The sequence below is a fragment of the Clostridium sp. KLE 1755 genome, assembly GCF_000466465.2.
Taxonomy (GTDB): domain Bacteria; phylum Bacillota; class Clostridia; order Lachnospirales; family Lachnospiraceae; genus Eisenbergiella; species Eisenbergiella porci.
Genome location: NZ_KE992656.1, coordinates 1 through 57671 on the forward strand (window position 1 = coordinate 1; position 57671 = coordinate 57671).

Annotated in this window: 55 protein-coding genes and 2 pseudogenes (1 of these 57 running past the window's edge); 51 read left to right on the forward strand and 6 right to left on the reverse strand. The window is 40.5% G+C overall.

The features are described from left to right. The first annotated feature begins 322 nt into the window (after positions 1–322). From HMPREF1548_RS02390 to HMPREF1548_RS02440, 14 genes are all read left to right on the forward strand, one after another. Complete coding sequence (locus HMPREF1548_RS02390; protein WP_035320755.1) at positions 323–1444, forward strand: hypothetical protein; 1122 nt, start codon at positions 323–325, stop codon at positions 1442–1444. Positions 1445–1686: 242 nt separating this feature from the next. After that, entirely contained in the window at positions 1687–2403 is a 717-nt protein-coding gene (locus HMPREF1548_RS02395) for a LytR/AlgR family response regulator transcription factor (protein ID WP_021634105.1), read from the forward strand. Then, the gene (locus HMPREF1548_RS02400; protein WP_021634106.1) at positions 2400–3704 is read left to right on the forward strand and encodes an ATP-binding protein; all 1305 of its coding nucleotides are present in this window, start codon (positions 2400–2402) and stop codon (positions 3702–3704) included. The genes HMPREF1548_RS02395 and HMPREF1548_RS02400 overlap by 4 nt, the downstream gene beginning before the upstream one ends. A 12-nt stretch (positions 3705–3716) precedes the next feature. Further along, positions 3717–3863, forward strand: coding sequence for a hypothetical protein (locus tag HMPREF1548_RS29315; protein WP_198168603.1), 147 nt, complete (start codon positions 3717–3719; stop codon positions 3861–3863). 342 nt (positions 3864–4205) lie between these two features. Continuing rightward, a complete protein-coding gene (locus tag HMPREF1548_RS02405) occupies positions 4206–4553 on the forward strand; it encodes a lactococcin 972 family bacteriocin (RefSeq protein WP_035320756.1) in 348 nt (115 codons plus the stop codon). Between the two features lie 128 nt (positions 4554–4681). Then, positions 4682–6718, forward strand: coding sequence for a bacteriocin-associated integral membrane family protein (locus HMPREF1548_RS02410; RefSeq protein WP_021634109.1), 2037 nt, complete (start codon positions 4682–4684; stop codon positions 6716–6718). Beyond that, positions 6715–7452 carry an ATP-binding cassette domain-containing protein gene (locus tag HMPREF1548_RS02415; protein ID WP_021634110.1) on the forward strand — a complete coding sequence of 246 codons (738 nt, stop codon included), beginning with the start codon at positions 6715–6717 and terminating at the stop codon, positions 7450–7452. Before HMPREF1548_RS02410 ends, HMPREF1548_RS02415 begins: the two co-directional genes overlap by 4 nt. 199 nt (positions 7453–7651) lie before the next feature. Continuing rightward, positions 7652–7879, forward strand: a complete 228-nt coding sequence (locus tag HMPREF1548_RS02420) for a hypothetical protein (RefSeq protein ID WP_021634112.1) — start codon at positions 7652–7654, stop codon at positions 7877–7879. 268 nt (positions 7880–8147) lie between these two features. Continuing rightward, entirely contained in the window at positions 8148–8864 is a 717-nt protein-coding gene (locus tag HMPREF1548_RS02425) for a LytR/AlgR family response regulator transcription factor (protein WP_021634114.1), read from the forward strand. Continuing rightward, complete coding sequence (locus HMPREF1548_RS02430) at positions 8861–10204, forward strand: sensor histidine kinase (RefSeq protein WP_035320757.1); 1344 nt, start codon at positions 8861–8863, stop codon at positions 10202–10204. The genes HMPREF1548_RS02425 and HMPREF1548_RS02430 overlap by 4 nt, the downstream gene beginning before the upstream one ends. Beyond that, positions 10197–10349 carry a hypothetical protein gene (locus HMPREF1548_RS29320; protein WP_157065621.1) on the forward strand — a complete coding sequence of 51 codons (153 nt, stop codon included), beginning with the start codon at positions 10197–10199 and terminating at the stop codon, positions 10347–10349. The genes HMPREF1548_RS02430 and HMPREF1548_RS29320 overlap by 8 nt, the downstream gene beginning before the upstream one ends. A 403-nt stretch (positions 10350–10752) precedes the next feature. Next, on the forward strand, positions 10753–11364 hold the full coding sequence (locus tag HMPREF1548_RS02435; RefSeq protein WP_021634116.1) for a hypothetical protein: 612 nt from the start codon (positions 10753–10755) through the stop codon (positions 11362–11364). Positions 11365–11376: 12 nt separating this feature from the next. Beyond that, on the forward strand, positions 11377–11475 hold the full coding sequence (locus HMPREF1548_RS30780; protein ID WP_083492908.1) for a DUF2599 domain-containing protein: 99 nt from the start codon (positions 11377–11379) through the stop codon (positions 11473–11475). A gap of 62 nt (positions 11476–11537) precedes the next feature. Continuing rightward, positions 11538–12209: a DUF6568 family protein gene (locus tag HMPREF1548_RS02440; protein WP_021634117.1), complete on the forward strand. Its 672-nt coding sequence runs from the start codon at positions 11538–11540 to the stop codon at positions 12207–12209. Between the two features lie 242 nt (positions 12210–12451). On the opposite strand, the gene HMPREF1548_RS02445 is transcribed toward HMPREF1548_RS02440, so the two are convergent. Continuing rightward, positions 12452–13318, reverse strand: coding sequence for a transglutaminase domain-containing protein (locus HMPREF1548_RS02445; RefSeq protein WP_021634118.1), 867 nt, complete (start codon positions 13316–13318; stop codon positions 12452–12454). Positions 13319–13777: 459 nt separating this feature from the next. Between HMPREF1548_RS02445 and HMPREF1548_RS02450 the strand changes: the two genes are divergently transcribed. The 7 genes from HMPREF1548_RS02450 to HMPREF1548_RS02480 all read left to right on the forward strand — a co-directional run bounded on the left by HMPREF1548_RS02450 (position 13778) and on the right by HMPREF1548_RS02480 (position 22288). Next, a complete protein-coding gene (locus tag HMPREF1548_RS02450; protein ID WP_021634119.1) occupies positions 13778–14182 on the forward strand; it encodes a NifB/NifX family molybdenum-iron cluster-binding protein in 405 nt (134 codons plus the stop codon). 491 nt (positions 14183–14673) lie between these two features. Then, positions 14674–15081, forward strand: a complete 408-nt coding sequence (locus HMPREF1548_RS02455; RefSeq protein WP_021634122.1) for a hypothetical protein — start codon at positions 14674–14676, stop codon at positions 15079–15081. 304 nt (positions 15082–15385) lie between these two features. After that, on the forward strand, positions 15386–15949 hold the full coding sequence (locus tag HMPREF1548_RS02460; protein ID WP_021634125.1) for a GNAT family N-acetyltransferase: 564 nt from the start codon (positions 15386–15388) through the stop codon (positions 15947–15949). A 388-nt stretch (positions 15950–16337) separates the two neighbouring features. Continuing rightward, a complete protein-coding gene (locus tag HMPREF1548_RS02465) occupies positions 16338–17717 on the forward strand; it encodes a S1C family serine protease (protein WP_021634127.1) in 1380 nt (459 codons plus the stop codon). Positions 17718–17815: 98 nt separating this feature from the next. Then, the gene (locus HMPREF1548_RS02470) at positions 17816–18760 is read left to right on the forward strand and encodes a 3'-5' exoribonuclease YhaM family protein (protein WP_021634128.1); all 945 of its coding nucleotides are present in this window, start codon (positions 17816–17818) and stop codon (positions 18758–18760) included. Positions 18761–18766: 6 nt separating this feature from the next. Beyond that, positions 18767–20155, forward strand: coding sequence for a 23S rRNA (uracil(1939)-C(5))-methyltransferase RlmD (gene rlmD / locus HMPREF1548_RS02475; RefSeq protein WP_021634129.1), 1389 nt, complete (start codon positions 18767–18769; stop codon positions 20153–20155). A gap of 96 nt (positions 20156–20251) precedes the next feature. Further along, positions 20252–22288, forward strand: coding sequence for a DUF262 domain-containing protein (locus HMPREF1548_RS02480; protein ID WP_021634130.1), 2037 nt, complete (start codon positions 20252–20254; stop codon positions 22286–22288). 343 nt (positions 22289–22631) lie between these two features. On the opposite strand, the pseudogene HMPREF1548_RS02485 reads toward HMPREF1548_RS02480, so the two are convergent. Then, positions 22632–23837: pseudogene (locus tag HMPREF1548_RS02485) on the reverse strand (IS256 family transposase). Positions 23838–23950: 113 nt separating this feature from the next. Between HMPREF1548_RS02485 and HMPREF1548_RS02490 the strand changes: the two are divergent. The 10 genes and pseudogenes from HMPREF1548_RS02490 (at position 23951) to HMPREF1548_RS02535 (ending at position 32621) form a co-directional block, all read left to right on the forward strand. Continuing rightward, the gene (locus tag HMPREF1548_RS02490) at positions 23951–24943 is read left to right on the forward strand and encodes a virulence RhuM family protein (RefSeq protein ID WP_035320759.1); all 993 of its coding nucleotides are present in this window, start codon (positions 23951–23953) and stop codon (positions 24941–24943) included. A gap of 461 nt (positions 24944–25404) precedes the next feature. Then, positions 25405–26156, forward strand: a pseudogene (locus tag HMPREF1548_RS02495) (MerR family transcriptional regulator). A 75-nt stretch (positions 26157–26231) separates the two neighbouring features. Then, a complete protein-coding gene (locus HMPREF1548_RS02500) occupies positions 26232–26960 on the forward strand; it encodes an ABC transporter ATP-binding protein (RefSeq protein WP_021634137.1) in 729 nt (242 codons plus the stop codon). Further along, complete coding sequence (locus HMPREF1548_RS02505) at positions 26953–27696, forward strand: ABC transporter permease (RefSeq protein ID WP_021634138.1); 744 nt, start codon at positions 26953–26955, stop codon at positions 27694–27696. The genes HMPREF1548_RS02500 and HMPREF1548_RS02505 overlap by 8 nt, the downstream gene beginning before the upstream one ends. A 149-nt stretch (positions 27697–27845) precedes the next feature. Continuing rightward, entirely contained in the window at positions 27846–28316 is a 471-nt protein-coding gene (locus HMPREF1548_RS02510) for a DUF2971 domain-containing protein (protein ID WP_021634139.1), read from the forward strand. Between the two features lie 30 nt (positions 28317–28346). Then, entirely contained in the window at positions 28347–28739 is a 393-nt protein-coding gene (locus HMPREF1548_RS02515) for a hypothetical protein (RefSeq protein ID WP_021634140.1), read from the forward strand. Between the two features lie 14 nt (positions 28740–28753). After that, positions 28754–29803: a hypothetical protein gene (locus HMPREF1548_RS02520; protein WP_021634141.1), complete on the forward strand. Its 1050-nt coding sequence runs from the start codon at positions 28754–28756 to the stop codon at positions 29801–29803. A gap of 20 nt (positions 29804–29823) precedes the next feature. Continuing rightward, the gene (locus tag HMPREF1548_RS02525; RefSeq protein ID WP_021634142.1) at positions 29824–31344 is read left to right on the forward strand and encodes a HEPN domain-containing protein; all 1521 of its coding nucleotides are present in this window, start codon (positions 29824–29826) and stop codon (positions 31342–31344) included. Between the two features lie 112 nt (positions 31345–31456). Next, on the forward strand, positions 31457–31816 hold the full coding sequence (locus HMPREF1548_RS02530) for a hypothetical protein (RefSeq protein ID WP_021634143.1): 360 nt from the start codon (positions 31457–31459) through the stop codon (positions 31814–31816). A 427-nt stretch (positions 31817–32243) separates the two neighbouring features. Further along, positions 32244–32621 carry a hypothetical protein gene (locus tag HMPREF1548_RS02535; RefSeq protein WP_021634144.1) on the forward strand — a complete coding sequence of 126 codons (378 nt, stop codon included), beginning with the start codon at positions 32244–32246 and terminating at the stop codon, positions 32619–32621. 12 nt (positions 32622–32633) lie between these two features. Here HMPREF1548_RS02535 and tnpC read toward each other — a convergent pair whose 3' ends face one another. The 3 genes from tnpC to tnpA all read right to left on the reverse strand — a co-directional run bounded on the left by tnpC (position 32634) and on the right by tnpA (position 35053). Beyond that, the gene (gene tnpC, locus HMPREF1548_RS02540; RefSeq protein WP_021634145.1) at positions 32634–34031 is read right to left on the reverse strand and encodes an IS66 family transposase; all 1398 of its coding nucleotides are present in this window, start codon (positions 34029–34031) and stop codon (positions 32634–32636) included. 319 nt (positions 34032–34350) lie between these two features. Continuing rightward, positions 34351–34698, reverse strand: a complete 348-nt coding sequence (gene tnpB / locus HMPREF1548_RS02545; RefSeq protein ID WP_035320760.1) for an IS66 family insertion sequence element accessory protein TnpB — start codon at positions 34696–34698, stop codon at positions 34351–34353. A gap of 1 nt (position 34699) precedes the next feature. Beyond that, positions 34700–35053, reverse strand: a complete 354-nt coding sequence (tnpA, locus tag HMPREF1548_RS02550; protein WP_021634147.1) for an IS66 family insertion sequence element accessory protein TnpA — start codon at positions 35051–35053, stop codon at positions 34700–34702. A gap of 251 nt (positions 35054–35304) precedes the next feature. Here tnpA and HMPREF1548_RS02555 point away from each other — a divergent pair, with 251 nt between their 5' ends. The 15 genes from HMPREF1548_RS02555 (at position 35305) to HMPREF1548_RS02625 (ending at position 54561) form a co-directional block, all read left to right on the forward strand. Beyond that, positions 35305–36684: a radical SAM protein gene (locus HMPREF1548_RS02555; protein ID WP_021634148.1), complete on the forward strand. Its 1380-nt coding sequence runs from the start codon at positions 35305–35307 to the stop codon at positions 36682–36684. Positions 36685–37137: 453 nt separating this feature from the next. Beyond that, positions 37138–38217: an HRDC domain-containing protein gene (locus tag HMPREF1548_RS02560; RefSeq protein ID WP_035320761.1), complete on the forward strand. Its 1080-nt coding sequence runs from the start codon at positions 37138–37140 to the stop codon at positions 38215–38217. Beyond that, positions 38214–38825: a class I SAM-dependent methyltransferase gene (locus tag HMPREF1548_RS02565; RefSeq protein WP_021634150.1), complete on the forward strand. Its 612-nt coding sequence runs from the start codon at positions 38214–38216 to the stop codon at positions 38823–38825. Before HMPREF1548_RS02560 ends, HMPREF1548_RS02565 begins: the two co-directional genes overlap by 4 nt. A 62-nt stretch (positions 38826–38887) precedes the next feature. Beyond that, positions 38888–41299 (forward strand): restriction endonuclease, encoded by a 2412-nt coding sequence (locus HMPREF1548_RS02570; RefSeq protein ID WP_035320770.1) that lies wholly within the window; start codon positions 38888–38890, stop codon positions 41297–41299. Between the two features lie 234 nt (positions 41300–41533). Further along, on the forward strand, positions 41534–41788 hold the full coding sequence (locus HMPREF1548_RS02575) for a hypothetical protein (protein ID WP_021634152.1): 255 nt from the start codon (positions 41534–41536) through the stop codon (positions 41786–41788). Between the two features lie 60 nt (positions 41789–41848). Then, entirely contained in the window at positions 41849–42394 is a 546-nt protein-coding gene (locus HMPREF1548_RS02580) for a hypothetical protein (protein WP_021634153.1), read from the forward strand. Between the two features lie 50 nt (positions 42395–42444). Further along, a complete protein-coding gene (locus tag HMPREF1548_RS02585; RefSeq protein ID WP_021634154.1) occupies positions 42445–43866 on the forward strand; it encodes an FRG domain-containing protein in 1422 nt (473 codons plus the stop codon). Positions 43867–44026: 160 nt separating this feature from the next. Further along, the gene (locus HMPREF1548_RS02590; RefSeq protein ID WP_021634155.1) at positions 44027–44467 is read left to right on the forward strand and encodes a hypothetical protein; all 441 of its coding nucleotides are present in this window, start codon (positions 44027–44029) and stop codon (positions 44465–44467) included. A 78-nt stretch (positions 44468–44545) separates the two neighbouring features. Continuing rightward, positions 44546–45628, forward strand: a complete 1083-nt coding sequence (locus HMPREF1548_RS02595) for an alpha/beta hydrolase family protein (protein WP_021634156.1) — start codon at positions 44546–44548, stop codon at positions 45626–45628. A 393-nt stretch (positions 45629–46021) separates the two neighbouring features. After that, positions 46022–47725, forward strand: a complete 1704-nt coding sequence (locus tag HMPREF1548_RS02600; protein ID WP_021634157.1) for a sensor histidine kinase — start codon at positions 46022–46024, stop codon at positions 47723–47725. 12 nt (positions 47726–47737) lie between these two features. Further along, positions 47738–49321: a response regulator transcription factor gene (locus HMPREF1548_RS02605; RefSeq protein ID WP_021634158.1), complete on the forward strand. Its 1584-nt coding sequence runs from the start codon at positions 47738–47740 to the stop codon at positions 49319–49321. 170 nt (positions 49322–49491) lie between these two features. Further along, complete coding sequence (locus tag HMPREF1548_RS02610) at positions 49492–51051, forward strand: ABC transporter substrate-binding protein (protein WP_025487751.1); 1560 nt, start codon at positions 49492–49494, stop codon at positions 51049–51051. Between the two features lie 81 nt (positions 51052–51132). Further along, positions 51133–52056, forward strand: coding sequence for an ABC transporter permease (locus HMPREF1548_RS02615; RefSeq protein WP_330415801.1), 924 nt, complete (start codon positions 51133–51135; stop codon positions 52054–52056). A 10-nt stretch (positions 52057–52066) separates the two neighbouring features. Further along, positions 52067–52951 carry a carbohydrate ABC transporter permease gene (locus HMPREF1548_RS02620; protein ID WP_025487749.1) on the forward strand — a complete coding sequence of 295 codons (885 nt, stop codon included), beginning with the start codon at positions 52067–52069 and terminating at the stop codon, positions 52949–52951. Continuing rightward, positions 52948–54561: a glycoside hydrolase family 5 protein gene (locus HMPREF1548_RS02625; RefSeq protein WP_021634162.1), complete on the forward strand. Its 1614-nt coding sequence runs from the start codon at positions 52948–52950 to the stop codon at positions 54559–54561. Before HMPREF1548_RS02620 ends, HMPREF1548_RS02625 begins: the two co-directional genes overlap by 4 nt. 84 nt (positions 54562–54645) lie before the next feature. Here the strand turns inward: HMPREF1548_RS02625 and HMPREF1548_RS02630 are convergent, their stop codons facing one another. Then, positions 54646–55056: a DUF5684 domain-containing protein gene (locus HMPREF1548_RS02630; protein ID WP_021634163.1), complete on the reverse strand. Its 411-nt coding sequence runs from the start codon at positions 55054–55056 to the stop codon at positions 54646–54648. A 255-nt stretch (positions 55057–55311) separates the two neighbouring features. Between HMPREF1548_RS02630 and HMPREF1548_RS02635 the strand changes: the two genes are divergently transcribed. The 5 genes from HMPREF1548_RS02635 to HMPREF1548_RS02655 form a co-directional block, all read left to right on the forward strand. Continuing rightward, a complete protein-coding gene (locus tag HMPREF1548_RS02635) occupies positions 55312–55710 on the forward strand; it encodes a hypothetical protein (RefSeq protein WP_021634164.1) in 399 nt (132 codons plus the stop codon). A 69-nt stretch (positions 55711–55779) separates the two neighbouring features. Continuing rightward, on the forward strand, positions 55780–56109 hold the full coding sequence (locus HMPREF1548_RS02640) for a CheW domain-containing protein (protein WP_021634165.1): 330 nt from the start codon (positions 55780–55782) through the stop codon (positions 56107–56109). After that, positions 56102–56926: a CheR family methyltransferase gene (locus HMPREF1548_RS02645; RefSeq protein ID WP_021634166.1), complete on the forward strand. Its 825-nt coding sequence runs from the start codon at positions 56102–56104 to the stop codon at positions 56924–56926. The genes HMPREF1548_RS02640 and HMPREF1548_RS02645 overlap by 8 nt, the downstream gene beginning before the upstream one ends. Positions 56927–56936: 10 nt before the next feature. Next, entirely contained in the window at positions 56937–57302 is a 366-nt protein-coding gene (locus HMPREF1548_RS02650) for a response regulator (protein WP_021634167.1), read from the forward strand. A gap of 72 nt (positions 57303–57374) precedes the next feature. Continuing rightward, on the forward strand, positions 57375–57671 hold the 5' end (the start) of the coding sequence (locus tag HMPREF1548_RS02655) for a methyl-accepting chemotaxis protein (RefSeq protein WP_021634168.1). Its footprint extends 1380 nt past the window's final position; only the first 297 of its 1677 coding nucleotides appear in the window; the start codon lies at positions 57375–57377; the stop codon falls past the right edge of the window.

Below are 57671 nucleotides of genomic sequence, written 5' to 3' on the forward strand. Positions count from 1 at the left end.
AGGAAATTTAAGCTTAATCAGCAGGCACTATTTATATTAGAAAGTTATTATTTCTACTATCTATTTTAGGTAGCAATTAATAATGTTTATTAAAAAATTATGAATCTTAATAAAATTCAGCATACTGAAGAGGGATAAGACACTGCAAGGGCTTGTGGTGGGAAGTGCCAGGAATCCGGTGGAGGAATATAATGGGAAGGCTGTACTTTTGACGGACAGAATTGGTCTTTTTGAGGCCAAAAGGACAAAAAATGGAGGTCCCTTTTATAATAAAAATGTAAAAAGCAGATACATTTGATTACGGATCGGTGGGGGAAGGAATATGAGCAAGAGGACAGGATTGGTATTAAGCGGCTGGTGTGCCGTGGCAGTGATTTCTGTAATTTTTTGTGGATGTGGCAGGAAAATGGAGGAGTATGCTTTTTGGGAAACGCAGGCCGTATCAGAGACAGGGGAAGAAGCAGAGTATATTCAGTTAAATGTTCCCAATATAGACACCAACATTAATTTTGAAAACAATCATGTATATAATCAGGGTATTGTTTATACGGAACCATTTTCCTACGTATACATGGACGGCGGAATTTACAGGATAAATGAATTAACCGCTGAAAAGAAAAAAGTATTCAGCGGGAATGCTGTGCCTAAACTGGTTTACAAAGATTATATTTATATTTTTAATTATTCCGGTGGAGGCGGGGAAAAAAATCAGGCTGGGGTCCTGAGGATTAATATTGAAGATGATTCCCTGGAACAGGTTCTGGAGTTCAGTGAAAAGGATGCTTATTTATACAGGAATATGTATGTATTCCAGGATGTATTATATTTAACGGGGATAGAGAATAAGGCATATCAAATGGATACTGATGGACTCATTGAAAAGGATATAACGGATACCTCGGAAATATATCAGTTGGAACAATTGTTGACGGAAAATGGCGATAATTATAAGTGTATTATTGATTTTGTCAATAATTATATAAATTATCCCAATCTGTTTTTCATGAAATCAAAGGACGGCAAGGGGGCTGTTCAGGAGATTTATAGCATTAATAAAAAAAGCGGGCAGGCAGGTGTCATTTTAGAAGCAGCGCAGTATCCGATGTTAACCTACAAAGGACTTGTCTTTTATGACAGTGAGAATAAAAATAATATCTATCTGCTTGATTGGAATAACGAAAGACATCTGATATATGACTCGGCGGAGAATAATGGAAGGTTTATTAATATAGGTAATTTTGATGAGGATTATGTGTATGGATTTTATAAGGATAAAAGCAATAATTCTCAGGTTTGTGTCAGGCTCCCATGGGAGGGCGGATTTGAAAAATTATTCAGTGTAAGCGGTGTTAAATCGCCTTCTGAAGTAGGGCTGAAAATATCTCCTGGATGGTTATATTATTATGATGGACAGGCGGACACTACACTCAGCAGAGGCTTGTAAAAAATTACCAAAAAATGTGAATGGAGGTACTCGGTTGAAGCTTATAAGATAGTGTATTCTTGGAGGATTTGGAGGTTTTTTACTGAATGTAACGAGAATTTTACAAAATTGGATGATAGTGAGAGTTTCCAGTCAAGTTTATGGATTTCCGACAACCATTTACACTCAAAAATAATACCATTTAAGGACATCTGGAAAAAGGGGAATAGAGGCTGTTATTATTTGTAAAAGGAGCTGATATATTGATAAATATAGCATTATTAGATGACGATGCGGAATTTCATCCGGTATTCTGCAGATACGTGGACAAATTCTTTCAGGAAAAGGGAAAGCTTTATGAACTGCGGTTATACGATGACCCGGCTGCTGCCGTATTTGATTTAAGGAACGGAAAGCATTGGGAACTTTATTTTCTGGATATTGAAATGCCGGAAACGGATGGATTTGAGCTGGCGGGTAAAATAAGGGAAGAGGTGCCGGGAGCGTATCTGATTTTTCTTACCTCCCATGAAGAACTGGCAATGGATGGATACCATTTTAAAGCATTTGCCTATATTCTTAAAAGCCTGCTTGAAAAAGAAATGAGCAGTACCTTACAGAGGTTTTGGGCGGAATATCAAGACGTCTATTGTAAAGTATACCCAATAGTAACTGATACAAGGTTTGAACGATTGGACTACGATGACATTATTTACTTTTACAAGGAGAAAAACAATACGGTATTTGTGTTAAAGGACAGGGAAGTCCATATCAGAAAATCCCTGAAGGATATTTTTGATGAATTGGCATCGGAGGAGTTTATGTTTACAGAAAGAGGGTATGTGGTAAATATCGAACATATTGTCAGGCTTGTGAAGAAAGGCCTTATAGTGAGTAATGGAGAGGAAGTTCCTATTGGCAGGACTTATGAAATGAAGGTTAAGAAAGCGATCCTACATTTTTGGAAGGACAGAATATGACGGTGCTGAGGATTGGGGAAGGAATACTTTGCATAACGGAAATAGTTGGCATTTTTTATTTTCTTTTCATGTTTTCAGAGAAGAGGGATACCAGGAAGTGGAAGGACGGCCTGCTGTACCTTTTTGTGGCGGTGGTATGTGGGCTGCTGATTTGTCAGAGAATTACAAGCGGGTTGTATTCGCGTTATTTTATGTTAACCTGTATAGGTATTTCTTCTGCTATAGCCTATTTGTTTTTTAAGATAACATTTTGGAGATGCTTTTTATTTGTGTCATTATATTTTGAAACAGTTTCTTTTTTTGATTTATTACTTGTATATGTCTGGAAGCTGGCTGTAAAAGAAAGGGACTTTGCTGAGAATATCCAACTACAAATGAGTATGGAGCGGGTTATTATTATGGCATTAAGCAGGGTCATCTTCCTAGTAATTGTGATTTGCATGGTACATAGCAGGGTCACAGTCCGAAAAGTATTTATAAAATATAAAAAGATATTTATAGTTTTTGTTTTGCTAGAGTATATCGGACTGTATTATTGTGATCAGGTATTTGTTTTTATGGATAATAGGAAAATAGATATTTATTTTGTTTTTTTTCCATTATTGCTGTTATTTGTTATGGTATGGACTATAAGTTTTATATTATATTTTGAAAAGAAAGATGAGATAGCCGCTATCCATATTAGAAGTGACATGATGGGAAAAAATTATCAGGATATGGTAATGCTTTATCAACAGCGTGGTGCTATTTTCCATGATATAAAAAATCATTTGCTGATACTTTACGCATTGATGGATGAGGAAGAATTTGATAAGGCAAGGCAGTATATTAGGAAAATACAGGAACCTATTAAGGAGCTGGATCAAAGGCGGTATACAGAAAACTGCATTATTAACAGCATTATAAATGACAAGGATAAAAAGGCAAAATTGTGTGGGGTATCTTTGAATATAAAGGTAATTGGGAATTTTATGACTACGATAGAGGATATAGACTGGTGCGCTATATTGGCAAATTTACTGGATAATGCGATAGAAGCGTGCGAAAAAGTTCCTGCAGAAGAGCGGAAGATTGAGTTTTGCCTTGTCCAAATAAATGAAATGATTATTCTGGACATATCTAACCCGTACTGCGGTACCTTAAAACTTATGGATGGTAAGCCGCATACCTTAAAGGAGGATAAACTATTGCATGGCATAGGGCTGGAAAGTGTGAAATATGCAGTGGAGAAGAATAACGGGACAATGGAGTATAGCTTTAAGGAGCATATATTTAGGGTTAATATTGTTTTGCTTCCATAGAAAGGTGGTGAGGTGATGAGAGAAGAGAGGGATTGCTTTATGATTGCAGTAGGGGATTTGTCCTATGAACTGGAATATGTGGGAATTAGTGGGGATACAGATGGGGAAGAGCGTGTTGTGACACTCAATACTCCTGATCTTTCTATTTTTTGTTGTTGATAAAATAGGATCGAAGGGCGGGCAGCGGAAACAGAGCTGCCCGCCTTTTCGTATAATCTGATACGTGTGTTTAATGCATGTAAATACAATTTTGATCCATTCGCACTCATTTTTCTGACAGTTCAGGCCATATTTAACAAAAACAAATTAAACTGGTTATAATCAGAGCATAAGGAGCACAGAGATAAATTTACAATTAGAGATAGGAGGATAGTCCAATGTACATGTAGAAAAAGTAAAATTTATTTTTTAGTCGATCATAGAAGAAAAAATTGACTAGAGAAAGTATGGAAATCCAAGCATTATAAACATACGAAACCGTACAAAAGAAAGGAGTTTTTTATGAAAGGGAAAATTGTCAAAGGATTAGCTCTTGTTGGTACTCTTGCTATGCTCATGGGCACAACCGCATTCGCATTGGATATTGAAGGTGGTACCTGGGATTATGGCTTTAAAAATCTTTATACTACAGTATATTCTAGTTATTATCATCCTACGGAAATACATGGTTCATCTGTTGATGGAGCATGGATCGATACAGATTATAATGTCGAACCTGGGTCATGGTCTTATGCTTCTGCTGACGCGGGGATCTCTGACAATCATTGTTATTACAATATTGGATGGAGAGACACAAGAGCCTTCAGGCAAAATGGGGTAAGCCTGCCTGGAGTTTCATCCCTTAAATAGGTTATAGTAAATGACTCCTTCCTGCTATTATTGAGAATTAAATCAAATAATATTTGCAGGAAGGAGTTGGTTTTTAATCCATTTATGATTAATTATCAGCAGATATGGATGGAAGGACATAAGGAAAAATGAAAAAAACACTCTATTTTATTTATAGTTTATTCCTTATATATTTTGTGTGTTTTGGCTTATTGGACTATTCGAATCTAGTAAGCCGTACAATAGAAAAAAACAAAGTTAAATATATCATCAATCAGCCTAATAGTTTAACAAATTCTGAGTTTATTAATGAACTGGAAAGGTTTGCAAAGAAACTAAATACCGACCTTTTATATGTGATTGAAGATAGTTCAGAAAAGAAATTACAAAAAAAATATTATGTGTCTACGAATACTGCTGATTTTTTAGGAATTAATAATGCAGCATCTTTGTTAAAGGAATATAAAGTTGTTACAAATAACAGGAATAATAAGAATGATCCTTTTTACTTAGCAAGACCAGGCTTTTATTATGATATTTATATTTATAATTTTGCGGATATTGTTGATTTTAACTTACGATCCGCTATGTACTATGTTGAACAAAATAAGGTGGAAGAATTTTCATTATTGTTAGAAGAAAATGAGTATTCGTTTAGCATTGTAAATGAGAGGAGTTTTTCCGTTAATTATCTAAATATCAGAACATTGGCTTTTCCATTCATATTATTATTATCAAGTATAATTTATTTCGTATTATCACAGAGGAAAGATATTGTAATAAAAAAACTAATGGGTTATAGCTTTAGAGAGATAACATTGGATTTATTAAGTAAATGTATTATAGATATGGCTCTGATTACATTTGCCATTGGGTTATTTTCCGCCTTAATGCTGAATTTTTATAGCCCCGGCTGCTTGTTTAATTATATGGCCTTTATGATTCCCAAAATTCTTCATATACTTTTTTTAACTTTATTCTGTATAATAATTCTGAATTTTATGAATGTCACTGTAGGCAGTTCCCTTTTTATAAAAAACAAATCAGATAATTACAGTGTTTTTTATATAACCTTACTTTTGAAATTCTTTTTGGTATTTATTTTTATCTCAAAGTTTTCAGTTATTATACTTGATATTGAAAACATTTACAATCTTAACAAAATAAATACTATGATCAGTAAGCAACTAGGGAGTTATGTTTCATTCCCTATAAATGCAAGCAATAATAAAATTAATTCAATAAATCAACTAGATTATAATAAGAAACTGGATATATTTTATGAAGAGACGGTTGATAAATATAATGGAATATTAATCAATACCAGAAACTATAGTAATGCAGGTTTAATGGATAATGATACTCTGGCTTCCAAATATAATCAAATTAGTATTACCGTTAATGAAAACTATCTTAAAATAAATCCAATACATGACATTAGCGGGAATTTAATTGATGGTTCTTATTTTGATAAAAGAAAACTAAATCTATTATTACCGGAGGATATGGAAAGTGAAGATGTAATCAGGAAATACATGTATTCTTTTAGCCTTTCCCGTGACGATTTTAATATTATGTATTATAAAGAGGGAGAAATTATACGCTCTTTTAACCCATATTCGGGAAGATGGGATAATGGAATAATACATGATCCCATAATTGAAATTTATAATAAAGATATCCTAAAAAATAAAATGCTGAATTATGTCTCAGGCCAATACTATTTTATTAAAATTGATTCTGATAATGCGTATAAAGAGATTAGTCCATTGCTAAAAAATTTGGGGCTGGATGGCGTAATGCTGCAAACAATAAAAGTATCGAATGTATTTGATAACAGTATCTCCAATATACGCGACAAGCTTATCCTTGACATGATAACTGGTACAATCTATTTTATTTCAATGACTGTATTAATCTTATATACATGTAAATTATTTGTTAATTTATATATCGAACACATTATGTATAAAAGAATTAACGGATACAATATTTTAATGATATATTTTAAACCATTAGGGCTGATTTTATTACAGTATGTGTTACTTTTAATACCTGCTTCGTTTATTAATCTAAATTTTAGCCTATATATCTTTTTACCATTTGAATTCCTTGTTTTCTTGTTATCGGCAATAAAAATCCAATCAAAAAAAGTAGTAAGTGTTATACGGGGAGAATATAGATGAGTGGAATAATATCATTACATAATGTGACTAAAAAGTTTGGGAAAAAAGTTGTTTTAGCTGATTATAATTTAGATATTATAGAAAGAGAGTTTATTTGTCTTACAGGTGAAAGCGGAAGCGGTAAATCTACATTACTAAATCTTATGGGCCTTTTAGAAAAACCGACTTCAGGTCAAATAAATATATGCGGTTATGTAAACCCAAAATTAAATTCACATACAGGAACCAATTTATTAAGAAATGAAATATCTTATTTATTCCAAAATTATGGCCTGATAGAAAATGAAACAGTATTATATAATCTGAAACTGGCTACCAGATTTTTGAGGCTTAAGAAAAAGGAAGAAACGCAGAAGATAAATAATATACTTGATAAACTGCACTTGCACAAGGTCCTAAATGATAAAGTATTTTGCCTGAGCGGGGGCGAACAGCAACGGGTTTCTTTAGCCAGAATCATGTTAAAACCGTCAAGGATATTATTAGCGGATGAACCAACAGGCAGTCTTGATGAAAAAAACAAAAAGATTGTAATGGATATTCTCAGCAGTTTACATGCTGCGGGTAAAACAATTGTTTTGGTTACACATGATTTGACATTAAAGGAGTATGCAACGCGGACAATTAATCTGCAGCAGAATGAGACATCAAATCATACGGTTCCTGCCGGAACGGGTGAAGAGTGGGATGTTAATGCTGTTACAGGAATTAATACTATGTTTAATGAAAAGTAAAGGATTATATAGTGAAAAAAGGTTATTAATAATTATTATTATGTTAAATTGTGTATTTATTTAGGACTGTTAAAACACTGGTTTTGTACCGGAGCAAACAGTCCCCTCCAGTTCAGCAGAAGAGGAAGAAGGAAATCGTATTATAACAGAGGATTCCCTCTCACCACAAATCATACCGGAAAAGATTGTTAGCAAGATTTTGGATGAGAAAAGCTTATTAAGGCTGCAGGAAGAACTCCAGGCAGAAACAATATATGATTGCACCTATGCAGCAAAAGGGAAAGAGTATGGAATTCCTAAGCTTGATTTTTATGACAAAAGTTTTCTTGTTTTCCTTCAGACAGAAGATAAAGGATGGGAGCTTAAAAAAGGGGATTTTATAAAAATAAGTTTTCATATGGCTAATGAATTCGTAGGCCATTTATAAAAATACGGTTGATATCGGTTTTTTCGGGAGGATGAATGAGGAAAGCATATCATAGCTGAACTTTCCATAAAAATCATTTTTAAAGTGCAGTATTTCCCTTTTGCGGTCATAATAAGGCATTTCAGGACATAATGCCCCATTTGAAAACCTTACATGATATAATAATCATCATTTGTGCATAAATGGTTTTTTGTGTTTGTCTAAGGAATCCGGGAACTAAATTCCGTCGGAGGCCTGTACCCGATTTTACATATACTGAGGATATTTAATGATTAAAATATCAATTGTTGACGATGATGAAAGCTTTACTATCCTTTTGAAAAGAAAAGTAACGGATTATTTTGAAGAAAACAAGCAGCTTTGCCAGATTGACACATTTTCAAATACTCAATTATTCTATTATGAATTAACTGAAAAACAGCATTATGATATCTGCTTTATGGATATAGAAATGCCCGGAATAAACGGAATTCAACTTGCAGAAAAGTTAAGGGAATACGACAAAAACACTTATCTTGTTTTTGTAACATCTTATTTTGAATTTGCAGCACATGGATATTCTTTAAAAGCATTTGATTTTATCCAGAAGAGTCTGCTGGATGAAAAGCTTTCTTTAGTTCTGACCGGGATTGTCCTTGAAATGAAAAGGACTGAAAACAGGTTTTACTGTACTGAAACGGATGTGCGTCTGCAGCGGATTGAGTATAAAGAAATTATCTATCTTTATAAAAGCAATAAAAATACAGTAATTGTATCTATGGAGGAAGAAATCCAGGTGCGAAAACCGCTGCAAACGGTTTTTCAAGAACTGAATTCAGAGGAGTTTATATGGGTGGAGAGAGGTTATATTATTAACCTGGAGCACATAATGGGAATGAATGGCAGGGATATCAGACTGCGGAACGGTACAGTTATACGTGCGGGAAAAGCCCGCGCGAGAACGATAAAGGAAGCGATTCATGATTATTGGAGGAATTGGATGTGATATGGCTGCAGGGGATTCAGGGCGCCTTATGTATTTTTGAAATATGTGCTTTACTTTATATTTTCAGCTTGTTTTTTGAAAGGCGGTTTTCAGGGAAGAAGCAGGGTGTACTTTTGATTATATCAATATTTGTTTTGAGCAGTATTACAATTTATCAAAGATATATTGCGGGGATGTATTCACGGTATTACCTTCTGTTAATTTCCTTATTGTCTTCTTTTCTATTAACGATATTATATAAAAATTGCTTTAAAAATATTTTAACAATTACTTTATTATATTTTGAAAACATATATTTTTGTGATTTGTTTATATTATTTTTTCTGGATAATATGCTGGCCAATACTGAATTTGTAACATATGTTCAGCAAAATGTTTCGTGGGAAAGAATTATAATATTATTAATTACACGGGTACTTACAATTGCAATATTGTTTCTTTTTTATAAATATCAGACAGATATAAAAAGAGCAGTATTCGAAAATCAAAATTATTTAGGTCTATTTACTGTTTTTGAATTTATTGCCCTTAGTTTTTGTGACAAAATATTTTTTCCATATCTGCAGGATAAAGTTAGAATTTATTTTATTTTTTTCCCAATGTTAATTTTCTCTTTTTTCGTTTTGACATTAGTTTATATTATGAACTGTGAAAAGAAAGAAATGCTTCAGATAATGTCTGAGAGAATTAATAATGCCCAAAATAGTTATCAAAACTTAGCTTTAGAATATAGAGACAGAGATCTGATATATCATGACTTGAAAAACCATTTATCTTTACTTACCAGTTTATTGGAAGCTGGTGATACAGAAAAAGCATTATTATATGCCAAAACCATAAGTGAACCGATTAAAGTGTTAGAGAGAAAACGTTGGAGCGGAAACATAATAGTTGATATTATTTTGAACGAATTTTATGCAAAGGCTAAAAGAAAAAACGTTAGTGTAAATATATTGTGTGGAAATCTTATAGATTGTGGAGTGAATGATAACGATTGGTGTACTGTTTGGCTAAACTTGCTGGATAATGCTTTAGAGGCATGTGAGAGAGTAGAGGAGGTGAAAAGATGGATTAGTGTAACAATAAAATGCAGAGAAAATATTATTTTGTTGGAAATTGATAATAGTTTTGATGGTAATTTACTGAAAAATGGCAATGGGAAATTGCTTACCGTAAAACAAGACAAATTATTGCATGGTATTGGATTGGACAGCGTTGTACGCACAATTGATAAATATGGAGGGTTTATCCAAATTAGTCAGGAAGGTAAGGTGTTTAAGGTAAATGCATCTATGATGGGTGAAAATAGTATTAGAAGAAAGAAGGGACAGAATGAATAGAGAAGAATATATGAATTATGCAGGTGATTTAGAGTATGAGATAAATAGTACCAATGAAGGGGATTGCAAAAACTGTAATAATAGTAGAGAGCCTGGAATGAGTGTAACTCTAAACACTCCGTTATTATCAATTTATTGTTGTTGATGTAAAAAAGATATTTATCCGGTATGTATACCGATAGAAAAAAAGTTTGCCAGCATATCCCACAGAGAATCGTATTCTGAAGAACACGGTTCTCTGTGGGATATGCTTATTTTATAACAGTAATTCTAAAAATAAATTTACCCGGTAGTTCTTTTTGTAGTAAAAACTTATTTTTGAGATCATTATTGTATCGTTTAGGACACAATCCGTTTTAGTGTAAAAATTTTTGTATAATAAACATATCGAAAGCAATTTATATTAGAGGTGAGATTGTTGTACAAAATAAGGTAATGTTAACAGAAAACTTTTTGAAACAGGAGGTATTTAGATGAAAGGTATAAAAATAGTTTTGATGTTGGCAGTTATGGGTATTGTTTTAGCGGGATTTTAATCACAAAATGTTATGGCTGCTCAGACAACGATGCATGTTGTTGATGGAAGTTATGCACAGATAGGATTAACATTTGAACAATCTTCAGAACAACTTTTTAAAGATACTGGATATAGTGTTAAGTACATAGATAATAGCTATGGTACAGAACAAATTGTACAGATAAGCGTCGGAGCTTCAAATGAATTTTCAGTTGTTTATAATGTCTCCGGAGGAGGAAAACTCAGTTCGGCTGCTTCGGATGGATCGGTACTAATCTATGATAATAATGAAAAACTTGTTGGCGCCGTGGCCTCTATTAGGATTGAAGATTTTTGGGGACGTGAGGTTAAGGCAACAGTAAGCACATCTGATACAAGGACCACTTATAAACTAAACTATAGTGATGTTACATTCCCATTAACCACCAGGATTCAAGTATATGGAGTGGATGATTTTAATCAACGGTTTAAATCTGGGGCATGGGGAATGAATGGAGATCTTGTATCGTTAATGCTTGTTCCCACTGCAGGATGGCATGGGTTAGGTTCATCTACTGGTGTTGTTACTTGGTCATGGAATACTGTAAAAAATAGGTTCTCAAATGATTATAGGTGGACAAATGAACAGGGATTATCAGAATAATTTCAGTGTCATGTGTTAGGAGCTTCCCTTAAAGATTCATGGAATCTGGAACCATCAAGGCCATGTGTTGGTATTGTAGAAACAATAAGAAAAGAATGTAATCCAGAATAAGAGTTCAGGCAGGTTTGAAAGCTATAAGTATCAGACTTGCCTTTACTTCATTGGAGGTATGTATGAGTTCACGAGGTTTTCAGTTAAAGAAACAGAAAATTTATTTTGCTGTGACAATAGTTTTCCTGATATCAGAGATTTTTATCACAGGTCATATAATTAATTATGAAGCTTTTTTTCGTGATAAATATGTTATTGCGGGGAAAATGCCGTCATACGTTTATCTGGGGCTGCAGTACTCTTTATTTGTCTTATGTATTCTTTTAGTATTATTGATAATTGGAATATTTTTGAGAGGTAAGCTGCCGGTTTATTCTTGGGTAATTTTTAGTGCGGTTTGTTTATTGGTTAGCATTTACAGTATTTTGACAGCGGTTAGATCCTATAATTTTATGGAAAGATATGAACCTGAAGGTACGATTATGCAGGGAACAACACTTGAGGATCTGAGCCTGATATATGACTCCCACGAATCTATTGCTATCTATTTTAAAAAAGATGATTGTCCGGCATGTATTTCAATAGAAGGAGGTTTAGCAAGTTACTTCAGGGAGAATAATGTTAACTGTGTTTGTTATAGTACAACTATGGATAAAGAGTTAAGACCGGATTATTTATATGAACAATTAATGAAGTATGGGATACAGTCGGTTCCGTCGATCGTATTCCTGAAAAATGGCAAAGTCACAGAAAAATGGGAGTATGAAGATATTGAAAAAAGATTGTACCATTAATATCTATTTGCGAATTAAGACTTTAATACGGAGTTTAAAACAATGATTGCAGGAAAATAGGGCGGCAGCACTGGGAATTATAGTGCTGCCGCCCTAATAAATATTTACCATGAAATTCAGTTACCAACAAGAATTCATAACCGTTCTGGCATTTCAGATAACCTGTATTCTACCGGAACAGCAATGCCAAAATGAAAAAATTAAAAATACTAACCCCACAGCCTTGCATATTTACTTCAAAATCAAGCTGCCGGAGGATAAAACGCAGGAACCGAATCAATATAGATATCTATCTCCAATGGGTAATTAACCTGAAAAATTTTCGGATTTTCAGCATCAGCTGGCGTCAGCATCAGAGATGTTTCCTGCAGGCCATCCTTTGTATAGGTATAACCGGTGCAGTCAAAATAGTATAGATATTCGCTTATCCACTCTGCATAACCACCTGCACCGCCGCCCTGAAAGGACAGGAATTCCACCGGCGTATCATAGTTGCCGGGATGTTCCAGGACTTCACTTAACTGTACGGCATTTAAGGGCATTCCATCCATCACGGGGATAATTCCCCATTGACCGTCGATGAAGACCCATTTTTTCAGATCTTTAATATAAGCTTCTGCCGCAACATGCCCTGCGCCGTACTCCCTTGTCTCCACATCCTGTGTTTTCAGGCCGAGGGTACGCGTGGGTATTCCCAATGCGTTGAGGCAGCCGGAGATGACAACACCATACTCAACACACCGGTATTGCTCGCCCTCCTCTGTCACATTATGTAAAATAGAGAGCGGGTCATTTTGCTCCGGTATATTATCGCCGTTATGAGCCCAGAGGTTGGTGACCCATTCTGTCACCGCCTGTACCCTTTCAAAATCATTTCCACAGTTTGTAACTAACTTTTCCAGCTCGTAGTCCGCTTTCAGTTTTTCTAAATATTCTTTATCGTAACGCGTCCAGCTGTCACAGAAAAAGACCTCCTCCTCATCATAGGAATAACGCTGGTTGGAGTAGGCCAAATCCGCATTTTCCTTTGCTGTACATCCTGCCGCAAGACAGACTGTCATCATGAGTAACGCTGTTATTTCCAGATAACGTTTTATCACAGGCGCCATTTTGCCCTCCCCTATTTGTATGGTAAAAAATCAGGATTATAGTAATGGAGCGATGCAGTTAAAAGCTGCCGCGCCCTTTATGGTAAGTATAGCATATGCGTTATATTGAAACAACATTAATATATAACTGAACAATTAATAAACGGTGGAATATTTTTACGACATTAAACATAGTGTTTTATGATAATTCTGCTTGCATAATATTATGATTAAAAATGTTGAAAATATATAATTTAGATCAAACCTGCCGGACCGCAGTATATACTGAATATGGAATAGATTAGGAAAGATACGAATATAGTTAGAAAATAACTTCTGATAAATAGTTCCTCAGTAAGAACAGTTATAATATGTCAATTGCCGGTATATTCCATTGATAAGATTGGGGGAGTTATTGACATATGCCATAAACAAGAGTAGACTACAGTTAGCATAAAAAATAACGGAGGCGTATTCATCATGAAAATTGCAGTAACCTATGAAAACGGACAGGTATTCCAGCATTTCGGGCATTGTGAGAATTTTAAAATCTATAATGTGGAAGACGGGAAAGTAACGGATTCCCAGGTAGTAAGCGCAGTCGGCAGCGGACATGGCGCGCTGGCAGGCTTCCTGAAGCAAAGGGATGTGGATACCCTGATCTGCGGCGGCATCGGCGGAGGCGCCAGAACGGCGCTGGCAGAGATTGGGATTTCGCTTTATCCGGGAGCTTCCGGAGATGCGGATGCCAATGTTGCGGCACTTCTTGCAGGGCAGCTTGTTTATGATCCGGATACCATGTGCAGCCATCATCATGAAGGCGGTCATAACTGCGGAGAGCATTCCTGCGGCGAGGACAAGCATGGCTGCAGAGGAAATCACTGATACCTGAGAGAAATAAAGAAGTTTTTGCGGGCAGCCGGAGTGAGGCTGCCCGTTTTTCATATTTTCCCGTTAAAATAATTATTCCGCGGGCAAAAAGTCAGTTCTTCAGGCCTGCATGGATACCTGGAGACTGCCGTGAAGGTCAAATAACCCGCAGCTCTGCAGCACGGCAATTTGGTACTTTGTTGCTTGCAGCAGGGTATTTGATTCAGGAATTACCTCAGAAACAGCAGAAGTGACAAAAATTGTGTTGAAAAAGCCGCGCCTTTTTGCTACCATTAGGGGTACGTATGAAAGCCTTGCGGAATTTACATCATGGAAGAGACAGCAGTCAGGGACTGGGCATATTTTCAAATATAATTCGGGACAGACAATGATTTGCCGTAGCCGGCATATTTCTATAACGAAGGATAAGACTGACTGCAGGGATATGGCCCGCCGGAAGAACTAAGGCGCAGGTCTGGTCCCGGCCGCAGGGAAAGGCAGCATCAATGAAAGTAATGGAATTTATCAATGCGCACCGGGAGGATGAGGACTACTGTGAATGCGTAATCCATCCCGACGGTGAGGTGGATGAGCCTCTTCCTTCCCACATCGGCAGGCTCATTGAAATCGCGGGAGAGGACTCCGCCACACTTAACGGACAGATGGAAAAAAATATGGAGCCTCTGTTCTGGATGGTGGAATATACCCGCTGCATGTCCGTATGGCAGACACGTGTGGTAGCGCCTTCCCACCCGGAACAGGAGCAGCAGGATGCGCTGGAGATGCTTTATGACGCCGCATTCCTGGCCCCGAAATATCTGTATGAAACGCCGGATGCCGCTTACGTGGAAAGCGTGCGTAAGGCCAGAGAGGTCATTGCGGAGAAAAACAGGCGGAAAGCGGAAAACGAATAGAACAGCGGCCGTGCGGAAGGGCAGAGAAAAGATGGAAGTGCTGCTTTCCGCACGTTTTTTATTCCCGCGAGCAACGAGCCAAGTAGCCATGCTTGCATGGATATTTGGCGACTGCCGCGAGGGTCAAATACCCACGAACTTTATTTCGTTGCGCTCTGCAGCGCTGCAAGTTTGATACCCCGTTGCTTGCAGCGGGGGCTTTGATTTCCGGCAGGCAGCAGGCCGAATCAGTGCCTGCTTCTTGTACAGAAGTTCACCGCAGCACCAGGTTTGCCCCTGAGAAATCTGAAAAAGGAGAAAAATTATGAATCATAAAGGAACCGTAACCCTGGAAACCAACCGGCTAATCCTTCGCCGCTTCCGTTTGGATGATGCACAGGCCATGTATGACAACTGGGCCAGCGATCCGGAGGTGACAAAATTCCTCACCTGGCCTGTTCACGGAAGTGTGGAAATCAGCAGATTTATTTTGCAAAGCTGGGTCGATGCATACTCAGAGAAAGATGCATACCAGTGGGCCATCGTACTGAAGGAAAACGGAGATTTTCCCATTGGCAGCATTTCAGTGGTACACCAGCAAGAGGACATTAATATGGTACATATCGGTTACTGCATCGGGCGCAGCTGGTGGCATCAGGGAATCACATCGGAAGCCATGGCAGAAATTATCCGTTTTTTTATGGAAGAAGTGGGTGCAAACAGGGTGGAAAGCAGACATGATCCCAATAACCCCAACTCCGGCAAGGTAATGGCAAAATGCGGCATGAAACTGGAAGGGATCCTCCGCCAGGCCGACCGGAACAACCAGGGCATCTGCGACTGCTGTATGTACGGCATTCTGGCGCAGGACTATTTTCAAAACAGATAAAAAAGAAAGAAATACCATCGGCAGCCCATCCGGCCAACCGTCTGAAAACGGCTCTTTTCCGGCCCGGAAAGCCCTGCCAAGCCTTTACAAGCCACGGCCAATCGGATATACTGTTAAAGAAAAGCCGGCATGTTTTCCTTCTTTTCCAACGGAAAGGAACATAAACTGTAACTGGTCAGTTAAATTAAACAGTTTCGGATATCCGCCCGTTAAGATGTGGTTTGCGAGGGCATGGATATTTGTATCCGACGAAAACCAGCATATATTTATCCTTCGCGGCAGCCATCAGACGGACAGAAGGACTCCCGATTTTCTGCGGGAAAGTCCGTTAGTCTCGTTGTCTGCGGGATAAAAAGTTTCAGGCAAAAATAAGAGGATAGTAAAAAGAATGTCAGATAATGAACGGGATAAAACATCCGTCCCCGAACCGGAATCCGGCGGAAGCTCAAACCTGTCGGAGCCTGCCTCCGGGGCCTCCAGCAGGGACATTGATTTTATCAAGGAAAAAGTAAAGGAACGCCCCATCAACAAGAGAAAGCTGCTGAAAAGAACCATGATCACCGCCTCCATGGCAGTGATCTTCGGCCTTATCGCATGTTTTACTTTTCTTGTGCTGGAGCCTGTTTTCAGTAACTGGCTGTACCCCGAGGAGGAACCCGCCCCCGTGCAGCTCCAGGAGGAAGCGGAAAATGAAGAAATGCTTCCCGAGGACATGGTTCTGGAAACTGAAACCGAAGAAGAAAAGGAATCCGCGCCCATCGCCTCCACCGTTGTCCAGAAGGTGGATATGAGCGTTTCCGATTACCAGAAGCTGTACAGCAACCTCTACAAGCTGGCCCAGGACGGCGCCAAATCCATGGTCACCGTAACCGGCGTTGTTTCCGATGTGGATTGGCTGAACAACACCTATGAAAACAAAGGCCAGACAGCAGGCCTGATCGTGGCCGATAACGGCAAGGAGCTCATGATCCTCACCGAAAAAGAAATCGTGGAACAGGCGGAAAAGGTACACGTCACCTTCTGCGACAACACCCAGGCCACAGCCACCGTAAAACAGTCCGATCCGACCACCGGACTGGCAGTCATCTGCGTCAGCCTGAGCGACATCAGCGACGAGACAAAAGAAGCGATTAAAGCGGCAAAGCTCGGCAGCTCCAACAGCGGCAGCGGCCTCCTTGCCACGCCGGTCATCGCCCTGGGCCGTCCCATGGGAACCGCTAACTCCGTGGCCTACGGCATCATAACCTCCATGGATACCGTCCTTAACCTCACCGACGGCAACTACCACCTGCTCACCACCGATATTTACGGGAGCACAAACGGCAGCGGTGTTATCATCAACTTAAACGGCCAGGTGCTGGGCATTATCAGCCAGCGCAATAACAGCAGCGACGCCAAAAACCTGATATCCGCCCTGGGCATCAGCGACCTGAAAAACAACATTGAAAAGCTTTCCAACGGCCAGCCCATGGCCACGCTGGGCATATACGGAACCGATGTCCCTGCTGAAATCCAGGAATCCCAGGGTGTCCCCGCAGGCGCCTACATAACCGGCATCGTGATGGATTCCCCCGCTATGGTTGCGGGCATCCAAAGCGGAGATGTAATTGTAAAAATGGGAACTGAGGAAATCACTTCATTCAAAGAATACAAGGAAGAAATGATGACACTCCTCCCTGATTCCCAAATCACCCTCACCGTCATGCGCCAGGTGCAGGATGAATATCAGGAAATGACAGTGGATGTTATCCTGGAAACCTTAAAATAGGAAATTAAGAAACAAACTATAAACCAATATTTTTTATAAAATCCAATTTAGAAAAAATACTGTAAAAAGAACGGGCCTGAAGGCAGAATGGAGAAAAAATGAAATATATAAAAGACTTAAAAGAAGGCGACAGAGTATTCGATATATACCTCTGCAAACATAAGCAGTCAGCGGTGACCAAAAACGGTAAGGCTTACGACAATGTGATACTTCAGGACAAAACCGGCACCATTGACGCCAAGATCTGGGATCCCAACAGCGCGGGCATTGCCGAATTCGACAGCCTGGATTACATAGAGGTATACGGCGATGTCAACTCCTTCCAGGGCTCTCTGCAAATCAGCGTAAAAAGAGTCCGCCTCTGCCAGGAGGGAGAATACGATCCTGCCGATTACCTTCCTGTAAGCGCTAAAAATATCGACGACATGTACAAAGAACTGCTTGGTTTTATCGGCCGCGTGGAAAACCAGTACCTGAGAAAGCTGCTGGAAACCTTCTTTGTGGAAGACGAAGCCTTTATGAAGGCCTTCCGTTCCTCCTCCGCAGCCAAAACCGTACATCACGGCTTTGTAGGCGGCCTTCTGGAACACACCCTCAGCGTCACCAGACTCTGCGAATACTACTGCGCAGCCTACCCGTTGCTGAAAAAAGACCTCCTGATCACGGCAGCCATCTGCCATGACATCGGAAAAACAAGAGAAATCTCCCTCTTCCCTGAAAACGACTACACCGACGACGGCCAGCTTCTGGGCCACATCGTCATGGGAACGGAAATGATAGGCCAGAAAGCCCGCACAATACCCGGCTTCCCGCCGGTTCTGGAAGCGGAGCTGAAACACTGCATCCTGGCGCACCACGGCGAATACGAATACGGATCCCCCAAAAAACCGGCCCTGATCGAAGCGGCTGCTCTGAACCTGGCTGACAACACCGACGCAAAGATGGAAACCTTCATGGAAGCCCTTCAGAATGCAAAGGATACCGGCTGGCTTGGCTACAACAGATTATTTGAATCCAACATCAGAATGACACGGATGGAGTAAAGCACGATGGAAATAAAAAAGAATGACATTCTCACAGTGGAGATAACGGACACCGGGATCGAAGGCGAAGGAATAGGAAAAACCGACGGTTTTATTCTGTTTGTCAAAGATGCGGTTATCGGCGACACGGTACAGGTGAAGGTCATGAAAGCGAAGAAAAACTATGCCTATGCAAAGCTGGAGAAGGTACTTGTGCCTTCTCCTTTTCGTGTTCAGCCCCCCTGCCCCTTCCACCGCCAATGCGGCGGCTGCCAGCTTCAGCCGCTCTCCTATGAAAAACAGCTGGAATTTAAACAGAATAAAATAAGGAACAACCTCATCCGAATCGGCGGATTTTCCCCGGAACACATCGATGCCTGCATGGAACCAATTATTGGAATGGAAGACCCCTGGCACTACCGGAATAAGGCACAGTTCCCCTTTGGATATGACAAAGAAGGAAACGTGGTAACGGGTTTTTACGCCGGAAGAAGCCACAACATCATCGCCAATACGGACTGCGCCCTGGGCGTGGAGGAAAATAAGACGGTTCTGGAAACCATCCTTGCCTATATGAAAAAATATGGAGTTTCCGCCTACGACGAGACTTCCGGAAAGGGACTAATCCGCCATGTGCTGATAAGAAAGGGCTTTGCCAGCGGCCAGCTCATGGCCTGCATCGTTATAAATGGGAACAAGCTGCCGGAGGAAAAGGCGCTGGCGGAGGAGCTGTGGAAAATCCCCGGGATGACCAGCGTATCCATAAATGTAAACACTGAGAGAACCAATGTGATTCTGGGCAAAAAGGTGCGGGTTTTGAAGGGCGAAGAGAAGATCGAGGATACCATCGGAGACGTGGTATTTCGGATATCCCCGCTGTCTTTCTATCAGGTGAACCCGGTACAGACGAATAAGCTGTATGGACAGGCCTTAGAGTATGCGGGCCTGACCGGGGAAGAAACAGTTTGGGATCTGTACTGCGGGATTGGTACTATCTCATTGTTCCTGGCAAAAAAAGCGAAGAAAGTGTATGGCGTGGAGATTGTGCCGGAGGCGATTGCTGATGCGAAGGAGAACGCCGCCAGGAACGGAATAACAAACGCGGAATTTTTCGTCGGGAAGGCGGAAGAAGTGCTTCCTCAGAAATATGAGGAGGATGGGGTTTATGCGGATGTGATCGTGGTGGACCCGCCTCGGAAGGGGTGCGATGAGAAGTGCCTCGAAACCATGGTGCGGATGCGGCCGGAGAGGATTGTGTATGTGAGCTGCGATTCGGCTACGCTGGCAAGGGATTTGAAGTATTTGGGGGAGATGGGGTATGAGGTGAGGAAGTGGAGAGGGTGTGATATGTTTCCGGGGACTATTCATTGTGAGGTTTGTGTCGAATTACGTCGAAAATTAGAGCAGTTAGTATAAAAACGTAAAAACAAGAATGGTGAAATGAAACAATTGATAAGAGATATTTAATAAAGATGATTACTATACAATATTGGAGAAAGAAGAAAGATACATATGAAGGCAGATAATTTGAGCTTTTTAGAGTTTATTGGTGCCGGAAAAAGAACCTTTTATATCCCGGTGTATCAAAGAAATTATGACTGGAAGAGAATGCAATGCATTACATTGTTCAGAGATATTGAAATTATTGCATCAGATCAGAATAGAAATAGCCATTTTTTAGGAACAATAGTATATGTAGAAGGGGATTCTACAGCAAATTTTAGACAATTCATTGTAATTGACGGACAACAGCGGCTGACTTCTATTATGATATTGTTGAAAGCAATTTTGGACTCTACCACGATTGAGGAATTAAAAATTGAAATAAAAGAAAGTTATTTGACAAATAGATTTAGCCCCGAAGCATTAAGAATTAAGTTAAAACCAATGAAATCAGATTCATGCAATTTTCAAAAGCTAATAAATGATCAAATTGACGATATGGAAGAGTCACAGATTTTATTGAATTATAATTTATTTATGGATTTAATTAAGGAGTCCTGTCTGTCTCCAGAAGAAATATATCAAGGGATACAGAAGTTGGAAATAGTATATATTCAGTTATCAAAAGAGAAGGAAAATCCCCAACTGATTTTTGAGTCATTAAATTCTACAGGGTTGGATTTAACACAAGCAGATCTTATTAGAAATTATTTATTAATGGGACAAGACTATGAATATCAAGAAAGATTATATAATAATTATTGGCTTAAATTAGAAAAATTACTCCCAGATGTAATGATATCGGATTACATTCGAGATTATTTAACTCTAAAAACAGGCATAATTCCCAATAAAGATAGAGTTTATAATAGTTTTAAAGAATACTATGAAAGCCTGGATAATTATGACGTAGAAGGATTCCTCGAGGAATTAACAACTTATGGAGAATATTACAGTTGGTTTAAATATTGTAATAGTCCTGATGAAGAAGTGAATTTGAAATTATCAGAATTACAGAGATTAAAATCAACAACGGTTTATCCATTTATGTTAAATATCTTTGAGGATTGTTATATGTATCATAATATTGATGTAGAAATGATATGTAAAACATTGAAGATAATCTTATCATACGTTATGAGAAGATTATTGTGTGAAATGCCTACGAATGCGTTAAATAAAGTGTTTGCTTCAATGGCAAAAGATATTGAACAATATAAAGATAAGGTATTATGCGATAGGGTTGCAGTAGTATTGGCAAGTAAGAAAGGTAAAGTAGCTTTTCCAAATGATAATTTGGTAAGAGATAAACTGTTATTGCGTGACAGCTATAAATTTCCACATATTAAATATGTTTTAGAACAAGTTGAATTCAGGCAGGGAAAAGAAGTTGTTTCTTTTGATGAATTAACAATAGAGCATATTATGCCACAGACACTTACTGCAAAATGGAAAATAGATTTAGGTAAAAAGGCTACAGAGATATATGAAAAGTATGTTCATTGTATAGGAAATTTAACGGTTACAGGTTATAATTCGGAAATGTCTAATGATAGTTTTGAAGAAAAAAAGAAATTGTATAAAGAATCTAATATATACATTAGTAAAGCGCTTTCTAAAATAGCTTTATGGAATGAAGAAGAAATTGTTAAGAGGAGCGAATGGCTTATAAAAGAAATATGTTGTATATGGGAGTGTCCAGATGTGGTCAATTCTAGTGAATATGATATTGATACAAGGACAGAATTTGATATTACAGAGGAAGTTGACGTAACGGGGCGAACACCTTGTCAAATAGAGATATGCGGAGGAATAATTTCTGTAGATTCATGGCGGAGCTTTTTAAAAAATATTTGTATGCAAATGTATGAATACGATGCTCAGATTTTTCGTAATTTAATTCGCCATAAAGATTTTAAAGGGAGGAGTAAACGTATAATAAATGATACAGATGAGAATATGAGAGTGCCACAAAAGATAGCGGAAGGCATTTATTTAGAAATGAATTTAAGTGCAAATGAAGCGCTAAACTATGCAAAATTAGTTATTGATAAATATGAAGGAATGGAAAACGAATGCTCATATAAACTGAAGCCAATAGCTTGAGAATTTGTTTTTATACAAGTGACGAGGCTGAAAAAATTGCGTTTACACTACAACTTTGGCATACGGTGAGGTTAGTATCGAGATTTGTCGAAAACAGAATTAGTATATGGGATTGATTATTGTATGAGGGGAGGGAAAATTATTATGAAAGATTTTTCAAAACAGATGGAAATGGGAGACCGTTTCAAAGTTTGTGTAAACTCAAAAAACTGAAATAAGATAAGTTAATAGTTACGAAGGGCAAAGCCATTTTTCTGGGCTTTGCCTGTATTATAATACGAATTCCGGGTATGTCAAGCAGGGCTGCTTAGGCAGCCCTCTATACGGGCAAAACCGCTTATAATCAGGTTAACCGTTCTTCAAAAAATATCTCAAGCTGGGAAGGGAGCTGCCCCCAATCCTGGTGGTGTCCTGTCCATTTCTTCGTGATATCCATCATTGCCAGTTACAGCATTTTTAATAGGCTGTCATCACTTGGAAATACTGTCTTGGATTTCGTCACTTTCCGCAGCTGACGGTTAAATCCTTCGATGGTATTTGTTGTATAAATCAAGCGTCTGACTGCCTCCGGATACTTAAAATAAGTGGACAGATTTGCTCAATTATCACGCCAGGACTTAGCAATTTTGGGATACTTCCCACTCCACTTTTCATCAAAACTGTCTAATTCTGTTAAGGCGGTTTCCTCAGTCGGTGCTGCATACACTTTCTTCAAATCAGCCATCAGCAGTTTGCTCTCTTTGCGGGAGACATAACGCGTGGTATTGCGGATCTGGTGAATAATGCACTGCTGGATTTCTGTCCGGGGATAAACAGCTTCTATGGCCTGCGGAAAACCGGATAGACCATCGATACACGCAATCAGGATATCCTCTACTCCACGGTTCTTTAGTCCGTTCAGGATAGAAAGCCAGAACTTTGCACTTTCATTCTGCCCGACATACATACCTAATACATCTTTCCTCCCAGACAGGTCTATCCCTATGGCGATATACACGGCCTGCTTTATAATGCGCCCTTCGTTTCGTACATGATAGTGGATGGCATCCAGGAACACCACTGCGTAAACCTCTTCCAATGGCCGTTCCTGCCATTCCTTTACGATAGGCAGGATCCTGTCCGTAATACGGCTGATTGTACTGTCCGAGATGTCAATGTCGTACAGCTCCCTCATATGGCTCTCGATATCATTGGTGGTCATACCTTTGGCATACATGGAGAGGATTTTTTCTTCCATGTCCTGAGTAACGCTATTCTGGTATTTTTTGACTACCTGAGGTTCGTATTCCCCTTTTCTGTCCCGTGGGATGTCAATCTCCATATCTCCATAGCTGGTATGCATGGTCTTCTGGGAATGACCGTTTCTGCTGTTATCTGTTTCTTTGTTGCGGTAATCATACTTGGAGTATCCAAGCTCCTCATTCATTTCCTCATCTAGAGCGCCTTCCAGTATGACACTCATCATGTCACGCATAATCGCATTGACATCTGTACCGTCTTTAATCTTAATATTGTTCTGTTTCAGGTAACCGCTCATGAGTTCCCGCATTGCTGCTTTCTGTGGTGTGTCGTTTTTTCTTGCCATAAATAAAACCTCCAAACTGAGTAATGATATCTTACATCAGTTTGGAGGTTTACACAATCTTTAGGATACTCTCGGAAATGGTGCTGTATAATTCTGAAGTTGGGGAGGTATCTGTAAATGCGTATATAAAGGATGAAACGATATGGGTTATCCAAAAAACAATGGCAGAATTATTTGGTGTCCAAGTACCTGCAATTAGTAAGCATCTCAAAAATATTTTTGCGGATGGCGAATTGGATGAAGAAGTGGTTATTTCCAAAATGGAAATAACCACTCAGCACGGTGCGATTGAGGGAAAAACACAGATTTCGGAAACAGGTTTTTATAATCTTGACGCTATCATATCTGTCGGATATAGAGTGAATTCTAAAAAAGCTACACAGTTCAGAATATGGACAACTAAGATACTGAAAGAGTACATGCAAAAAGGATTTGTACTTAATGATGAGAGACTAAAGCAGGGGCGTGCCGCCTTTGGAAAGGACTATTTTAGAGAACTTCTTGAAAGGGTTCGCTCTATTCGGGCAAGCGAACGTAGAATATGGCAGCAAATTACAGATATATTTGCCGAGTGCAGTATTGATTATACAAAAGATTCAGAAGTTGCCTATCATTTTTATGCCACTATTCAAAACAAGTTTCATTATGCTATCACAAATCATACGGCAGCAGAGATTGTCTACAAGTCTGCTGAGCATCATAAAGAACATATGGGATTGACAACATGGAAAAATGCTCCGGATGGCAGAGTTTTAAAATCGGATGTAGTAGTTGCGAAAAATTATCTTGATGAGAAACAAATTCGGCAGTTGGAACGTGCTGTTACAGGATATTTTGACTATATCGAAGATTTGATTGAACGGGAAAATTTATTCACTATGATTGAATTTGAAAAGAGTGTGAATGCATTTCTTGAATTCAGGCAATATAAAATTCTTAAGGATAATGAACGAATATCACATAAGCAGGCAATTGATAAGGCACATGAGGAATACGAGATTTTTAATAAAAAACAACCTATTGAATCAGATTTTGATAAGGCAGTAAAAGATATGATAGATAAGTGCTAAAAAGGCTAAGTGTTCATTTTGGGCAGAAATAGTAATGGCTCCGCCAAGGGCAAACTGCGCCTTTTGGGAATCTTTTTCACAGCCTCAACACATGTAGAGACGATAGTATTGATGTCAAGGGTAGAGAAATAAAAGCACGAAAAAGTGTAGAAAACAAGGTGTTTCCGGGAGTTGGAACTGTTTGGATAGCAGTTTCAATTCCCGGATTTTTTGCGTTTAGGAAGTCTGTGGGAACTGGTCTACTGTAAAATATGGTGGAGAGTTGAGTAGACAGAATAGATATTGGGTATGTTGTGGAGACAGGATTATTAAAAGGGATGTCGAGTTGATAAGATTGTTACTTGGAAAAATGAGATCTATATATGATTTGCTATTCAAGGTATTCTACAGTAAACTTAAAATCCTGCACTATAACACCAGACTTTTAAAATATGTCATAATGAGGGATAGAGGTGCGTTGAATGAATACATATAAGGCAATTGACATAGCAAGGATAATCGGCATACATGTAAATACAGTTCGCTTATATGAAAAGTGCAGTTTAATTCCAAAACCAGAACGACTAAGTAATGGTTACCGGGTATTTACTGATCTGCATATTGAGCAATTCAGATTAGCGCGGGCAGCTCTGCAGATAGAAGTTCTCCAAAATGGACTTCGTAAACAGGCGGTTGATATTATTAAGGTTTCTGCTTTGGGTAATTACGAGAAAGCTATGGAATTGACCATGCGATATATTGCTCAGATAGACATCGGAAAAGCAAATGCAGAAGAAATGATACAAATTACCCATAAAATTTTGTCGGGAATTGGTGAAAAAATGTTGGAATGCAGAGGACGTATAGAAGAAAGGAAGCAGCAGATGTATTAGGGGTAACGATTGATATTTTAAGAAATTGGGAATTGAATGGCCTGTTTACCATCAAGCGAACTGAAAACAGATATCGGGTGTACACTGAGGAAGATATGCTGCGATTGAAAATCATACGTTCACTTCGTTGTGCCAACTATTCTCTCTTTGCTATTTTGAGAATGATTCGGGCCTTATCGGATGATCCGCAGACCAATATACGAGAAGCTATTGATACGCTAAAGGAGGATGATGATATCATAAGGGCTTGTGATAAGTTATTGCCCTCATTGAATGAGGCAAAAAGCAATGCTTTTTATGTGGCTTGTCAGATTGAAAAGGTGAAAAAATTATCAGAATAAAACCCTACAGTTACCCACCGCAGTTGGATTGGATGCTAATCTTTATTTTACTTATAAAATAAGGAGGCCTGTGAAATGGAAAAAACAATCCAAATTTCTGGGCTGAGTAAATCTTATGACGGAAAGAAAGTGATTGAGAATCTCAGCTTCTCAGTCGCAGCGGGTGAAGTGTATGGTTTGCTTGGAGCAAATGACGTGGGCAAGAGTACTACAATAGAATGTATTCTTGGGACAAAGAAAGCAGATTCGGTAACGGTTCGTATTTTGGGGTTAGACCCGTGGACGGAGCAAAAGCAGCTTTTTAAACAGGTTGGGGTACAGTTCCAGGAAGCCAATTATCCAGACAAGATCAAGGTAAAAGAATTGTGTGAGGAAACAACCTGCCTTTACAGGCATCCAATGGCATACGAAGAGTTGCTACACAAATTTGGTTTGTCGGAAAAGGAAAACACTATTGTAAACGAGTTGGCCAGAGGACAGAAGCAGAAATTATTTATTGTGCTGTCCCTCATCACTAATCCCAGGGTGGTCTTTTTGGATGAGCTTACCGCAGGACTTGACACAAAAGCGAGAAGGGGTGCTTGGAAAAGCCTGCAGGAGTTAAAGAAACATGGCTTGACAATATTTCTATCCTCTCATTTCATGGATGAGGTAGAAATTCTTTGTGACCGGATTGGTATCCTGAAGGATGGTGGATTTGTTTTTGAAGGAACTATGAAAGAAGCGGTAGCATTAAGTCCCTATGAAAAATTGGAAGATGCGTATTTATGGTTTACTGGAGAGGAGGAAGAGGAAAATGAATAAATTTTTTACAATGTTGAAAACAGAACTGAAGTTATCTTTCCGGGGAATGGACATGGTTATTTTTGCTCTCTGTATGCCGGTAGTGGTTGCCATAATTTGGGGAGTCATTTATGGCACCAAAACAGTATCTCCCGGAGTAGAATATACTTTTTTGGAACAGTCATTCGGGGCATTATCTACCATTGCGATTTGTGCAGGCGGCGTAATGGGGCTTGCGCTATTGATTTCTGAATATCGCCAGAAAAAGATATTAAAAAGATATAAAATTACGCCTACAAGCCCTGCATTTCTGCTTGCAGTGTGGGTGACGATTTACGCGATCTACGAGATACTGTCCTTGTGCCTTGTTTTTGGAGTTTTATCCATAGTTTTTGGATGTAGGTTTAACGGGTCGATTGGAATTTTCTTGTTTATGTATCTTCTGGTGATGCTTTCGATGTTTAGCATCGGACTTATGGTGGGAGGTATTGCCCCTGATACGAAAACAGTCAGCGTGGCTGCCAGTATCCTGTATTTTCCGATGTTGAATTTTTCAGGGGCAACCTTACCCTATGAAGTGATGCCGTCTGCATTGCAGAAGATTACAGATATTTTGCCTTTAACACAGAGGATTAAGCTATTGAAAGCAACTTTGTTGGGTTTACCATTAGAATCAGTCTGGTTTCCAATTACCATCATGGCGGTGGTGGCAGTTGTCTGCGGAGGCTTTGCCATTCGTTTTTTCAAATGGGAATAGATGCGGAATTTCTAGTTGACTTTATGCTGACGACGATTTATAGTGTCACCTGCCAAAGTACGGGAGTCGCTTGACTCTTGTATAATGTGAAGGTTTATAATGAAGAACAGGAGGAATAGAGTCGATTGTAAAAGAACTGGAGATTTGATATGATCCAAGAAAGATTTCAAATTAGGGGTGGCAAAATGGAACTCAGAAAGATTGAAATAAAGCAGAGGGATGATCGTGCACAGAGAGTAGTTGAAAAGCATGGAAATACTTTGTGGCATTATACAGATGTTACGGGCCTGAATGGTATGCTTAACATCAAGGAAATATGGTTTGGAAGTGCTGCTAATATGAATGACCGTAAGGAATTGAATGGATTTATACGGGATTTAGAAAGAGAAGTATTAAAGGAGATAACTGTAGAAAAAATACCAAAAGTAAAGTCCATTTTTGAAAATATACAAAATCGATTGAAACTGGAGTACCCTTTCATATTTTGTGTGTCAAGGGCTCGTAATGACGCTGCGCAATGGGATCGTTATGCCAATAACGGACAAGGTGTGGCGGTAGTATTTAATACGGAATTGTTGTATAAATTGATTTTCTATAATCGTTTTGTTATGGATGAATAATACTATGGTTATAATGCGAAACAACATAAAATGAAGAACTTATTGGTGGATTATATTCAAGATGAAAAAATGGAGGAATTTTCAGATTTAGATGGCCTAATAGATAATCTGTTGTTATGTGCAATGATACATAAACATGAGAGTTTTGCCGCAGAGCAAGAGGTAAGAATTTCACCATATTTTGTAAAAGAGAATGACCCACACCTCCAATATAAAGTATTAAATACAATCAAGCGGGTGTATGCTTTGAATTTAGGAAAATTATGTGAAGAGGAAAAAATTGATGTTGAAGATTTGGTAGACTCCATTGTATTAGGTCCCAAATCGCAACAGAATATAGAAGATTTGAAATGGTATTTTATTCAAACTGGATTACCTAAACTTGCCAATAAAATAAGTAAGTCAGATCGTCCATTGAGATAAAGAAAGGATTGTGTATGCCGAAGTTAATTGATATACCAGAAGGAACAGATATTGTTGGCGTTCGTAAGAAAATGAATAAATTGCTTTCAACAGCAAGAAATAATGCAAAACCAGATAAATGCATTTTGTGCGGAAAGCCTCAGACAAGTTTTTGTAATTCGCATTCGGTTCCTCAATTATCACTTAAAAATATTGCTGAAAATGGTAAAGTCTTGCATGCTTCTCTATTAATGGGAATAGATGTTATAGACATTGAAAAAGGGGTAAACAATTCAGGTACATTTCATTTTATTTGTAATGATTGTGATGGAAAGTTTTTTCAGGATTATGAAAATGAGCAGAATTTAAAATCATCACCGACTGATAAAATGCTTGCAGAAATTGCTGTGAAAAATTTGTTGTTGCAGTTAAGTAAACGAGGACAAGAAAAGAAACTGTATCGTGAATTGCAGGAAGAATTTCATACTTATACTAACTTAGAAAATTTAGAGGGGATTAAAGAATTAGATGTAAGGGATTACACGGAAGAATTACAGTTCCATAAGGACATTGCTGATAAAAATATTTCGGGCGGATATCAAATACTATATTGGTCTGTATTACCTTACAAAGTTCCAATTGCAACGCAGAGTGCTATAGCCTTGTCGAAAGATTTAGAAGGAAATGAAATTAATAATATTTTCGATATGTCAGAATCAGTGAGAATGCAGTTTATGCACTTGGCAATTTTACCATTAAAGGAGGAAAGTGTTGTCCTGGTATTTTATCATAAAAGAGATAAATTATATAGAAAACTGAGACATCAGATAAATAGTTTGTCAGAACAAAAAGTTCTTCAATTTTTGAACTACATAATATTTGCATACACAGAGAACTATTTTATTTCAAAAACAATCCAATCAACTATAGAATCGAATGAAAAACTTATAGAGCTAGGACAAGAAAATTCAGGGTATCCTAATATGGGATTTTTAGAGCCAGATAACCTCTTTGGAATGGGATATCAGCCTATAGGTATGGACGAGATACCCAACTTTCTGGCTCCTGATTGGGCAGTTAAGTAAGAGAGCGATAAGGAGAAATTATGAAAATAGCTGATGAGAAGATGAAAGAATCATTGACACTAATCGCGTTAGTTGTAACAGACGGGATTAAGGCGGTATATGAATACCAGAAAACCAATTCTTATATGCCAAAATATTACCGTTACCCAGAGCTGTTTTTTAAAGGAATTGAAGAAAGCGATACTTTTAAAGAATTACGAGAAAAAGTAGATACTTTTAAATATGACATACCATTTTTCCATTCTACGAACTATAATACTCCGATAGATTATGCAGAGTTATTTAGTTTGGATGGTGGTCAGTTTAAAATTGGTTGTAAGACTTTAAAAGGATATGATGAATTAATTTCTTTTTTTAAAGAGAATCAAGATGCAAGAGTAATGTTAACAGATGAAGATAAAAATATAGAATATTCAGTTGTTTCCCTGGTAGAAAACATTATTAATAGATATTTGTATGAAACGGAATTGTTTCAAGATAGTGATGTAAATAGTGATGTAGTAGAGGCATTGACTAAGAAACAATTGATTCGATTATACGCAAATCAGTTGGCTGTAGATATATGTATTCCGATTTGTTTTTTAGAGTTTGAAAAAGATAAAATAGAAATAACAGATACTATTACTATTAACCGAATGACAAAGGAGTTTCAATTAAGTCGATATAATGCTAATAGTTTTGATTCAACACAAGAAAATGAGCTGGTACAATGTGCGGGTTTCATGATACGAATAAAAGGCTATAGTGTAGAAAATAAAAAACGAGATTCTTTACATAATGCAGTATCAAATTATTGGGCATATCCAACGAACTTAATCGATGATCTGTTTGCTGCAATAAGAATTGTAGTTGGGTGTACGACAGGCTACGGACAATTATTAATTGAGCCGATTGGTTGGGCTGACAAATGGATAGCCAATATGATTCCATTATATGGTGCAACTATTCGCGCATTTAATAGGAGAGAATGTAATATTAAACTGTTCGGATATCATATTAAAAAAGTGAATCAAGGGCAGATGAATGAAATTCGAGAAATATATAAAATGTTGCGTGAAAAACGCAAAGAAGAAAAGAAAAACAAACAATTTAAAAAAGTATTTATTGCCGTGCAACGATTAAATAGATGTATGTTGAGAGAAGCTGAGGATGATACAGCATTAGATGCCATTATTGGTATAGAAACATTACTGTCAGGTGATACGCATGGAGAAATTACCTATACTATTTCAAATAGAATATCTGTTGTAGCTGCCAAATTAAAGGAATGTACATATTCGTCAGCGGAAGCACGAAAGGCTATGAAAATTGTGTATGGTTTTCGTTCAGATATTGTTCACGGCCGCGCATTAGATAAAAACAGTAAGATAACGATTCAAGATAAAGTAATAGAAACCAAAGAACTGGCCATTGAATTTTTACGTTATACATTACTTTTCATTATGCGTAATCAAGAATATCTTGATGTACAAAAATTTGAAATGGCGTTGGATGACGCATCTGAAAGTAAAGTCTTATCCTCAAAAACAAAGACGGATTAAAAGGATATTCTCTTGTATGTTTCCACTCACGTCCAAACGTATAAAATTAGTGGTGGATTAAGTCGGACGGAGTGAAAGGGTATTTGACATTCATACTGTCCTATCGAGCCATGTGGAGACGGAAGAAATTAAAGATATAGATGGCAATTTACTTGCTTGGTTATGGTTAGGTGTATCTCATTTTAAAGCTGCTATAATAAAAGATTGCCATATGAGAGGGTTAAGATTAAGAAAAGAAAATATTCAAATTGGAAATGAAGATGCACTTCAAAAGTTCTTTAAAGAAGATAGAGGAAATCATTACTTTATTGGCGAAGTGTTTGTTGTAGCAAAGGAATTAATTCCTAATTCTCAAAGGGATCACTTCAATGAAAATGAAACAAGATTACGATTTGAAAGAGAATTAAGACGTTATTTTAATGAGGAACTTTCAATAATTTATTATGAAGGTTCTGCTATTAATAGTGCTTAAAAAAAAATAGAATCTTTTGAAAAAAAAGAGGCTGAATTTAGCCGAAAAGAAAGTGCAGGCGAGTTTATTGATAATAGGCATAGGGATAATGAACTTGTTGAACTTGAAAAGTTAAAAGTAGAAGCTGAAAGGGCCAGAGCTATAATTGAAAAGAAAAAGCATAATACAGGGGCAATTGTTAGTGCTGTTACTAGTAGAATTATTGAGAGATTAGAAAATGAACATATTAAAAAAATTTCTGAAATAAATGATACTGGTACGTAAAAAAACCGCCTAAAAAAACTAATAACTCTTGGCTAAGTGACAAATTTTCATCATATAATAAACATGAGAAAAAGCTTATATCAAAAATATTAGGAATAATTATCGCTACTACAGATAAAGATACTGCAGAGATGATTATACATAGGATAGAGGATGAACTATAATGAACCGTAAAATACTATTAATTGAGCCTCATTACAAAAATAAATATCCACCAATGGGTTTAATGAAACTTGCTACATATTTTCGTAAATGTCATGATGATGTTCGATTTTTTAAAGGTAATTTAAAGGAATTTGCGGCAAGGCTTCTTTGCGAAGAATTTTTAAGTTCTGTAGATGATAAATCACTTGGCAAACATTTTGTTAAACTATCTGAGTTTATAAAGACGGGGAAATATGCTCCTTTAGATTCGATTCCTAATTTTCGAGATAGTGAATTAGAGAAAATATTGAAAACCTATCGACAATATTTTAAGGGTAAATGCTCCATATCCAGTACCCGACTAAAAATAATGCCGCCCTTTGTGGACGGCAGATAGAAGGAAACTTGATCAGTTTTCAGAGACCTTTTTCTGGTAGCAGCATTTCGGCAGTGTCTCGGACCACGGAAGCAGCCCTTCGACATAGGACAGAGCTTCTAATTCTCCATGTTTTGGCAGTTCTTCTAAAAGGTAACGGAAATATTCATAGGGTTTCAGCCCGTTTGCCTTCGCTGTCTCTGCAATGCTGTATGCGATCGCACTTGCTTTTGCCCCGCTGACCGTATCGATCTGGAACCAGTTGTTTCTTCCCACTGTAAATGGCCGGATACTACGTTCTGCGGCATTTTTGGTCATCGGTACATAACCATCCGTCAGAAAGACTCTCAGGAATGCTTCCTGGTTCAGACAATAGCTGATCGCTTTTCCTGTGGCGGATTTCGGTGCAACGCTGCCTTCTTTTGATTTCAGGTATGCAAAAAAGGCATCTACCAGTGGGAGTACATGGTGGATACGTGCTTCCAGACGCTCGGCTGGTTCCCATTTGGTAAACTCCTCTTCATACCGGCTCATGGTCTGTATGAGCTGATGGCTTTTATAAGCAATGGATTCCCTGATGTTCAGATCCTTTTTCCCGGCAGCTTTTACCACATCAGCAAATCCCCGCCGGGCATGCGACCAGCATCCGGCGATTGCCAGATCCTCCCGTTCCTCTGCAATAGAATGGTATACCTGGTAACCATCCGTCACACAGATCCCGCTGAAGTCTTTTAGGAATTCACGGGCGTGTTCCTTTTTCCGGGTCTTCTGGTATTCGTAAAGGATGACCGGGTTTGGCTCCAGTTCACCGGAACGGTACACCCACATCCGGATCTCAGATCCTGCCGAACGTCCATCTTTGCGTACCTCTACCACGGTTTCATCCGCATGCATCACATGATGCTCCGGAAGTTTTTGCTTCATCCGGTCATATACACGGCTCAGGTACCGCTCTGCTCCCATGATCGCCCAGCGGCACAGGGTCTGTGTCGGGAGAAATACATCGCTGCGTTCAAACTCTTTGGAAAGCCGCTCAATCGGCTGCGCGTTTACATACTTCAGATTATAAATACCGGCAACCAGGGACGCGGTAGCCAGACTGTTCCGGAACAGATCCGCTGGGCGCTCTGCGCGCGCAAAATTTCCCCCATCCGCACTTACATATACTTCCACGTGATGTTCAATCACTTCAAAGCTTGCCGGATGGAATTCCAGACGTTTATATACTTCGTCGGGAAGCTTTTTGTACCGGCCATCCGGAAATGCGGTAAGCAGTTCTTCTTCCGACAGGGTATGGGTAACCACAGTCACCGGAACACCTTTGCTCTCTTCCTGACGTCTTCCTGTTTTCTTTTTCCCACGTTTGTATGGTTTCGGGAAGATATCCTCCAGTTCCGGTTCCGGGAATGCCGGATCCAGATCTATGGTCATCTCTGCCTCATTGAAAGCGAAGCAGAGCTGGCTGCACCCGTCTTCCCCGCTGGTCAGCCCCTTTTCTGAGGAACGGCCAAAACGGTGCTGGCGAAGGTTTACAACTTCTTCTGTCAGAAGGTTTACGCTTTTTTGGAGCTGTTAGGCAGCCTCTGAAAGTTTCTGGTTGGACTCGGTGGCTGCCACGAGCATTTTGATCAGTGTTTGTTTATCAAGGTCCGTAAGTTCTTTTTCTTTCAGCGAAAATGCCACCGCAGTGTCCCTCCCTTCCGTTTTCTGAGGGATAGTATAGCAGAAAAAGTCGGCCCTGCATAGTCGGTCAGCAGATTTCTGTGCAGTTGCATTTCTGGATAGAGGAACGTTCCAGTATCGTGATTCCGGTCAACAGAAGATGAAGTTCTTCCGGTGAGATCCTTGCCGCTTCTTCCTGGCTTCTTGGCCATCGGAGGCGTCCGGCTTCAATCCGCTTATAAAGCAGGCAGAACCCATCGCCTTCCCAGACCAGGCCTTTGAACCGGTCGGTACGGCATTCGCAGAAAAGAAACAGAACCTCCTTTTGAAAGGGATCCAAATGGAACTGTTCCTTTACTAACGTCGCCAAACCATCAATCCCTTTGCGAAGATCACATTTTCCACAGTAGATATAGATAGCCTGAAAACCGGTGATCTCAGAGAGAACGGAACATCATCTCTTTCAAAAAAGTGAGGATGAGATCCGGTGCATCGCTGCTTACTTCCATAACAGTATCACCACGGCGAATGCGGATTACTACATTTGAAGTCTGTACAGCAGAAGAAACTGATATCTGCGCAAATGTGCCAGAAGAATCCTGCTCCTTTGTAGGAACCGGTGTTTCACAAGGAATCCATGCCATTTTTCTCAACCGATTTAGCCGGTAATAATAGACCGACTCCTGAATTCCGTTGGTAGCACACCATTCTTTGATGGTCAGACCGCTATCGTTTCGTTGTTTGATCATTGCGGTCCAACTGGCCGCACGAATCTGCATTACTTCATTCATATTTGAAATCTCCTTTGAAACTCAGAAAACTCCAATCAAAGTATCTGGAGTTTTTTAAGTAGATTTGATGAAATCAGCATTGCATAAAATCAGTCGCAAGTCAGCCCACGGATTATGGAGCATTTACTTTTAAGGTAAATGATTTTCCAAAATTTGATTTTGTTGGTGTTACAACATTATTTACATTTTATTGGAAGGAAACGATTGATACAATAATATATGCTAAGAAATTTTGTAAAATTGATGGCAGAATGATGGTTGACGGAATTGCATCAAGTATTTTACCAGAACAGATATATGAAGAAACCGGAATCCGCCCATATGTTGGTTTGTTAAATAAGGCTGGAATAATTGATGAAGATAAAGAAGATATTATTGACGAATTACCTTTAGATTACTCAATTCTTGATGAGATTGAATATAAATATCCGGCAAACAACGCTTATTTTGGTTATATGACTCGTGGGTGTCCACGAAATTGCTCTTTTTGTGCTGTGCCAAGATTAGAGCCAGAGTATAAAAATTATATTAGTTTAAAACATCAAATTCAACAGGTAGATAAGCAATTTGGTCCTAGAAAGGACTTGTTGCTTATGGATAATAATGTTTTTGCTTCGAGCTGTTTTGATACGATTATAGATGAAATAAAGGAATGCGGCTTTGGCAAAGGGGCCACTTACATTCCAGAAAGTGAATATGAGATTGCATTAAATAATCTCAGGAATGGGTATAATGAGCGGGCTTGTCTAAGAAAGATAATCGAAATTTATGATAAATTATCATCGAAGTTTTCAGAGGAAGAACAAGGTGAATTTTATCTTGAACGTGAAAGAAGAAATTTATTGTATACAGAAACAGCAACAAAAGAAGAAATATTTGGATTTGATGATAAAGTTGGTCCATTATGTGCCAAGTATTTTAGAAGAGCAAAAAGAACGAGGTATATTGACTTTAATCAAGGGGTAGATGCACGACTTGTAACTGATGCTAAAATGAAAAAACTTTCTGAGGTTGCCATTCTACCACTACGCATTGCCGTTGATCATTATTCGATGAAAGATGTATATATTAATGCCATTAGAATAGCTGTAAATAATGGTATTACCGATCTCTCAAATTATCTTTTGTATAATTATGGAGATAAACCCGAAGAATTATATTATCGAATGAAAATTAATGTAGATTTATGTGAAGAATTAGGTGCAACAATTTATTCATTTCCAATGAAATATCATCCTATAGATGCCCCCGCATTCTTTCGTAATCGTGATTACATTGGGGTTCATTGGAATAGAAAGTTTATCCGAGCTATTCAGGCTGTTCTAAATGCAACAAAAGGAAAAATAGGACGCGGGAAATCCTTTTTTGAAGAAGCGTTTGGTAAGGATATAGACGAGTTTAATAAAATTTTATGGATGCCAGAGGCGTTTATTATCCATCGCTTTAAATACAAGGATAACCTTACAATAAAATGGTGGAAAAAATTTTCAGCATTAAATGAAGATCAGCTTATATCTGCAAAAACTATTATTGCAGATAATAAATTTACAGATGACGTTATTAGAGGTATTTTTGATATTGACATTCTTGAAGTTTTGGAATTTTATAAAATCCAGCGGGATTCGCATTAGCAAATAATTTAATAAATAAATCTCCGCTTCTGTTTCAAAAGTGATACAGATGAACTGAGATTTTTAATTTGTTTTAACTATTTAAACGATTTATAATGTTCGGATTTATAAAAACTCGTAAAAATCGAATCCCCCACATGGATATTTCTCAGAGTCTATGGCAAACTTAAAAAATTACAAATTTTTCAAGGCGGATGTAAAGTTGGACTTATGTACTTGTAAACGTCAAGCTGGCTCTTTCTAAATATTACCATAAAAAGTTAGCTTAAATTATTAGAAAGCTAAAAAAGAGTAGAACCTTTTAAGTTATTTTCAAAGAACTAATTTGGATTGACATAATTATGAAAAAGTGCTTATTTATTTGTTAATATGTGTTACAATCTAAATATATTCAGAATTTATGTTGAATTTTTTTGTTAGCATTAGTTATATGTGACTCACAAGGAGAAAAACATGTTTAACAGCCTAAAGTCTCCCATCTTCTTAAAATCAACCAGCAATGCAGAACTCCAGCTCCAAAAACTCCATGAAATAGAGCCTAAACTAAACCCAGAAGGAAAAGCCCTGATACAGCAGGACATAAAATTCCTTGAATATGGTATTGCCGGTGAAAAGAATGTAGCATTTGAGCTGAAGAACAGCGGTATGCCAATGTACATACTCCATGATATTTATTTGACAGACGGAGATCTAAGTGCACAGATTGATTACATGGTATTCACTAGAAAGCTATGCTTTGTTATTGAGTGCAAAAATCTTTTTGGTAATATAGAAATTAATAGTGCAGGTGATTTTATACGTTCGATGAGTGTGGGAGGAAAAATAAGAAAAGAAGGAATTTATTCCCCAATAACCCAGAATGAGCGGCATCGCCAGGTAATAAAGAAAGTAAAGACAGAATCCAGAAATAATTTTCTGACAAAATTCCTGACAGAGCGATATTTTGACAGCTTTTATCACTCTGTTGTTGTTCTGGCGAACCCCAGGACAATTTTAAATGCGAAGTATGCCAAAAAAGAAGTTAAACAAAAGGTTATTCGTGTTGATCAGCTGATTGCCTATATAAAAGAGGCTAACAGTCAGTCAAAAGAATCAAACAGTTCAGATAATAATATGAAAGAATGGGCAGATTCCTTCCTGCAGCTTCACAAGGAACAAACCTGTGATTATACTGCGAAATATGAAAAGTATTATATTGCTAAACAGACATCAATAGTAGCAAGTGATTCGGTACAGACAGCTGCGGAAACTACCAAAGAAATAACACCGAAGTCCGTGCTGTATAGAGTTTCAGAAGAAAAGATCGAAGATACAGAAATTTTCAAAGAACTAAAAGCTTATCGCCTCAAAAAGAGCCGGGAAGAAAACATCAAGCCATATTATATTTTCAACGATGCTCAGTTAAAAGAATTAATATCAAAAATGCCGGCTACTGGAAATGAATTACTCCTCATCCCCGGTTTCGGTGAAAAAAAGGTAACCCAATACGGCCCTGCAATTCTTTCAATCCTGGAAAGGTACCGAAAACAATGAATAACCAACACACCACTCAAACCCTGAACTACTACAACCAAAACGCCGCCCAGTTCAGCGATTCCACCCAGTCCCTGGACTTTGCTTCCGTACAGGACAAATTCCTTTCCTTCTTACAACCGCAGGCACACATCCTGGACTTCGGCTGCGGCCCTGGAAGAGACACGAAATATTTCCTGTCTCACGGCTGTAGCACAGATGCCATCGATGGTTCGGAGGAATTTTGCAGAATCGCCTCCGAATATACCGGAATCTCTGTAAAACAGATGCTTTTCAAGGAACTGAATGTATTAGAAGAATACGATGGCATTTGGGCCTGCTCTTCAATCCTTCATTCCACCTATGATGATCTTAAGGATATACTGAAGAATCTTGCCCGTGCGTTAAAAAAAGAAGGCATCCTGTATGCATCCTTTAAATACGGAGATTTTGAAGGAATGAGAAACGGCAGGTATTTTATCGATATGACAGAGGATAAACTGCAGAGAATATTACAGGAAACAGATGTATTTCAAATAAAGGAAAAATGGATAAGTTCAGATGTACGCCCGGGAAGGGATGATGAAAAATGGATGAACATGATTCTCGTAAAGAAAAACTGTATCTGATAGGCAGGTCCGGTAATAATTTATGGACTGAGGGCTCAGAATACAAAGCCCGCGGAGTCAGTATGGGAGGAGACATTCCGGCCAACCATCTGCTTACATATTTGGAAAAGAGCATAAAAAGTGCGGACAGCATTGATATCATCGTATCCTTTCTGATGGAATCAGGCGTCCGGCTTTTACTTCCTGCGCTTAAAAACGCGCTGGACAGAGGCGCGGCAATACGCCTTCTTACCGGAAATTATCTGGGCATCACACAGCCCAGTGCCCTTACCCTGCTCAAGTACGAGCTGGAGGACAGAGTCTGTGTCCATCTCTATCAGGAAAAGAACCGTTCCTTTCACCCAAAAGCTTACATATTTCACTATGCCGATAACAGTGAGATCTATGTAGGATCGTCTAACATTTCCCGCAGCGCGCTTACCAAAGGAATTGAATGGAATTACCGGTTTTCAGAAAAAGATGATGAACAAAGCTATCACCTTTTCTTTGAGGAGTTTGAAGACCTTTTTTATAATCATTCGGTTGAGGTGACGGATAAAGTACTGAAGGATTATGCGAAAAACTGGAAGCGTCCGGCCCTTCAAAAGGATATGGAAAGCTATCAGGAAAAGCTGCCGGCGAGGGATGGCCGGCTTGCCCCTGTTTTTCCGCGGGGCGCGCAGATAGACGCACTTTATGCACTGAAAAAGAGCCGTGAGAAAGGTGACAGGAAAGCGCTGATTCATGCTGCTACCGGAATTGGCAAGACCTATCTTGCTGCGTTTGATTCCATTGAATATAAAAAAGTATTATTTGTTGCGCACAGAGAAGAAATCCTGAAGCAGGCGGCGGAAAGCTTCAAAAGGGTTCGTCCGCAGGATGAACAGGGATTTTTCAACGGAAATCTGAAGCAGACGGATAAGCCTGTTATCTTTGCATCGGTCGGCTGTCTGGGAAAAGATGAATATTTGTGTGAAAAATATTTCCCGCAGGATTATTTTGATTATATTGTGATTGACGAATTCCATCATGCGGTAAATGATGGCTATAGGAAAATAATCAGATATTTTCAGTATCGTTTTCTTTTAGGGCTGACCGCGACCCCCAACAGGATGGATGGCCGGAATATTTATGAAATATGCGATTATAATGTCCCTTTTGAAATCACGTTGAAGGATGCAATTAATAAGGGAATGCTGGTGCCGTTTCATTATTATGGAATCTATGATGGCGTGGATTACTCCGGTCTGCCTGTAGTCAGGGGAAAATATTTGCAGAAGGATCTGGATATCAAGCTGATTGTTAAAGAAAGATGCGATCTGATTTATAAAAATTACAGAAAATATGGTTCTCAGCGCGCACTGGGCTTTTGCTGTTCCAGGGCACATGCGGAGAGGATGGCTGAGGAGTTCTGCGCCCGGAATGTGCCGGCATGTGCAGTGTACAGCGATGCGGATGGGAATTTTTCGGAAGACAGGACAGCTGCAATTGAAAAGCTGGAAAAAGGGGAGCTGAAAGTAATTTTTTCAGTGGATATGTTTAATGAGGGTGTGGATATTCCTTCTCTGGATATGGTGATGTTCCTGCGTCCCACGGAATCGCCGGTGGTTTTTCTTCAGCAGCTGGGCAGGGGACTGCGGAAGGAGGCAGGCAAGGAGTATCTGACGGTCCTTGATTTCATGGGGAATTATGAAAAAGCCGGGAATGCGCCATTTCTTCTCAGCGGGGAGCCTTATTCCAGAGAGGCGGCGGAGAGGAAGGAGCAGAAGGATTTTAATTTTCCTCTGGATTGTGTTGTGGACTTTGATATGCGGCTGATCGATTTGTTTAAAGAAATGGCAGCCAGGAAGGAAACAAAGAAAGAGCGTATCCGCGGGGAATATTTTAGGATTAAGGAATTTCTTGGAGGAAAGGTTCCTGCGAGGATGGATCTTTTTACTTATATGGAGGAGGAAATATATCAGCTTTGCTTAAAGAATTCGAAGGAAAATCCCTTTAACCATTATCTTGATTTTCTGAAGGAACTGAAGGAATTAACTGATGAGGAATGGAGGCTTTCACAGGGGCCGGGATGGGAATTCCTTCATATCGTGGAGACAACCTCCATGTCCAAATCCTATAAAATGCCTATACTTCTCGCTTTTTATAATGATGGAGAGATAAAAATGGGGATTACGGAGGAGGACGTTTATCAGAGCTGTAAAGCTTTCTATGAAAAGGATCAGAACTGGCGTGATATGGAGAAGGATAAGAACACAAGGGATTTCAGAAGCTGGGATAAAAAAAGATATGTCAGCGAGGCCCGGAAGAATCCGGTTCATTTTCTGAAGGAATCGGGAAGCGGTTTCTTTGTGGATAGAGAGGGATTTGTGCTGGCTTTGAGGGATGATCTGAGGGATGTGGTAACGGAACCGGCTTTTGTGCAGCATATGAAGGATATTATAGATTACAGGACAATGAATTATTACAGGCAGAGGTATGAGAAGGGTGAGTAGGGGAAAAAAGAGAATATACTGCAGCCATATGATTTTAACCATAAAAGGGAATATCTGATATATCTAAATGCCTGCGGAAAAAAATTAAATAAAAAGGAATCAGTCTTAATTGGAAAGGATAGGTTCAGCACCTATGAGCAATGGTCCGAGTATGTAAGGGGAAAGTATTCCTGTATTTCGACAGGAAGCCTGGAGAGTTTTTTGAGGTATCTCAGGTACTTGTTGAGATCTGCTATGAAAGTTGAAGGCAGTTATTCAGGAGTGATTATGCCGATAATGATCGTTTTATTAACGTTTATTTTGGGTAATCTTTTTCAAAACGATGCAATTAATAATCTGGTTTGTATTGCATTGATTTTTTGGGTTTTGTGTTATTGTATAAATGCTTTTACTAATGATTCAAAAAGATTACTTTTATATGAAGATTACATTGAAGTGATTGAAGGAATCCTGGAAAGCCGTAAGATATCAGAAAGTAACCAGATATAAGTAATTCATTAAACGATACCCAAAACCCTCATACAACAAATAACAAAGGAGCCCCCTCAAATGAAAAAACAACTAAACCGCTACAAATTCGAAAAAATCTCCAACATGATGACCAAGGAGTTTGGAAAGATCGCCAAAGGTGAAGAAAATGCCTACGCAATGCTCTTTGCCCCCATGGAAGGAAACCTGCTGAAGCTTCATCGGGAAAACCCGAACAGAAACGGACGAAGGGCAATAGAGGCAATCCATGTATGCCTTCTGCTCGTAGACGGATACCTGACAGATACGGAATATGATTTAAATGGATACCGCACCCCTGAAAACGAAGCCTTTGTCAATGGGCTGTTAATGAGCTTTGATCCCTTTACAAACGATGAGATCAGGGAAGCCGCCGCAGGGTATTGGGATCTCACATCACCTTCAGATTTAAGGTCATATTTCAGGGAACCTGTCCTTTGCCTGCTGAGAATTGAGAAATCTATTGCATTATGGACGGAGGAAGGGGGCGCAAACGGCTATTTCGCCTATTTGGAACAGACAATCGGAGCAGTTATCCCCAGGGACCTGAAAATGAACTTTTCCGTTCAGGTAAAACAGCAGCCTTAAACCAAATATTCTTCGCACCAGATCCTCTCTTCTGAAAGCATGGTGAAAATATGGAAAAATACAAAGAAAAGCTGCGCAGCGACGCACAACAGCTGGCAGAATACGCCGATAACTCAGAATATCTTACCCGGGCCTTCTTCCATATCTTCGGGAAAAAACTTCTGGAGGAAGGCTACGTGGACTGCAGTTATATCTTGGGCGCTTTGGGAAAAGGCACCTATTATTCCCGCCTGAAGGCGCAGGATTCCGCTCTTTATACCCTGTATGCAGGCAGCTGCATTACCTCCGAAAACCTGGAAATCATGATAAATTATATGTCTTCCATCATTGGGACACAGGACAGGGGACTGACGCCTCTCGAAGAGGAAGCGCTGGTTTTCTGGATTTTTCTTCCCTATCTTGGGGTGTCAAAGCGGGAAAAACGTCTTGAGTATCTGAAAGCAGTTCTCAACCGTTTCATTCGGGAATGGGATGGAAAATACATCGATACCACCCCTCCTTCAGAAGAAAAACCTCCTTCAGAAGTAAAAGCAGCTGCGGAACCCTCCGTACAAAATCCGCTTCCCGAAAGGAACCTTCTGGAAAAGAACGGCGTCATATACGATGCCAATTCCTGTGAACTGGAGCTGATAGAAAACGTAAGCAGCTACGTAAAAGACATTTCCGACATGAGGCAGTCAAATACGAATCACATCCTCTATTTCCGAGGCCATTCCAGGCTATCTTACGAATTGCTCCCGGGAATCAAACGCAGCCGGAACTGGATGGTAAATGAAAACCGTATGTATCAGGAGCTTATCCTCCGCTGCACCCAGGATTTTGCGCAGTGCCAATCCCATCTGGACTATCTGGTGGAAATGCAGCATTACGGCCTTCCCACCAGGCTTCTGGACATTACGGAAAATCCGCTGGTTGCCCTGTACTTTGCCTGCTGTAGCAGCAGGGACAGTGTGGGGGAGGTGATCGTTTTGCAGACGGAAACAGCATCCACCAAATATGCCAGGAGCGACACAGCGGCCATTTTGGCTGCGATTCCGGTATTTGATTATGCCTTTCAAACAAAGCTGTATGAGTTATGCGTAAACGGCGTACCGGAGGAGCAGGACAGGGAATATCTCCAGTATGCGGCAAAACTGGCCGGAGAGGTAAAATCAAAGAATCCGGGCTTTGAGCCACGCATCAGAAAAAAAGACTTGCTCAGCCATGTATTTATCATGCCTCTGAGAAGTAATCCGAGAATTATGAAGCAGGATGGATCTTTTATTCTGTGCGGCCTGGGGGACGGCAGAGGGGAAGGAAACAGCCTTCGCACCCTGCGTTACCGGAATAAGTTGGGAAAGAAGCTTATTTTTATCGTGAAAAATAAGGAGAATATTCTCCGTGAGCTGGATTTGTTCTCTATTAATAAAGCGGCGCTGTTTCCCGAAATCGATGATGTTGCGGAATACATCAAGGAGAAGTATACCAAGTAGAAAAACAACAGGTAGAAATACACAAAGGGAAAATACATCAGGCAAAATAAAGCAGTGTCTGACTTTTTATAACAGTATAAGTATCTCATATTTTGGGGCATCGGCTTCTGCGTTAACGGTTTAAAAACCGCGGAAACCGGAACAGAAAGGGGGACATAAGATGAAAGTGAAGCTTCTCACAGATCTGACAAGCTATAATCCCAAATTTACCAGGGATGCGGTGGGTGAATCAAATATGCATGAATACCAACGCGAAGGCCAGCCGTGGAGAACATATGTGAACGTGAGAATAGAAGGAGAGATGCTTCCGGTGGGCGTGGACGGCGTGGAATGTCTGGATAACGATTACATCCGGATGAAAGCGCTTCAGAAAAAAATTGAAGAAAAAGAGCTGCTCCGGCAGCTGAAGGAAGCGGAAAAGGTCATTCATGCCGTTGGTCCGGCCGGCGGAAACAAGGGAATATACCTGAAAACGCCCTGGGACAGTTCCCTGGAAAAACTGGCATCGGATAATCAGGAATGCTGCAGCATTCTGTCTTTCTGTGAGAAAAAGAAAATCAAGGTAACAGAAGTACTGCATTCAGAGTTATATAAATTATAGCCCGCATTCCTGTTCGGAACATGTTTCAATAAAAATAAGTAATAAAAAAGGCTGCAAACAGTGGGAGGCTGCAAAAAAATGGGGAAAGAAGCAATAAAAATGGAACTTGAAAAACGTGCGCTGCCGGAGGTCTTAAGACTTGCGGACAGCACGGCGGTGAACACACCGGAGCTTTGGGGAAAGCGCCGGGAAGAAATCCGTGAAATCCTTCAGGAGGAATGCTACGGGAGGATGCCGCGTACGGGATGGGAAACCGAGTGGGAGACGGTAAAGGAGGATAAAAATGCGTTTGGAGGAAAAGCCGTACTACGGACAGTGGAGGTGCGGATCCATACCAATAGCCGCTATACTTCCTATCCGTTTCAGCTTGTACTGCCGAAAAATGTGCAGAAGCCGCCGGTATTTGTATATCTGACCTTCCTGCCTTTATCCTCTGATGAACTGATGGAGGAGATTACCGACAGCGGCTATGCGGTAGCCAGGGTTTCTTATCAGGATATTGCTCCGGATCAGGGAGACGGCTATACGAACGGCCCCGGCGTCCTGTTCCCCGGCAATGCATTTGACGGCTGGGGAAAGCTTGCGGTATGGGCATGGAGCGCCAGCCGCATTATGGATTACCTGGTGGATTTGGAGGAAATTGACGGTAAGCGTATTGCTGTAGCAGGCCATTCCAGGCTAGGAAAAGCCGCGCTGCTGTGCGGCGCCATGGATGACCGTTTTTCCATGGTGATTTCCAATGATTCCGGTGCGGGCGGCATTTCTCTTTTCCGGGGAAAGGAAGGGGAGAATGTGGCGGATCTGTGCAGGAATTTCCCCTATTGGTTCTGCGGCAATCTGAAGAAATATGCCGGCGGGGAGACAAAGCTTCCTTTTGACCAGCATTTCCTGGCGGCGCTGGTTGTGCCCAGAAAGCTTTATGCGGCAAGCGCCGTGGATGATCAGTGGGCGGATCCACGCTCTGAGTTCCTGTCCTGCGCGGCGGTGACGCCTGTGTATGAACTGCTTGGGGAGAAGGGGCTTGTATGCGATAGCCTGCCGGAAACAGGAGATGCATTTCATGAGGGCAGTGTAGGCTATCATTTAAGACCAGGCACCCACTACCTTGGACGGGAGGACTGGAAGCTGTTTATGGAGTACCGCAGAAGGCATGGTGTATAACACAGGTAACCGGCTGGCTTACTGTGGATAATTCATCACAGCCTGGTTATTTGATCCGTTATTGAAATACGGAAGCATGCAGATACATACGATGCTTCTAACAGAGATTAAGGAAGTTCTTAAGGATTACCAGGAAGAGGTTTAAGCAGAGATAAATTTGCAGACATTAAAAAATACCAGATAATACAGAAAGGGATTGGTTAACGCCGATTCCTTTTTTGATTAAAAAATAAATCTTAAAATTACACCATGTGATTTTTTGCAAATATTCTTTTCTTACAACATTACTACATATTTGTGTTACAATAATCTGGAAAATCCGTTAAAGGATTCTTACGTTATAATCTTAATAGGCCCCCAAAGATATAAATATACAGGAAAGCAGGCAGAACCATGACCAGGCCCAATACAGCCAAAACAACTCTTCTCAAGATATCCATGCTTTTTTTGATTCCTTTTTTCTTTTTCCTGATAGGATTGAATATCTACAGCAATACCATATACAGGCAGCGGTTAACCGAGAATAACCAGACCCGCCTTACTATGTATGAATCCTTTTTGGAAGAGGATTTGAAACATGTGGAGTATTTTATGTCCGATATGATCGCCAATGATGGCTCCTATAATGCCTTGAGGTATCCTCTCAGCTACGTGGACAGCTATCTTCAGGTGCAGCAGCTCCAGGAAAAATTTGAGTCGGTTATGAAAACGATAGACAGCATATCGGCCTTCTGCATTATCAGTCCCAAAAGCAACATAACCAATGGCCCTTTCCGTAAGAACATCAGCTTTGATGAAAAGGATAATATTAAGAAGTATCTGAACCAGCTTGTAACTGAAAAGGGGGACGAGGCAATTACAGATTGGAGGGTGCAGCAAATCGGGGACAAATATTACTTCCTTAAAATTATGGGATTGGGAGGGGTTTATACCAGCTGTATTATTGATGTGGATAATGTATCCTCCATAGAAGAAAAAGGAACGGAAAAGAGCTATCTTGTTTTTGAGGAAAATGGAATGATTCTTTCTTACCGGGATAAGATGAAGGATTTGCAGATCCGGATTGAGGAAGAGGAAACCTCTTATTTAAGCGGCCATGGGAGAAACCAATTTGTAGTAATGAGCTATTCGGAAATACTCAATTGTTATCTGATGCTTGTGGAGCCATACCGTGGAATCTGGAGTATGGAATCCATGCCGCTCATTATGCTGCTTTTATCTGTGTTTTTTGTAGTGCTTCTGCTGTGGTGTTACCGGACTCTGAAGCGGGATTTCCTGCAGCCGCTTGAGCAGATGGTGGAAACTATGGAAGAAATCAGGGACGGTGGTCTGGAATCACGGCTCTCGGTCAGAAACCAGGTAAAGGAATATAAAAAAATGGAGTCTACCTTCAATGCCATGATGGACAGAATCAGGGAATTAAAAATATTGGCTTATGTAAGGCTGATTCAGGTACAGAAGACCGAGCTTCAGTATTATCAAATTCAGATACGGCCTCATTTTTTTCTGAACTGCATGAAAAACCTGTATGCCATGACTGCGGCCCGTAAGTATACACAGATGCAGGAAATGATTCTTACTCTGTCAGAATACCTGAGAGCGGTTCTGAAGGATCATGATATTATCGTACCACTGGGAAAAGAGTTGGACAGCGTGCGATCTTACATCAAGCTGCAGCAGATGAGCAGTGCGAAACCACCGGAATATGAGGAAGATGTCAGCCCTGATCTTCTGCAGTTTGAAATCCCGCCCATGTCCCTGCTCACATTTATAGAAAATTCTTTTAAATACGAAAAAAGCAGTGAGGAACCTATGCAGATTCTGGTGAAAGCCAGACTTTTTCTGGATGGTGAGGAACAATTTGTTAATTTGACAATCATGGACAATGGGAGCGGTTTCCCTCCGGAAGTTATGGAAATTTTAAATGATCCGGAAAAACGGATGCCCGGTGAGCATATGGGAATCAATAATGTGGAACAGCGTTTTTCCCTGCTTTATCAAAAGCCGTGCAGCTTTATATACAGCAATATGAACGGTGCCTGTGTGGATATTTTTGTGCCCTATGAAGAGGCAAGACAACCTGTAGTAGATCTGTAGGAGGAAATAAATATGACAGTACTGGTGATTGATGATCAAATACATGTAGTTGACGGAATACTCTCGGAGGTTGACTGGGACGGGCTGGGGATTGAAACTGTCTGGAAGGCGTACAGTGCGGCGGAGGCTAAGGGAATTCTTCTTCTTAATCAGGTTGACATTATGCTGTGTGATATTGAGATGCCCGGAGAAAACGGACTTTCTCTTCTGAAGTGGACACTGGATCAGGGGATGGAAACAGAATGTATTTTCCTTACGGCACACGCGGATTTTGTGTATGCCAGAACGGCCATGCAATTGGGCAGCTTTGATTATATCCTTCAGCCCGCCAGATATGAGGATATAGAGAATGCGATTCTGCGTGTAAAGCAGAGGATAAAGGAAAAAAGAGATCAGAAAAAATATTATTCCTATGGAAAGACACTTTTTGAAGAACGGGACAGAATAACCGATCAACTCATCGGGGAATGGTATCAGGAACCTGAAAATGGGGGCTGCTGCCGGAAGCTGTTGGAGGATATGCAGAAAATGGGAAAGCCTGTTTGCAATACCAGTCCGGCGCGGCTGCTATTGTGTCAGGTTTTAAAATGGAATAATGCAGCATGGGACAGGGAGCTTTTCCGCAATTCCTGTGCCAATATACTGGAGGAACTGCTTCAGGAATGGGAGCAGAAGGCTCATATCGGAAGCCTGAATCAGGAGGAATATATTTTTATTCTTTATGGGACAGTGCAGAAACAGCCTGAAAGTACGAAAATGTGGGAGATATTGAGAAAGTTCTTTTCGGCTGCCGGGCAGTTTTTCAGCTGTGATATGGCTTTATATGTGGGAAATATGGTGATGTTTGAGGATATGCCGTGTGAACTGGCGGTTATCAGACAGCTGAAAGAGGATAATGTTGCACGGAGAAGCGGAGTTTACAGGGCGGAGAATGGGGAAGATAGGGTCGAGCCTCAGATAAGACAGCCTGATTTCAGAACATGGGAAAAGCTTCTTTTACAGGGCATGGGGAAGCAAGTGTATGAGGATGCAATGAGGTATCTGCAGGAATTATCTGATGCGGATTGTCTGAATGCCGGCAACCTGCAGAAGTTTTACAGTGACTTTTACCGGGTAATCTGTCTGGCTGAGGAAAGGACAGATACGGCCTGGGAGGATATTTTCACGGAGGAGGAGCAGAGACAGACTGCGCTTCATGCCTATGAGACATTGCAGGATATGCAGCTTTTTTTGAAAACGGTAACATCCTATTTTTCCGGCGAAGAGGTGGATGCGGGAAGGGCCGTCGGTCAGGTAGACGCTATTAAAGAATATATTTATCATCATCTGGACAGTGATATCAGGCGGGAGGACATTGCTGTTGCAGTGTTTATGAATCCCAATTATGTGTCCAGGCTGTTTAAAAAAGTGGAAGGAATTTCACTGAAGGAGTTTATTGTTCAGGAAAAGATGAAAATGGCACGTGCCCTTCTTCTAAACTCCCAGCTTCCCGTGAGCATTGTTGCCTTAAAGGTAGGCTACAGTAACTTTTCCCATTTTTCTCAGGTATATAGAAAATTTTTTGGAGTCAGCCCTACGGATGAGAGAAAAAGATAATGAAATGTATATGGGAATATTTATAACAGTTAAAAGTCACTTTTCTGACAATCCTGAGCCGGGACAGTAAAAATGGTAATAATTATGACAACATGAGGTTACGAATCCGGCGGAAGCGTTCTGTCTTACATGGTATATTGAAAACATCAAAAGACAAGGGAGGGCACCAAATGAAAAGAAAATGGTTGGCATGTCTGCTTACGGCAGCTGTAGTAACCACAACGTTACTGGGCTGCGGAGGAAGCAGCAAAGAAAAAGCACAGACAGGACAGGAGACGGGTTCTGCAACGAATGCCGTGCAGAGCGGTACGGAAGATTCGCTGCAGGAAACAGGAACACAGGAAATATCCGCACAGGAAGAATATGTCTGTAAAATAGTATGTGTGGGCGATGCTACATCGGAAAGCTGTGATAAGGTAGCCCAGGCGGCATCGGAAATCACTATGGCAAAGTATAATACGAAGATTGAACTGGTTCGTCTGAGCTATGGAAGCTTTGCAGAGGAAGTGAACCTGATGCTTTCTTCCGGTGAAAAGTTGGATCTGTTCCCCAATTTTGCATTTTCAACGATTACAGCAGCAAATACGGGACAGATTTTACCTTTGGATGAGCTTCTTCCGGAGTATGGAAAAGACATCCTCAATGCAGTTCCCCAGACAGACTGGGAATGCGTGAGCATTGGAGGCCAGATTTTTGGCGTGCCTAACAATAAAGACAAGGCAGAGGGCTTCGGCCTGGCTATGAGAACCGATATGCTGGAGGAAACAGGTTATGACCTTTCTGCAATTCATACGGAAAAGGATCTGGAAGGGCTGTTTGCCGCAGTAAAGGAAAAATATCCTGACTGCTATCCTCTGGTATCTGATAATGGCGGTATGGGTTATTACAATGTGAGCAGGGATGACCTTGGCGGTGATTTCGGGTGGCTGGAAAACTGTCTTGATGATTCCGAATTAAAGGTTGTAGACTGGTATGAAAGCGATACCTATAAGGAAATTATGCAGCGCAGGTATGATTGGGCACAGAAGGGATATATTATGCCTGATGCTGCCACCAATACACAGAATGCCTACGAGCTGATGGCAGCAGGAAAGGGTTTCAGTTATTTCTGTAATACCAAACCGGGTATTGAAGCGGAATGGAGCAGAAAAGTAGGTAAAGATATTACGGTGGTAGAGCTGGTGGAAACCTATAGAACTTCCGGTTCAGGAATGAATACCTGGTATATTGCGCATAACAGCGAAAAACCGGAAAGAGCTATGCAGGTACTGAATGAAATCTACAGCAATCCGGAGCTGAGTAATATTTTAATTAACGGAATTGAAGGCGAAAACTATCTGATTGACAGCGAAAAAGGAGTCCTGACTTATCCTGATGGTGTAGACGCTTCCAATACATCCTACAGCAGCGTGGCTTGGGTATGGCCTAATGAACTGATATCCATTCCATGGGAAGCAGATGGTGCGGATATCTGGAAGCAGACGGAAGAATTTAACAACAGTGCGAAGCTGAGCAAAGCCTTTGGCTTTGTCTGGGATAATTCCAATGTTCTTAACGAAATTACAGCCTGCAATAATGTAACGGCTAAATATAAGAATGCGTTGGACTGCGGTTCCCTGAATCCTGAGGAGGCAATCCCGAAGATGGTTAAGGAACTGAAAGATGCAGGAGTAGATGCAATTATTGCTGAAAAACAGGCACAGCTTGATGCCTGGGCTGCACAGCAGTAATCGTCTGATATTAACAGTCCGGAGGAAAAGGGTGCGGATCCGCACCCTTTTCCATAGCCGGAAGAACAGGAGGAGAATCCGGTGAAAAATCATAAAATGAGCCGCGGAAGATGGATGAGATACCTTCCCCTGTATCTGATGCTGCTGCCGGGAAGCATATATCTTATTATAAACAATTACCTTCCTATGGCAGGGACGGTGGTTGCATTTAAGAAGTATAACTATCAAAAGGGTATTTTCGGAAGTGAATGGAACGGCCTTAAAAATTTTATTTTTCTGTTTAAAACAAAGGATGCATGGGTCATTACAAGAAATACAATCTGCTATAATCTGGTATTTATTATAGTTGGAACTGCGGCAGCAATTACGGTAGCCATTTTGCTTTCGGAAATCAAAGCGGTGCGTGCAAGAAAAACCTATCAGACACTGATACTTCTTCCTTTTCTGGTATCCATTGTGGTGGTCAGTTACATTGTCTATGGCTTTCTGAGTACAGAGTATGGATTTGTCAATCATGCGCTTGAGAGCCTGGGTAAACAGAAGCTTTCCTGGTATTCAAATCCGACCTGGTGGCCGCTTATATTGGTTCTGGTGAACCTTTGGAAAAACATTGGTTACAACTGTGTTCTCTACTATGCTACATTGATGGGAATTGATTCTTCTTATTATGAAGCGGCAGTGGTAGACGGCGCAGGGCGCTGGCAGAGAATTCGTTATATCACACTTCCGTCGCTGGCGCCTACCATCTGTATATTGACACTGATGTCGGTATCCAAGATTTTCTATTCTGATTTCGGCCTGTTTTATCAGGTGCCGATGAACAGCGGACCTCTTATAGATGTTACCAATACTATTGACACTTACGTGTACAGAGGCCTGATGGAGACTAATAATATAGGTATGTCGGCGGCGGCAGGGCTTTATCAGTCGATGGTGGGATTTATCCTGGTAATTGCGGCAAACTGGCTGGTAAGGAAACAAAATGAAGAAAGCGCGCTTTTTTAGGAGGAAAATCATGGTTGAAAGAAACAAGACATTTCAAATAATGGCAAATGCAGTCATGATTATACTTGTCGTTTTCTGCATGCTGCCACTGCTTTTGCTGTTTTCTTCATCTTTAAATGAAGAACATGCCCTGATAGTAAATGGCTATTCTTTTCTTCCCTCCAAACTGGACTTTTCAGCATATAAATACATATTGGTAGATTCCACTCAGCTGTTGAGAGGTTATGGAATATCCGCATTGGTAACGCTTATCGGGACAACGGTTAATCTTGTATTTACCACATTATTTGCCTATCCGCTGTCCAGGAAGGATTTGCCGGGTAAAAATATGATCGCCTTTTTCCTGTTTTTTACCATGCTGTTTAATGGCGGTCTTGTCCCTTCCTATATCATGTGGACGCAGAACTTTCATATTAAAAATACGCTGTGGGCCCTGATTGTACCGAATTTGCTGATGGGAGCCTTTAATGTTATCATGATGAGAACCTATCTGACCAGTAATATTCCGGAAGAAGTAATTGATGCCGCCAGAATAGACGGTTCCGGGGAGGGAGGGATTCTGGTACGTATTGTAGTTCCCATGTCTAAACCCATCATATCCACATTGGCGCTGCTTGTGGGGCTGGGTTACTGGAATGACTGGCTGAACGGCCTGTACTATATTAATAAGGACACACTTTACAGCATTCAGGTGCTTTTAAACAGGATGCTCTTGGATACGCAGTTCCTCATGAGCAGCGCAAGTCAGGGTATGAATATTGATACCAGCCAGCTGCCTTCTACAGGAATTAAGATGGCAATTGCAGTGATGGGTATTTTGCCTGTTCTGATTGTTTATCCGTTTTTGCAGAAATATCTGGTGCAGGGAATAACGATAGGAGCGGTTAAGGGATGAAAAAACAAAACAATTTATGTGCATATCTTCATGCAGATGGGAAGAAAATTGTGGACGGCAGTGGAAAAGAAATTTTACTGTCGGGCTGGGGACTTGGGAACTGGCTGCTGCAGGAAGGCTATATGTGGAAAGCTTATGGGGAGAGATTTGACCGTCCCTCACGGATTGAAAAGTGTGTGGAGGAATTGACCGGAAAGGATTATGCTCCATTATTCTGGAAAAAGTACAGAGAGAACTATATCCGCAGGGAAGACATACTGGCTATGGCGGAACTGGGCTATAATTCCGTGAGGATTCCGTTTAGCTATCGGCTGTTTATGGAAGATGGGCCGGGGATTTTATGGAAGGAAGAGGGCTTTAAACTGTTGGATGATTGTCTTTCCTGGTGCGAGGAAGCAGGAATCTACGCTTTCCTGGATTTGCATGGGGCACCCGGTGGACAAACAGGGTCCAATATTGATGACTCTGTGGATAACGTGCCCAGATTATTCATTGACAGAGATTGTCGGGTAAAAGCGTGTGCCCTGTGGAAAAAACTGGCGCAGCGTTATTCCGAAAGGGCTGTGGTGGGAGGTTATGATCTACTCAATGAGCCTATCATACCTCCGGAAGCAGGAAACGGTGATTTTGATTATCTGATTCCAGAGCTGGAGCTTTTCTACGAGGAAGTGATTGCCGCTGTCAGGGAGGTGGATAACAATCACCTGATTTCCCTGGAAGGGGCGCACTGGGCGACGGATGTGCGTATATTCCATAAAAAGTATGATGACAACATGGTTCTCCATTTTCACAGGTATGCGGAAATGCCCGACAGAGCCTGCCTGGAGCGTTTTATAAGTGCTGCGGAGGAGCTTGATGTGCCGCTTTGGATGGGGGAGACAGGAGAAAACTCCAATGCCTGGTATGCAGCTCTTTATCCTCTTGCCTCAGCCCTGGGAATCGGTTATAATCTGTGGCCGTGGAAAAAGATGGACTGTACCAATTCGCCTTGTTCTATCAGAGAGCCTGAGGGATATCAGAAGATTCTCCGGTATCTGGATAAAGGTCCCCATCCTGGATATGAAGAAGCCAGACAAATCCTGAATCAATATCTGGAAAATATTTGTATTGAAAATTGTGAATTGCATCCCGAGGTAACAAGACATGTCTTCAGAAAACCGCCTTTTACCATACAGGCTGTTGATTTTGACGCGTGCCCGGGTAAAGGCGCTTCCTGGTTTGGGAGCGGAAATCCTTACGGAATTTATCGCAGTGATACCGATATGGAAATCAGGGAGCTTTATCCGGCTGGGGAGAAGGCGTTTGCCTTTGACTGTGGATGGGAGCGCCTGGCGCTTGTTTTAAAAGCGGGAGAGTTTGTATGCTACAGCTTTTGTACTGCAGAGACAGCGGGAAAAGAAATCCATCTGCAGATTTCTTACAGAGCGGAAGAAAAAACAGAGCTTGCAGTGATTACGGAAACGGGAAAGGAAGTTCTTGTGAGTCTGGAACCGGGAACTGAAGATGCGGAGGTGTCTCTGGGAATCCCTGCGGCGGACATGGAAAAAGGAACTGTCAGATTAGAGGGAAGAAGTGGAAGCGCCTGGATAAAGCAGCTTATTTTTACATAGAAACAACACAAAAGGGAAAGACCTCCCGCATTCCGCGGCCGTCCTTTCCCTTTCTTAACGTCAATCATTACAACGGTTCAGCCATCAGTCCTGCTTTCCCAGATAAACCGATCCCCCAAACCCAAGTATCAGAAGGAAAATAGGCCTGAGGAAGAAAAGCCCGACGGTGAAGCCCACGCCGTGGCCGAAGGCTTTTGAAAGCTTGTACAGCTGGACAATCATCAGCACCGTGGCTGCCAGGGAAACGAGAGAACCCAGCAGGGAGGGCAGAACCTCGCCAAGAGCGGTGCAGAGGATGTAAATCCAGAAGATTTTCGTATCCCAGGTAAACTTATAACAGGTATAAGTATTATAGATGGGAATGATTGACTTCCAGCCCGGCTCGTTTGCCTTTTCGTACATTTTCCAGCCTGCGGCGAGGATGAGAATGTACCATACCACGGACAGAACCACGCCGGTAAGGCCTGTTGTTTCATATAAATACTGAAATTGCATAGATAAAACCCCCTGTTCCGGACGGCATGGATACCGTCCTTTTTTATAGTATATTCTATCACGTATCTATTGGATTTGTAATACAATTTGTTCATATAATTTCACACTTAATTTCATGCAGTGCTTGAGTTTTTAACTCCGATAAAGTATTATTAGAATAGTATCAAAAAAACAGGAACGGCTGACGGAAATTTTGGATTCTCCGCAGTCCGGTTTGCAGACGGCTTTGACAGTCCAGGGCGGAAAGGAAATAAAATGGACGATGTGGATAACAGTTATCTTTTATTCGTTTCGGATGGTCTCTTTTTTTTGCTGCCGGTCTGCTGTCTGGACCGGGTGATGGATGCAGAAAAGCCGGAAGAGGAGGCGGAGGCGGCGGAATGTAACATACTGGCAGGGGCTTTGGGCGGAAACGGCAAGCGCAGGTACCGCATCCTGCTGCATAAGGAAGCGTCGGAAGAGAAGCTGTTGCTGCCGGCTGATGACATAATAGATCTCAGGGAAATCAATGATGAACAGATTTTAGAATTAACGGAACCGGTTCTGAATGAGAGGAACCGGTATTTAATTGCCGTTGCAGTAACCGAAACGCAAGAGGGAAGAAGGATTCCCGCATACATCCTGGATCCGGCCTGCCTGTCAGGAGAACAATAGAAGAATCTGTGAAAAGGAACTAAACATATATAAGCCAATAGGAATGAATAAAGGAACGGCGGGGGAACTATGGAATACATAACGGCACAGGCCGGGAAAAAGATGCTCTGTATAGAGAAGGAGCGGGTCGAAGCTATCCTGATGAAGCCGGAAATATGGCGTGTCCCGGATGCTTCGGAGGAAATTCTGGGAATTGCGGTATATAACGGAAAACTGGTGATCTATTATCGCTTTGACTGTAAACAGGAGGCGCTCTGCGGTATTCTTGTCAGGGACGACGGCGGAGGGGTCTATGGAATTGCCGCGGCGGCGGTTGGGGAAGAAGGTCTTTCCCGGGAGGAGCTGGAGCCCGTAATGGCGGGAACCGTAAACGGGGTATGGGAGAAGAAGAGTGATTAGGCTGAGGGAAGAGGAATTCTCTGATATTGTGAATTACATGCGTGAGGCATACGGTATCAACCTGGATAAAAAGAAGGTTCTGATAGAATGCCGTATGACAAAGCTTTTGGAAAAAAGGGGACTAAATTCCTTTGGGAAATACCTGGATATGCTCCATCAGGACAGGACAGGAGATATGGCCGCGGAAATGGTCAACTGCCTGACGACAAATTATACTTATTTTTACAGGGAGCCGGATCATTTCAGGCTGCTGCAGGAACGGATCCTGCCGAAGCTTATGGAACGCAGGCAGTATGGTGGACTGGATATCTGGAGCGCCGGCTGCTCCACCGGAGAAGAATGCTATACCCTGGCCATGGTGCTGGAGGAATGCCGCCGGCCAAATAAATACATGGGAAATATACGGCTCCTGGCGACGGATATTTCAGGGGATGCCCTGGATAAAGCGCAGAAGGGCCAATATCCGGCCAAGGAACTGGAAAAGCTTCCACTGGAATGGCAGAAAAAATACTGTGCGCAGGTTGATGACAGAACCTTTCAGGTAAACGAAGAACTGAGATACAGAATACGCTTTGAAAAAAGGAATCTGCTGGAACCGCGCCCGTCAACAGAGAGGTTTGATTTGATTCTCTGCCGGAATGTGATGATATATTTTGACAGGGATGCAAGAATGCGGCTGGTCAGGATGCTGGAGGATGCGCTGAATCCCGGAGGCTATCTCATGATAGGACATGCCGAGCTGCTTACTGCGGGGGAAACGGTGCTGGAATCCGTTTATCCTGCAGTATACAGGAAGGAACAGCCGGCGGATAAATAAAGGAGTTTATATGGGGAAAAAAATTTTGGTAGTGGATGACGCTCTTTTTATGAGAAGGGTAATCAGGAAGAACCTGGAGGGAAGCGGATACCAGGATATTGAAGAAGCCTGCAGCGGTGAGGAAGCCCTGGAGCTGTTCAGCCGTGAAAAGCCTGATCTTGTGCTCCTGGATATTACCATGCCGGGGATGTCCGGGCTGGAGGTGCTGGAGGAAATCCGAAAGAAGGATCCGGCGGCTAAGGTAATAATGTGCTCTGCGATGGGGCAGGAGCAGATGATCACAAATGCACTGATGCTCGGTGCATCGGATTTTATTGTAAAGCCCTTTAAAGCGGATGAATTTATGAAAGTGGTGGAATATACATTATCGTCCTGATACGGCATGATAAGGGAAAAAACTGACGGAAGGCACAGCGGCCGGTAAAGCCGCGGTAAGAGGAAGGCTATAATGAAGAGACGCTTTGAAAATATGAAAATAGGCCGCAAGCTGATTTATGCATTTGCGATTATTATATTCCTGTATATTATTACTGTGATTATTTCCATCGGCAATATAGAAAGCATGTCAAAGAGAACAAAGCAGATGTACAATGAGTCGTTTGCAAATGTACAGAGTTCCCTTGCCATGATTGCCGGCCTGCAGTCTGTGGGAAAGAATATTACACTGGTGCTCACAACGGATGGCGTGGTGGATGAGCAGGAGTATCTGAAAAACATTGAGACGGGAATTGCACAATCGAGCCAG

What these genes read in the sequence shown, in the direction of transcription:
- HMPREF1548_RS02405 (WP_035320756.1), top strand. Translation starts at nt 4,206, where the DNA reads ATGAAAGGGAAAATTGTCAAAGGATTAGCTCTTGTTGGTACTCTTGCT.
- HMPREF1548_RS02500 (WP_021634137.1), top strand. Translation starts at nt 26,232, where the DNA reads ATGGAAAAAACAATCCAAATTTCTGGGCTGAGTAAATCTTATGACGGA.
- HMPREF1548_RS02425 (WP_021634114.1), top strand. Translation starts at nt 8,148, where the DNA reads ATGATTAAAATATCAATTGTTGACGATGATGAAAGCTTTACTATCCTT.
- HMPREF1548_RS02605 (WP_021634158.1), top strand. Translation starts at nt 47,738, where the DNA reads ATGACAGTACTGGTGATTGATGATCAAATACATGTAGTTGACGGAATA.
- HMPREF1548_RS02640 (WP_021634165.1), top strand. Translation starts at nt 55,780, where the DNA reads ATGGAATACATAACGGCACAGGCCGGGAAAAAGATGCTCTGTATAGAG.
- HMPREF1548_RS02455 (WP_021634122.1), top strand. Translation starts at nt 14,674, where the DNA reads ATGAAAGTAATGGAATTTATCAATGCGCACCGGGAGGATGAGGACTAC.
- HMPREF1548_RS02460 (WP_021634125.1), top strand. Translation starts at nt 15,386, where the DNA reads ATGAATCATAAAGGAACCGTAACCCTGGAAACCAACCGGCTAATCCTT.
- HMPREF1548_RS02560 (WP_035320761.1), top strand. Translation starts at nt 37,138, where the DNA reads ATGTTTAACAGCCTAAAGTCTCCCATCTTCTTAAAATCAACCAGCAAT.
- HMPREF1548_RS02520 (WP_021634141.1), top strand. Translation starts at nt 28,754, where the DNA reads ATGCCGAAGTTAATTGATATACCAGAAGGAACAGATATTGTTGGCGTT.
- HMPREF1548_RS02580 (WP_021634153.1), top strand. Translation starts at nt 41,849, where the DNA reads ATGAAAAAACAACTAAACCGCTACAAATTCGAAAAAATCTCCAACATG.
- HMPREF1548_RS02515 (WP_021634140.1), top strand. Translation starts at nt 28,347, where the DNA reads ATGAAGAACTTATTGGTGGATTATATTCAAGATGAAAAAATGGAGGAA.
- HMPREF1548_RS02465 (WP_021634127.1), top strand. Translation starts at nt 16,338, where the DNA reads ATGTCAGATAATGAACGGGATAAAACATCCGTCCCCGAACCGGAATCC.
- HMPREF1548_RS02480 (WP_021634130.1), top strand. Translation starts at nt 20,252, where the DNA reads ATGAAGGCAGATAATTTGAGCTTTTTAGAGTTTATTGGTGCCGGAAAA.
- HMPREF1548_RS02635 (WP_021634164.1), top strand. Translation starts at nt 55,312, where the DNA reads ATGGACGATGTGGATAACAGTTATCTTTTATTCGTTTCGGATGGTCTC.
- HMPREF1548_RS02585 (WP_021634154.1), top strand. Translation starts at nt 42,445, where the DNA reads ATGGAAAAATACAAAGAAAAGCTGCGCAGCGACGCACAACAGCTGGCA.
- HMPREF1548_RS02610 (WP_025487751.1), top strand. Translation starts at nt 49,492, where the DNA reads ATGAAAAGAAAATGGTTGGCATGTCTGCTTACGGCAGCTGTAGTAACC.
- HMPREF1548_RS02410 (WP_021634109.1), top strand. Translation starts at nt 4,682, where the DNA reads ATGAAAAAAACACTCTATTTTATTTATAGTTTATTCCTTATATATTTT.
- rlmD (WP_021634129.1), top strand. Translation starts at nt 18,767, where the DNA reads ATGGAAATAAAAAAGAATGACATTCTCACAGTGGAGATAACGGACACC.
- HMPREF1548_RS02570 (WP_035320770.1), top strand. Translation starts at nt 38,888, where the DNA reads ATGGGAGGAGACATTCCGGCCAACCATCTGCTTACATATTTGGAAAAG.
- HMPREF1548_RS02435 (WP_021634116.1), top strand. Translation starts at nt 10,753, where the DNA reads ATGGCTGCTCAGACAACGATGCATGTTGTTGATGGAAGTTATGCACAG.
- HMPREF1548_RS02620 (WP_025487749.1), top strand. Translation starts at nt 52,067, where the DNA reads ATGGTTGAAAGAAACAAGACATTTCAAATAATGGCAAATGCAGTCATG.
- HMPREF1548_RS02490 (WP_035320759.1), top strand. Translation starts at nt 23,951, where the DNA reads ATGGTGCTGTATAATTCTGAAGTTGGGGAGGTATCTGTAAATGCGTAT.
- HMPREF1548_RS02600 (WP_021634157.1), top strand. Translation starts at nt 46,022, where the DNA reads ATGACCAGGCCCAATACAGCCAAAACAACTCTTCTCAAGATATCCATG.
- HMPREF1548_RS02525 (WP_021634142.1), top strand. Translation starts at nt 29,824, where the DNA reads ATGAAAATAGCTGATGAGAAGATGAAAGAATCATTGACACTAATCGCG.
- HMPREF1548_RS02415 (WP_021634110.1), top strand. Translation starts at nt 6,715, where the DNA reads ATGAGTGGAATAATATCATTACATAATGTGACTAAAAAGTTTGGGAAA.
- HMPREF1548_RS02565 (WP_021634150.1), top strand. Translation starts at nt 38,214, where the DNA reads ATGAATAACCAACACACCACTCAAACCCTGAACTACTACAACCAAAAC.
- tnpA (WP_021634147.1), bottom strand. Translation starts at nt 35,053, where the DNA reads ATGAATGAAGTAATGCAGATTCGTGCGGCCAGTTGGACCGCAATGATC.
- HMPREF1548_RS02470 (WP_021634128.1), top strand. Translation starts at nt 17,816, where the DNA reads ATGAAATATATAAAAGACTTAAAAGAAGGCGACAGAGTATTCGATATA.
- HMPREF1548_RS02625 (WP_021634162.1), top strand. Translation starts at nt 52,948, where the DNA reads ATGAAAAAACAAAACAATTTATGTGCATATCTTCATGCAGATGGGAAG.
- HMPREF1548_RS02590 (WP_021634155.1), top strand. Translation starts at nt 44,027, where the DNA reads ATGAAAGTGAAGCTTCTCACAGATCTGACAAGCTATAATCCCAAATTT.
- HMPREF1548_RS02595 (WP_021634156.1), top strand. Translation starts at nt 44,546, where the DNA reads ATGGGGAAAGAAGCAATAAAAATGGAACTTGAAAAACGTGCGCTGCCG.
- HMPREF1548_RS02440 (WP_021634117.1), top strand. Translation starts at nt 11,538, where the DNA reads ATGAGTTCACGAGGTTTTCAGTTAAAGAAACAGAAAATTTATTTTGCT.
- HMPREF1548_RS02650 (WP_021634167.1), top strand. Translation starts at nt 56,937, where the DNA reads ATGGGGAAAAAAATTTTGGTAGTGGATGACGCTCTTTTTATGAGAAGG.
- HMPREF1548_RS02535 (WP_021634144.1), top strand. Translation starts at nt 32,244, where the DNA reads ATGAACCGTAAAATACTATTAATTGAGCCTCATTACAAAAATAAATAT.
- HMPREF1548_RS02505 (WP_021634138.1), top strand. Translation starts at nt 26,953, where the DNA reads ATGAATAAATTTTTTACAATGTTGAAAACAGAACTGAAGTTATCTTTC.
- HMPREF1548_RS29320 (WP_157065621.1), top strand. Translation starts at nt 10,197, where the DNA reads ATGAATAGAGAAGAATATATGAATTATGCAGGTGATTTAGAGTATGAG.
- tnpC (WP_021634145.1), bottom strand. Translation starts at nt 34,031, where the DNA reads ATGACCATAGATCTGGATCCGGCATTCCCGGAACCGGAACTGGAGGAT.
- HMPREF1548_RS02630 (WP_021634163.1), bottom strand. Translation starts at nt 55,056, where the DNA reads ATGCAATTTCAGTATTTATATGAAACAACAGGCCTTACCGGCGTGGTT.
- HMPREF1548_RS02510 (WP_021634139.1), top strand. Translation starts at nt 27,846, where the DNA reads ATGATCCAAGAAAGATTTCAAATTAGGGGTGGCAAAATGGAACTCAGA.
- HMPREF1548_RS02390 (WP_035320755.1), top strand. Translation starts at nt 323, where the DNA reads ATGAGCAAGAGGACAGGATTGGTATTAAGCGGCTGGTGTGCCGTGGCA.
- HMPREF1548_RS02445 (WP_021634118.1), bottom strand. Translation starts at nt 13,318, where the DNA reads ATGGCGCCTGTGATAAAACGTTATCTGGAAATAACAGCGTTACTCATG.
- HMPREF1548_RS02400 (WP_021634106.1), top strand. Translation starts at nt 2,400, where the DNA reads ATGACGGTGCTGAGGATTGGGGAAGGAATACTTTGCATAACGGAAATA.
- HMPREF1548_RS02450 (WP_021634119.1), top strand. Translation starts at nt 13,778, where the DNA reads ATGAAAATTGCAGTAACCTATGAAAACGGACAGGTATTCCAGCATTTC.
- HMPREF1548_RS02555 (WP_021634148.1), top strand. Translation starts at nt 35,305, where the DNA reads ATGATGGTTGACGGAATTGCATCAAGTATTTTACCAGAACAGATATAT.
- HMPREF1548_RS02575 (WP_021634152.1), top strand. Translation starts at nt 41,534, where the DNA reads ATGAAAGTTGAAGGCAGTTATTCAGGAGTGATTATGCCGATAATGATC.